General features: G+C 71.5%; 52 protein-coding genes (2 of these 52 cut by a window edge). 28 read left to right on the forward strand and 24 right to left on the reverse strand.

Going from position 1 to position 55,484, the window contains the following annotated elements:
• A protein-coding gene (locus tag ACVFI9_RS04860) for an ABC transporter substrate-binding protein (protein WP_474764919.1) crosses the window boundary here: on the reverse strand, positions 1-330 show its 5' portion. Its footprint begins 792 nt before the window's first position; only the first 330 of its 1,122 coding nucleotides appear in the window; its start codon is at positions 328-330; its stop codon lies off the left edge, out of view.
• Between the two features lie 447 nt (positions 331-777).
• Entirely contained in the window at positions 778-2,025 is a 1,248-nt protein-coding gene (locus tag ACVFI9_RS04865) for an endonuclease/exonuclease/phosphatase family protein (RefSeq protein WP_474764920.1), read from the reverse strand.
• Between the two features lie 211 nt (positions 2,026-2,236).
• Here ACVFI9_RS04865 and ACVFI9_RS04870 point away from each other — a divergent pair, with 211 nt between their 5' ends.
• From ACVFI9_RS04870 to ACVFI9_RS04880, 3 genes are read left to right on the forward strand one after another with little or no spacing between them, the layout of a single operon-like run.
• Positions 2,237-3,379, forward strand: coding sequence for an ABC transporter permease (locus ACVFI9_RS04870; RefSeq protein ID WP_474766373.1), 1,143 nt, complete (start codon positions 2,237-2,239; stop codon positions 3,377-3,379).
• A complete protein-coding gene (locus tag ACVFI9_RS04875; RefSeq protein WP_474764921.1) occupies positions 3,376-4,089 on the forward strand; it encodes an ABC transporter ATP-binding protein in 714 nt (237 codons plus the stop codon). Before ACVFI9_RS04870 ends, ACVFI9_RS04875 begins: the two co-directional genes overlap by 4 nt.
• 39 nt (positions 4,090-4,128) lie before the next feature.
• On the forward strand, positions 4,129-4,719 hold the full coding sequence (locus tag ACVFI9_RS04880; RefSeq protein WP_474764922.1) for a TetR/AcrR family transcriptional regulator: 591 nt from the start codon (positions 4,129-4,131) through the stop codon (positions 4,717-4,719).
• Positions 4,720-4,731: 12 nt separating this feature from the next.
• Here the strand turns inward: ACVFI9_RS04880 and ACVFI9_RS04885 are convergent, their stop codons facing one another.
• The gene (locus ACVFI9_RS04885) at positions 4,732-5,685 is read right to left on the reverse strand and encodes a helix-turn-helix transcriptional regulator (RefSeq protein ID WP_474764923.1); all 954 of its coding nucleotides are present in this window, start codon (positions 5,683-5,685) and stop codon (positions 4,732-4,734) included.
• A 62-nt stretch (positions 5,686-5,747) separates the two neighbouring features.
• Between ACVFI9_RS04885 and ACVFI9_RS04890 the strand changes: the two genes are divergently transcribed.
• The 3 genes from ACVFI9_RS04890 to ACVFI9_RS04900 all read left to right on the forward strand — a co-directional run bounded on the left by ACVFI9_RS04890 (position 5,748) and on the right by ACVFI9_RS04900 (position 8,878).
• Entirely contained in the window at positions 5,748-6,905 is a 1,158-nt protein-coding gene (locus ACVFI9_RS04890) for an epoxide hydrolase family protein (RefSeq protein ID WP_474764924.1), read from the forward strand.
• Between the two features lie 365 nt (positions 6,906-7,270).
• A complete protein-coding gene (locus tag ACVFI9_RS04895) occupies positions 7,271-8,212 on the forward strand; it encodes a cytochrome b/b6 domain-containing protein (RefSeq protein ID WP_474764925.1) in 942 nt (313 codons plus the stop codon).
• A gap of 48 nt (positions 8,213-8,260) precedes the next feature.
• Entirely contained in the window at positions 8,261-8,878 is a 618-nt protein-coding gene (locus ACVFI9_RS04900; RefSeq protein ID WP_474764926.1) for a class I SAM-dependent methyltransferase, read from the forward strand.
• 3 nt (positions 8,879-8,881) lie between these two features.
• On the opposite strand, the gene ACVFI9_RS04905 is transcribed toward ACVFI9_RS04900, so the two are convergent.
• Positions 8,882-9,709: an EI24 domain-containing protein gene (locus ACVFI9_RS04905; RefSeq protein WP_474764927.1), complete on the reverse strand. Its 828-nt coding sequence runs from the start codon at positions 9,707-9,709 to the stop codon at positions 8,882-8,884.
• A 60-nt stretch (positions 9,710-9,769) separates the two neighbouring features.
• On the opposite strand from ACVFI9_RS04905, the gene ACVFI9_RS04910 reads away from it, so the two are divergent.
• Complete coding sequence (locus tag ACVFI9_RS04910; protein ID WP_474764928.1) at positions 9,770-10,597, forward strand: alpha/beta fold hydrolase; 828 nt, start codon at positions 9,770-9,772, stop codon at positions 10,595-10,597.
• Positions 10,598-10,660: 63 nt separating this feature from the next.
• Here ACVFI9_RS04910 and ACVFI9_RS04915 read toward each other — a convergent pair whose 3' ends face one another.
• Entirely contained in the window at positions 10,661-11,746 is a 1,086-nt protein-coding gene (locus ACVFI9_RS04915; protein ID WP_474764929.1) for a trans-sulfuration enzyme family protein, read from the reverse strand.
• 148 nt (positions 11,747-11,894) lie between these two features.
• Between ACVFI9_RS04915 and ACVFI9_RS04920 the strand changes: the two genes are divergently transcribed.
• On the forward strand, positions 11,895-12,074 hold the full coding sequence (locus ACVFI9_RS04920) for a hypothetical protein (protein WP_474764930.1): 180 nt from the start codon (positions 11,895-11,897) through the stop codon (positions 12,072-12,074).
• Between the two features lie 42 nt (positions 12,075-12,116).
• On the opposite strand, the gene ACVFI9_RS04925 is transcribed toward ACVFI9_RS04920, so the two are convergent.
• Positions 12,117-12,938 (reverse strand): MBL fold metallo-hydrolase, encoded by an 822-nt coding sequence (locus ACVFI9_RS04925; protein WP_474764931.1) that lies wholly within the window; start codon positions 12,936-12,938, stop codon positions 12,117-12,119.
• Positions 12,939-13,015: 77 nt separating this feature from the next.
• Between ACVFI9_RS04925 and ACVFI9_RS04930 the strand changes: the two genes are divergently transcribed.
• Positions 13,016-13,459, forward strand: coding sequence for a winged helix-turn-helix transcriptional regulator (locus ACVFI9_RS04930; RefSeq protein WP_474764932.1), 444 nt, complete (start codon positions 13,016-13,018; stop codon positions 13,457-13,459).
• Here the strand turns inward: ACVFI9_RS04930 and ACVFI9_RS04935 are convergent.
• Positions 13,404-13,970 carry a hypothetical protein gene (locus ACVFI9_RS04935; protein WP_474764933.1) on the reverse strand — a complete coding sequence of 189 codons (567 nt, stop codon included), beginning with the start codon at positions 13,968-13,970 and terminating at the stop codon, positions 13,404-13,406. The genes ACVFI9_RS04930 and ACVFI9_RS04935 overlap by 56 nt on opposite strands.
• 111 nt (positions 13,971-14,081) lie before the next feature.
• Between ACVFI9_RS04935 and ACVFI9_RS04940 the strand changes: the two genes are divergently transcribed.
• Together ACVFI9_RS04940 and ACVFI9_RS04945 are read left to right on the forward strand one after the other, a co-directional pair.
• On the forward strand, positions 14,082-14,777 hold the full coding sequence (locus tag ACVFI9_RS04940; protein ID WP_474764934.1) for an NAD-dependent deacylase: 696 nt from the start codon (positions 14,082-14,084) through the stop codon (positions 14,775-14,777).
• Between the two features lie 116 nt (positions 14,778-14,893).
• Positions 14,894-16,084 carry an AI-2E family transporter gene (locus tag ACVFI9_RS04945; RefSeq protein WP_474764935.1) on the forward strand — a complete coding sequence of 397 codons (1,191 nt, stop codon included), beginning with the start codon at positions 14,894-14,896 and terminating at the stop codon, positions 16,082-16,084.
• Here the strand turns inward: ACVFI9_RS04945 and ACVFI9_RS04950 are convergent.
• Positions 16,071-16,901 carry a glycosyltransferase family 2 protein gene (locus ACVFI9_RS04950; protein ID WP_474764936.1) on the reverse strand — a complete coding sequence of 277 codons (831 nt, stop codon included), beginning with the start codon at positions 16,899-16,901 and terminating at the stop codon, positions 16,071-16,073. The two genes, ACVFI9_RS04945 and ACVFI9_RS04950, sit on opposite strands and share 14 nt — an antisense overlap.
• A 58-nt stretch (positions 16,902-16,959) precedes the next feature.
• Positions 16,960-17,946: a quinone oxidoreductase family protein gene (locus ACVFI9_RS04955; protein WP_474764937.1), complete on the reverse strand. Its 987-nt coding sequence runs from the start codon at positions 17,944-17,946 to the stop codon at positions 16,960-16,962.
• Between the two features lie 59 nt (positions 17,947-18,005).
• Between ACVFI9_RS04955 and ACVFI9_RS04960 the strand changes: the two genes are divergently transcribed.
• Positions 18,006-18,482 (forward strand): MarR family winged helix-turn-helix transcriptional regulator, encoded by a 477-nt coding sequence (locus tag ACVFI9_RS04960; RefSeq protein ID WP_474764938.1) that lies wholly within the window; start codon positions 18,006-18,008, stop codon positions 18,480-18,482.
• A gap of 296 nt (positions 18,483-18,778) precedes the next feature.
• Positions 18,779-18,970: a hypothetical protein gene (locus ACVFI9_RS04965; RefSeq protein ID WP_474764939.1), complete on the forward strand. Its 192-nt coding sequence runs from the start codon at positions 18,779-18,781 to the stop codon at positions 18,968-18,970.
• 79 nt (positions 18,971-19,049) lie between these two features.
• Here ACVFI9_RS04965 and ACVFI9_RS04970 read toward each other — a convergent pair whose 3' ends face one another.
• Positions 19,050-19,637, reverse strand: a complete 588-nt coding sequence (locus ACVFI9_RS04970; RefSeq protein ID WP_474764940.1) for an NADPH-dependent FMN reductase — start codon at positions 19,635-19,637, stop codon at positions 19,050-19,052.
• Between the two features lie 86 nt (positions 19,638-19,723).
• Between ACVFI9_RS04970 and ACVFI9_RS04975 the strand changes: the two genes are divergently transcribed.
• Positions 19,724-20,206: a MarR family winged helix-turn-helix transcriptional regulator gene (locus ACVFI9_RS04975; protein WP_474764941.1), complete on the forward strand. Its 483-nt coding sequence runs from the start codon at positions 19,724-19,726 to the stop codon at positions 20,204-20,206.
• Positions 20,207-20,294: 88 nt separating this feature from the next.
• Complete coding sequence (locus ACVFI9_RS04980; protein ID WP_474764942.1) at positions 20,295-20,705, forward strand: helix-turn-helix domain-containing protein; 411 nt, start codon at positions 20,295-20,297, stop codon at positions 20,703-20,705.
• 110 nt (positions 20,706-20,815) lie between these two features.
• On the opposite strand, the gene ACVFI9_RS04985 is transcribed toward ACVFI9_RS04980, so the two are convergent.
• From ACVFI9_RS04985 to ACVFI9_RS04995, 3 genes are all read right to left on the reverse strand, one after another.
• Positions 20,816-21,400, reverse strand: a complete 585-nt coding sequence (locus ACVFI9_RS04985) for a ClpP family protease (RefSeq protein WP_474764943.1) — start codon at positions 21,398-21,400, stop codon at positions 20,816-20,818.
• On the reverse strand, positions 21,397-22,023 hold the full coding sequence (locus ACVFI9_RS04990) for a ClpP family protease (RefSeq protein ID WP_474764944.1): 627 nt from the start codon (positions 22,021-22,023) through the stop codon (positions 21,397-21,399). The genes ACVFI9_RS04985 and ACVFI9_RS04990 overlap by 4 nt, the downstream gene beginning before the upstream one ends.
• 102 nt (positions 22,024-22,125) lie before the next feature.
• On the reverse strand, positions 22,126-22,647 hold the full coding sequence (locus ACVFI9_RS04995; protein ID WP_474764945.1) for a MarR family winged helix-turn-helix transcriptional regulator: 522 nt from the start codon (positions 22,645-22,647) through the stop codon (positions 22,126-22,128).
• Positions 22,648-22,746: 99 nt separating this feature from the next.
• On the opposite strand from ACVFI9_RS04995, the gene ACVFI9_RS05000 reads away from it, so the two are divergent.
• Complete coding sequence (locus ACVFI9_RS05000; RefSeq protein WP_474764946.1) at positions 22,747-23,316, forward strand: NADPH-dependent F420 reductase; 570 nt, start codon at positions 22,747-22,749, stop codon at positions 23,314-23,316.
• Positions 23,317-23,319: 3 nt separating this feature from the next.
• Here the strand turns inward: ACVFI9_RS05000 and ACVFI9_RS05005 are convergent, their stop codons facing one another.
• Positions 23,320-24,114: an MBL fold metallo-hydrolase gene (locus ACVFI9_RS05005; RefSeq protein ID WP_474764947.1), complete on the reverse strand. Its 795-nt coding sequence runs from the start codon at positions 24,112-24,114 to the stop codon at positions 23,320-23,322.
• Positions 24,115-24,193: 79 nt separating this feature from the next.
• Here ACVFI9_RS05005 and ACVFI9_RS05010 point away from each other — a divergent pair, with 79 nt between their 5' ends.
• The 4 genes from ACVFI9_RS05010 (at position 24,194) to ACVFI9_RS05025 (ending at position 31,382) form a co-directional block, all read left to right on the forward strand.
• On the forward strand, positions 24,194-24,925 hold the full coding sequence (locus tag ACVFI9_RS05010; protein ID WP_474764948.1) for an NUDIX hydrolase: 732 nt from the start codon (positions 24,194-24,196) through the stop codon (positions 24,923-24,925).
• A gap of 16 nt (positions 24,926-24,941) precedes the next feature.
• Entirely contained in the window at positions 24,942-26,381 is a 1,440-nt protein-coding gene (locus tag ACVFI9_RS05015; protein WP_474764949.1) for a lipase maturation factor family protein, read from the forward strand.
• Positions 26,382-26,627: 246 nt separating this feature from the next.
• Positions 26,628-29,438 (forward strand): hypothetical protein, encoded by a 2,811-nt coding sequence (locus tag ACVFI9_RS05020; RefSeq protein ID WP_474764950.1) that lies wholly within the window; start codon positions 26,628-26,630, stop codon positions 29,436-29,438.
• Between the two features lie 1,143 nt (positions 29,439-30,581).
• Positions 30,582-31,382 (forward strand): HupE/UreJ family protein, encoded by an 801-nt coding sequence (locus ACVFI9_RS05025; protein ID WP_474764951.1) that lies wholly within the window; start codon positions 30,582-30,584, stop codon positions 31,380-31,382.
• 4 nt (positions 31,383-31,386) lie between these two features.
• Here the strand turns inward: ACVFI9_RS05025 and ACVFI9_RS05030 are convergent, their stop codons facing one another.
• Positions 31,387-32,826, reverse strand: coding sequence for an MFS transporter (locus ACVFI9_RS05030; protein ID WP_474764952.1), 1,440 nt, complete (start codon positions 32,824-32,826; stop codon positions 31,387-31,389).
• A 239-nt stretch (positions 32,827-33,065) separates the two neighbouring features.
• On the opposite strand from ACVFI9_RS05030, the gene ACVFI9_RS05035 reads away from it, so the two are divergent.
• Together ACVFI9_RS05035 and ACVFI9_RS05040 are read left to right on the forward strand one after the other, a co-directional pair.
• Entirely contained in the window at positions 33,066-34,082 is a 1,017-nt protein-coding gene (locus tag ACVFI9_RS05035) for a serine/threonine-protein kinase (RefSeq protein ID WP_474764953.1), read from the forward strand.
• Between the two features lie 89 nt (positions 34,083-34,171).
• Positions 34,172-35,299 carry an AI-2E family transporter gene (locus ACVFI9_RS05040; RefSeq protein WP_474764954.1) on the forward strand — a complete coding sequence of 376 codons (1,128 nt, stop codon included), beginning with the start codon at positions 34,172-34,174 and terminating at the stop codon, positions 35,297-35,299.
• Between the two features lie 547 nt (positions 35,300-35,846).
• Here the strand turns inward: ACVFI9_RS05040 and ACVFI9_RS05045 are convergent.
• From ACVFI9_RS05045 to ACVFI9_RS05065, 5 genes are all read right to left on the reverse strand, one after another.
• Positions 35,847-37,139 carry a sugar ABC transporter permease gene (locus tag ACVFI9_RS05045; protein ID WP_474764955.1) on the reverse strand — a complete coding sequence of 431 codons (1,293 nt, stop codon included), beginning with the start codon at positions 37,137-37,139 and terminating at the stop codon, positions 35,847-35,849.
• Positions 37,136-37,906 (reverse strand): ATP-binding cassette domain-containing protein, encoded by a 771-nt coding sequence (locus ACVFI9_RS05050; RefSeq protein ID WP_474764956.1) that lies wholly within the window; start codon positions 37,904-37,906, stop codon positions 37,136-37,138. Before ACVFI9_RS05050 ends, ACVFI9_RS05045 begins: the two co-directional genes overlap by 4 nt.
• A 125-nt stretch (positions 37,907-38,031) precedes the next feature.
• On the reverse strand, positions 38,032-39,090 hold the full coding sequence (locus ACVFI9_RS05055; protein WP_474764957.1) for a sugar ABC transporter substrate-binding protein: 1,059 nt from the start codon (positions 39,088-39,090) through the stop codon (positions 38,032-38,034).
• 236 nt (positions 39,091-39,326) lie between these two features.
• Positions 39,327-40,646, reverse strand: coding sequence for a GNAT family N-acetyltransferase (locus tag ACVFI9_RS05060; RefSeq protein ID WP_474764958.1), 1,320 nt, complete (start codon positions 40,644-40,646; stop codon positions 39,327-39,329).
• Positions 40,647-40,685: 39 nt separating this feature from the next.
• A complete protein-coding gene (locus tag ACVFI9_RS05065; RefSeq protein ID WP_474764959.1) occupies positions 40,686-42,419 on the reverse strand; it encodes an NAD(P)/FAD-dependent oxidoreductase in 1,734 nt (577 codons plus the stop codon).
• 141 nt (positions 42,420-42,560) lie between these two features.
• On the opposite strand from ACVFI9_RS05065, the gene ACVFI9_RS05070 reads away from it, so the two are divergent.
• The 3 genes from ACVFI9_RS05070 to ACVFI9_RS05080 are packed head-to-tail and all read left to right on the forward strand — an operon-like array spanning position 42,561 to position 47,401.
• Entirely contained in the window at positions 42,561-45,206 is a 2,646-nt protein-coding gene (locus tag ACVFI9_RS05070) for a DUF4062 domain-containing protein (protein ID WP_474764960.1), read from the forward strand.
• A complete protein-coding gene (locus ACVFI9_RS05075) occupies positions 45,184-46,023 on the forward strand; it encodes a hypothetical protein (protein WP_474764961.1) in 840 nt (279 codons plus the stop codon). The genes ACVFI9_RS05070 and ACVFI9_RS05075 overlap by 23 nt, the downstream gene beginning before the upstream one ends.
• A 49-nt stretch (positions 46,024-46,072) precedes the next feature.
• A complete protein-coding gene (locus tag ACVFI9_RS05080; RefSeq protein ID WP_474764962.1) occupies positions 46,073-47,401 on the forward strand; it encodes a DUF1254 domain-containing protein in 1,329 nt (442 codons plus the stop codon).
• A gap of 169 nt (positions 47,402-47,570) precedes the next feature.
• Here ACVFI9_RS05080 and ACVFI9_RS05085 read toward each other — a convergent pair whose 3' ends face one another.
• On the reverse strand, positions 47,571-48,620 hold the full coding sequence (locus ACVFI9_RS05085) for a LacI family DNA-binding transcriptional regulator (protein ID WP_474764963.1): 1,050 nt from the start codon (positions 48,618-48,620) through the stop codon (positions 47,571-47,573).
• A 169-nt stretch (positions 48,621-48,789) separates the two neighbouring features.
• Here ACVFI9_RS05085 and ACVFI9_RS05090 point away from each other — a divergent pair, with 169 nt between their 5' ends.
• Positions 48,790-50,115 (forward strand): Gfo/Idh/MocA family protein, encoded by a 1,326-nt coding sequence (locus ACVFI9_RS05090; RefSeq protein ID WP_474764964.1) that lies wholly within the window; start codon positions 48,790-48,792, stop codon positions 50,113-50,115.
• Between the two features lie 91 nt (positions 50,116-50,206).
• Positions 50,207-51,229 (forward strand): DUF2510 domain-containing protein, encoded by a 1,023-nt coding sequence (locus ACVFI9_RS05095; protein WP_474764965.1) that lies wholly within the window; start codon positions 50,207-50,209, stop codon positions 51,227-51,229.
• Between the two features lie 33 nt (positions 51,230-51,262).
• Here the strand turns inward: ACVFI9_RS05095 and ACVFI9_RS05100 are convergent, their stop codons facing one another.
• Positions 51,263-52,372, reverse strand: a complete 1,110-nt coding sequence (locus ACVFI9_RS05100; RefSeq protein WP_474764966.1) for a hypothetical protein — start codon at positions 52,370-52,372, stop codon at positions 51,263-51,265.
• A gap of 103 nt (positions 52,373-52,475) precedes the next feature.
• On the opposite strand from ACVFI9_RS05100, the gene ACVFI9_RS05105 reads away from it, so the two are divergent.
• Entirely contained in the window at positions 52,476-52,847 is a 372-nt protein-coding gene (locus tag ACVFI9_RS05105; protein ID WP_474764967.1) for a GntR family transcriptional regulator, read from the forward strand.
• A gap of 77 nt (positions 52,848-52,924) precedes the next feature.
• On the opposite strand, the gene ACVFI9_RS05110 is transcribed toward ACVFI9_RS05105, so the two are convergent.
• Entirely contained in the window at positions 52,925-54,418 is a 1,494-nt protein-coding gene (locus ACVFI9_RS05110; RefSeq protein ID WP_474764968.1) for an aldehyde dehydrogenase (NADP(+)), read from the reverse strand.
• Positions 54,415-55,484, reverse strand: the 3' portion of a protein-coding gene (locus ACVFI9_RS05115; protein WP_474764969.1) for a mandelate racemase/muconate lactonizing enzyme family protein. The gene runs 43 nt beyond the window's last position; the window shows 1,070 of its 1,113 coding nt (coding positions 44-1,113); the start codon falls outside the window, past its right edge; it ends in the stop codon at positions 54,415-54,417. Before ACVFI9_RS05115 ends, ACVFI9_RS05110 begins: the two co-directional genes overlap by 4 nt.

Here is a 55,484-nt window from a genome sequence, read left to right on the forward strand (position 1 = left end):
CTCGTTCGTCTCGGCGGCCTGGATCTCCTCGGCGCTCGAGGCGTCGGGCGACGCCTCGTTGACGGTGATCTCGGGGTACTTCTCGGCGAACAGGTCGAGCACCTCGCCGTAGTTCGCCCAGTCGCGCGGCAGCGCGATGACGTTGAGCTGACCCTCCGCCTTCGCAGCGGCTTCGAGCGCCGCGAGGTCGCCGAAGTCGGCCAGGCTCGTTGCGGTCGCGGCATCCGCGCCACCTTCACCGGCATCTGCGGCGCCCGCGCACCCGGTGAGCCCGAGTGCGACGGCGGTCGACAGGCCGACCGCCGCGAGGGTGAATCGCTTCTTCAACACGTGTCCTCCGTTTGGCTCCGCCGGCCGCCCGCGCTGTGGGGCAGGCGTTTCGAACCGGGAGCCGGGGACACGCTAGGAAGGGTGATCGTCGGATTGGGGCTGAGGTGGTGAACCGGGGGTGAATCCAGGACGGCCGTTCGGTTCCGGCGCCGAACGAGAAAGCGGGCGGTGGCTCCTTCCGGAACCACCGCCCGCCGGTGAGGAGGTCGGCCGTCCCCCGACAAGGCGACCTCGACTCACCGTGATGCGTGAAGTTTCGGGCTCCATTGCACCGGAATCATGCTCGCACCCCGCAACCCCGGGTTTCGGGTCTTTGGTCCCGTGAACTTGAGGCAATCTCGCGTCGGGCTATTGCGAGCGTCCGCTGCGCCGCCTGTGCGGCCGGTGCGTCAGTTGAAGTGGCGCACCGGCCGCGGAAGTGGCGCGCAGCCGAAACCGCGCGGCGGCTCAGCCGTGCACGCGCAGGTCCACCCACACGAGCCGGTGGTCGCTCGACGGGAACGGGAAGACTCCGGTGAGCGCCGACAGCGGGTCGGCCTGCACCGGCCAGAACACGCCGGCATCGGTGACTCGGAGGTCGCGGGAGGGCAGCACGTAGTCGGCGCGCAGGTTCCCCGGCGCCCCGTCGGCGAAGTCGGCCGTGTCGTAGGCCGGGTCGCCCTCGTGCGTGAGGTTGGCTCCGCCCTGCAGCACGGATGCCTCGACCGCGCCCTCCGAGGTGGGCAGCGGGTCGGTGATGCGCGGGTGGTCGAGGAACTGCTGGATCGCGTCGGCCGTCGAGTCGCCGTCGAGCGGGTCGGCGTTCTGGTCGCCGAGGATCACGAAGGACTCGCCGGGCTTCAGGCCACCGGTGGTTCCGGCGTCGTCGTACACGTACCGGGAGGCCGTGCCAGGGGTCACGTAGTCGGCCCAGAACCGGATCTCGTCGTGGTTGCGCGTGCCGTTGCGGTCTTCGGCGCCGTCGAAGGTGGGCGGCGTCGGGTGCGACGCGAGCACGTGCACGGTGTTGCCGCCGACCTCGACGGGGACGTCCCAGTGCGACTTGCTCGAGAGCCGGAACACGTCGAGCTCGTCGGCCGAGTACCAGTCGGCCGGCGCGGCCGTCGCCGGGTCGTCGGGCAGGAGCGCGCCCGGCATGTCCTTCCAGAGGAAGTGCTGGAACGTGCGCACGTCGTCCTCGAGGATCGGGTACTTCGAGAGCACGGCCATGCCGTACTGGCCCTCGAAGAGCCCGAAGCCGAAGGCGTCGTCGCCGCCGCCGATCACGCCGTTGTTGTTGAGGTCGAAGCCGCTCGGCACGCCGGTGTTCGACGGGGCGACGAAGGCGTAAGGGTACTCCACGGGGTCGGCGCCGCCCTGCGAGACCTCGAGGTAGTTGTCGCGGAAGAGGTCGGCGGCGACGCCGCCCTCGACGTAGTCGAACTCGTTGAGCAGCACGATGTCGGGGTTCGCGCGCTGGATGATCTCGGCGACGGTCTTCGCCTGCGCGTTCGTGCCCGTGGTCAGGTCGGCGACGAGCTGGCCAGGGGCGTTCCGGTTCAGCGAGAGGTTGTAGGTCGCGACGCGCAGGTCGACCGGGTCGTTCGCCCACTCGGGCGGTGCGGCAGCAGCCGAGCCGGCCGCGAGGGTGGTCGCGGCGAGTGCGCCCAGTGCGGTGGCGGCCAGGGTGGTGGTGAGGTGGCGTCTCGTGGACATGCGCACTCCTTCGTCGGCGGTGCTGGCTTGCGGATGCCTCCACGCTAGGCGTGACGGGTGACGACGGGAAGAACCGGAGATGACCGAATCGAGCCGCGCGGGGCGCCGGGCGGGCGGCCTAGGACCCGGATTTGGGGTGAGCCGGCTCGACCTGACACAATGTCGGTATCATCCCGACACGATGTCGGTAAACCCGATCCCTTTGGATTCCATGTTCCTCGCACTCCGCGAACTGAAGTTCGCCCGTGGCCGGTTCGCACTGATGGGCCTCGTGATCGCACTGATCGCCCTCCTCGTCGTGCTGCTCTCCGGCCTGTCCTCGGGCCTGGTCAACGACGGCGTCTCCGGACTCAAGACGATGCCGGCCACCGCCTTCGCCTTCGACGAAGGCACCAAGACCGACAACGCGTTCTCGCGCTCGGTCGTCGACCGCGAACAGCTCGACGCCTGGCGTCAGGTCGACGGCGTCGACGAGGCGACCCCCATGGGCGTCAGCATCGTCAACGCCGCGCTCGACGACGGCACGCAGGTCGACCTCACCCTGTTCGGCGTGGACCCGGACGGCTTCCTCGCCCCCGCGACCTCGTCGGGAACCGGCATCGATGCGGTCGACGGCATCGTGGTCTCGGAGACGGCGCGGGAGCAGGGCATCGAACTCGGCTCGATCGTCACGCTCGACCGCACCGACGTCGAGCTCGAGGTAATCGGCTTCACCGAGGGCCAGGCGACATTCGGCCATGTCGACGTCGCGTACCTGCCGCTCGCGACGTGGCAGCTCCTCGCGTCGGGGCGGGCTCCGGCCGGCGCTCCGACCGCCGACGCCGTCGACGCGGTCGACTTCGACTTCGCGAGCGTCGTGGCCCTCTCGGCGGCCGATGAGGCCGGCCTCGACCTGGCTGCCGGCGACGCAGAGGCCGGCACGAGCAGCATGACCCTCGTCGAGGCGTTCAACGCGTCGCCCGGCTACGAGGCCGAGACCCTGACGCTCAGCATGATCCAGGTCTTCCTCTACGCCATCTCGGCGCTCGTCGTCGGCGCGTTCTTCACCGTGTGGACGATCCAGCGCACACATGAGATCGCCGTGCTGCGCGCCGTCGGGGCATCCACCCGCTACCTGCTGCGCGACAGCCTCGCGCAGGCGGCGGCGCTGCTCGTCGGCTTCACCGCGCTCGGCGTCGCGGCGGGCGTCGGCATGGGCGCGGCGATGCCCGACGCGATGCCGTTCGACCTCGAGTTCGCACCCATCGCCGTCGCGAGCGCGCTCACCGTCGTGCTCGGGCTCATCGGCGCGGCGATCGCCGTGCTGCGCATCTCGCGGGTCGACCCGCTCAAGGCCCTTGGAGGACAGCGATGACCCTGACCGCGCCCGAGACCACCAGCGGCGGGGCATCCGTCGACCCGATCGCCGCGCTGTCCGTGCAGGACGCCGTGCTCGAACTCGGCGACGGCGACGGCCGCGTGCGCGCGCTCGACCACGTCTCGCTCGAGGTGCCGCGTGGCGAGTTCGTCGCGATCGTCGGACCGTCGGGCTCGGGCAAGTCGTCGCTGCTCGCGATCGCCGGTGCCCTCGCGTCACCCGACTCGGGTGTCGTGCGCGTGCACGGCGAGGACGTCGCCTGGCTGCGTGCCGGTCGGCGCGCCCGGTTCCGCCTCGAGAACATCGGCTTCGTGTTCCAGTCGGGCAACCTCATCCCCGCGCTCACGGCGGCCGACCAGCTGCGCCTCGTCAATCGACTCGCGCGCGGCCCGCGGAGCTTCGACCCGATGCCGCTGCTCGAGTCCGTCGGCATGGCGCACCGGGCGGGTCAGCGTCCGGGCCAGATGTCGGGCGGCGAGCGGCAGCGCGTCGGCATCGCCCGGGCCCTCGTGAACGCCCCGAGCCTGCTGCTCGTCGATGAGCCGACCGCGGCGCTCGACCGGGCGCGGAGCCACGAGGTCGTCGAGCTCCTCGCCGCCGAAGCGCGCACTGCGAACGTGGCCGTGGTCATGGTCACGCACGACCGCGACGTCCTCGGGCACTGCGACCGCGTGCTCGAGATGGTCGACGGGAAACTGTCGGCCTAGGCTGGTGCGGTTGACGTCGCCGTATCGGAGGGAGGGGCCGTGCCGAAGATCGATGCACCGTCGCTCGCCGAGCACCGGGCGGCACGTCGCCGCGCCCTCCTCGACGCGACGCACGAGTTGCTGAAGGCCAATCCCGAGGCGCCCGCGCTCGGTGACGTCGCCGAACGCGCGGGCATCGCGCGGTCGAGCGTGTACCAGTACTTCGCGTCGCGACGCGATCTGCTCGCCGCGCTCGCGCAGGACACGTTCCCCCGCTGGGCCGAGCGCATCACGGGCGCCATGGCCGCGGCGCCCACGCCGGCCGACCGTGTCACCGCGTACGCGTTGGCGAACCTCGACCTCGTCGCCGAGGGGGAGCATGTGGTGGGCACGGCCCTCGCGGCGCTCACCCCCGGCGAGGAGCTCGACGAGCAGGCCCACCGGATGCACCGGCAGATCCAGGAGCCGCTCATCGCGACCCTCGAGGAGCTCGGCGCCGGCGATCCCGCCGCCGTGGCCGAGATGATCAACGGCATGGTGCACGCGGGCACCCGCCTCCTCGAGTCGGGTCATGCGCTCGACGAGGTGCGCGCGAACCTGCTCGCCGTCCTCGGACCGTTCGTCGCGGCCCACGGCGGCGCGCGCGACTGAGGCGCGGCCCGGTCAGCCCTCGGCGGCGCGCAGGTACCGCTCGGCATAGGTCCGCAGGAGCGGGCGGAGCTCGGCGGGCGACTCGACGGTGAAGTCCATGCCGAGCATGCCGATGTAGGCGGCGATCGTGTCGAGGCTGTCGGCGCCCGTGACGAGCACGGACTCGGTGTCGGAGATCGACTCCACCACGCCGACCGTCGGGTTGATCCGATCGAGCACGGTCTCGGCTGCCGCCGCGACGCGGAGCCTGGCGTGCACGTTCCACCCGCTCATGGCGACCGCGCGCATGGCGAAGGCCGTGTAGTCGCCGCCCGGCAGCGGCACGGGTGAGAAGCGCCGGCGCGTCGGCATCCGCGGCTCGATCCAGTCGGCTCGGAAGACGTCCCACTCGCCCGATGAGGGATCGCGCGCCACGAGGTACCAGCGACGCTGCCAGCTCAGCAGCCGATACGGCTCCACGAGGCGCGGCGTGCCGCGGTCGTCGAAGCGGAACCACTCCGCATCGCGGATGGCGGCGGCCACGGCCGCGAGCACCGTCGGGTCCACCTCGGGGTCGGGGGCATCCGTGCCGGTGTTCTCGGGCGCCCGGTCGACCACCGACGAGACGGCGGTCACGGTCGGACGCAGCCGCGAGGGCAGCACCTGCTCGAGCTTGGCCAGCGCGCGGGCGCTGGACTCGCCGATCCCGGCGATGCCCGTCGCCGCCCGCAGCCCGACCGCGACGGCGACGGCCTCCTCGTCGTCGAGGAGCAGGGGCGGCAGCTTGCCGCCGGCGCCGAGCCGGTAGCCGCCCGCGGCTCCCCGGGTCGCGTCGACGGGGTAGTCGAGCTCGCGCAGGCGGTCGATGTCGTTGCGCACGGTTCGCGTGGAGACGCCGAGGCGCGAGGCGAGTTCGGTGCCGTTCCACTCCGGTCGGGACTGGAGGAGCGAGAGCAGGGCCAGCAGCCGGGCTGCGGTGTCGGACATGCCCTGATTCTCCTTGCGCATTAGGAACGAAACGTGCCTATATGCACCGTACCGTCGAAGACATGACGAACACCACCACCTCCACCATCGACATCCGCCCCTTCCGCGTCGAGGTCTCGCAGGCCGAGCTCGACGACCTCATGGAGCGCCTCGCTCGCACGCGCCTGCCGCAGCCCGCACCGGTCGACGACTGGGATGCCGGCACCCCGAACTCCTACCTGCGCGAAGCCGTCGACGCGTGGCGCACAAAGTTCGACTGGCGTGCCGAGGAGGCGCGCATCAACGCGTTCCCGCACTTCATGACCGAGATCGACGGGCAGGCGATCCACTTCATCCACGTGCGTTCGCCGCACCCCGAGGCGACGCCGCTGCTGCTCGCGCACACGTACCCCGGGTCATCCGTCGACTACCTCGACCTGATCGACCAGCTCGTCGACCCGGTCGCGCACGGCGGCCGCGCCGAGGACGCGTTCGACGTCGTGATCCCGGATGCCCCGGGCTACGGGTTCTCGAACCCCGTCGTCGAGGCGGGCTGGACCACCGCGCGGGTCGCCCGGGCGTACGACGCGCTCATGCGCGGCCTCGGGTACGAGCGCTACGGCATCCACGGATCCGACAACGGCGCCCTGGTCGCGCGCGAGCTGGGCCTCCTGAACCCCGAGGGCTTCCTCGGCCTGCACGTGCTGCAGCTCTTCTCGTTCCCGTCGGGCGACCCTGCCGAGTTCGAACGGCTCGAGCCGCAGGACTACGCCGGCCTCGAGCACATGCAGTGGTTCCAGTCCGTGGGCGGCTACAACACCATGAACGCGAGCCGCCCGCAGACGGTCGCCGTGGGACTCAGCGACTCGCCCGTCGGGCTGCTCGCCTACAGCGAGCTGTTCAACTCCTTCGGCAACGGCACCTCGATGGTTCCGCTCGAGAAGATCCTCACCGAGGTCTCGGTCAACTGGTTCGCCAACGCAGCAGCCGGCATGAGCCGCAGCTACCTCGAGAACGCCCGAGCGGATGCCGCGGGCGCAGAGCCGCGCGTGAACGCGGCGCGCACCGGGGTCGCCGTCTTCAAGGACGACTTCCAGACCATCCGGGTGTTCGCCGAGCGCGACAACTCGAACATGGTGCACTGGAGCCGGTTCCCCGAGGGCGGCCACTTCGCGGCGCTCGAGGTGCCCTCGGTCGTCGTGGGCGACATCCGGGAGTTCTTCGCGCCCGTGCGCGACTGAGCCCGAGTCACGAGCCGGAGCCGGCGTCAAGTCCGCCGAAGTGAGGACTGGCGGGGTCGTCTCGTTTCAGGCGAGGATCGATCCGAAATCGAGGACGGTGGCATTGCACCGCCGCCGTCCTCGTCCAATGCTTCCGGGCCGCCGGCTTCCGCCTCGACCGATCAGGCCCGACGCGTCTCGACGGCCCGGGCCAGCCCGGGTCAGCCTCGCCGCGTGGCGTCCTGTTGCACCCCCGACTTCGCGCTCTCAGCCCACGGCGATATCGTCGAGGCATCCGCCATTCACCACTGCGGTCGTGTGCGCACGTCGCGTCGTCGACCGGGCGGATGCCCCCGGCCCCCGCCCGAAAGGAATCGCCTGCCGAGATGACCGTGACCTCGCCGAAGTCCGCTCGCGCCGCCGAATGGTGGAGGGCGAAACGCAAGCAGGTGCTGTGGACCACGTTCGTCGCGGTGGTCGTGCTCGTCATCGGCGTGCTGGTCGCGCGCTGGCTGCGGGGGCTCCCCGGCGTGGCGGACTTCGTCGAGGCATATCCGGGCATCGTGCCGCCGCCCGAGGGCACCCCGGTCGGGATTCCGGCGTGGCTCGGCTGGCAGCACTTCCTCAACTCGCTGTTCCTGCTGCTCCTCGTGCGCACGGGCTACCAGCTGCACTCGAAGCAGCGTCCGCCGGGGTTCTGGACGCGCGACAACACGCGCTGGCCGCGCACGAAGCGCGCGCCGCGGCGCATGGGGATCCACCTCTGGTTCCACCTCTGGCTCGACGCGGCCTGGATCCTGAACGGCGTGGTCTACGTCGTCGTGCTCTTCGCGACCGGCCAGTGGCTGCGCCTGGTGCCGACCGACTGGGCCGTGGTGCCGAACGCGCTCTCGGCCGCGCTGCAGTACGCCTCCCTCGACTGGCCGACCGAGAACTCCTGGGTGGTCTACAACTCGCTGCAGCAGCTCACGTACTTCGCGATGGTCTTCATCGCCGCGCCGCTCGCGATCCTCTCGGGCCTCCGGCTCTCGTCGGCGTGGCCCCTCGAAGGCCCGCTCGCTCGCGCCGTCCCCGAGAAGCTCGCCCGCGCCGTGCACTACCCGGTCATGCTCGTGTTCCTCGTCTTCACGTTCGTGCACGTCGTGCTGGTGTTCACCACGGGGGCGCTCCGCAAGCTCAACCAGATGTACGCGGGCCGCGACGCCGACGACTGGGTGGGCTTCGCCGTGTTCGCGGCATCCGTCGTCGTCATGGTCGTCGTGTGGGTGCTCGCGAAGCCGCCGCTCCTCAAGCGCATCGCCGCGAGCTCCGGACGGGTGCAGGGCTGACGCGGGCGCAGGGCTGACGCGGGGCCCCGGGCGCGCTACCGTGCGAGGGTGACCAACCCGCCCATCTCGCGCACGCCGCGCACGCCGCTCATCGATGACGACGAGCTCGACGATCTCGAGCGCGAGCTCGTCGCGCGCGTGCGCGGCCGGGTGCTCGAGATCGGGGCAGGCGACGGCGAGAACTTCGGCGCCTTCGATCCGGGCGTCGAGTGGATCGGCCTCGAGCCCGACGCGACCCGGCGCGCCGAGCTGGCGACGCGGGCGAGGGAGTGGCGGCACGAGGCCGAACCACTCGATGCCGTCGCCGAGTCGATTCCGCTCCCGGATGCCTCGGTCGACGCCGTCGTGGGCACCTACGTGCTCTGCTCGGTCGCCGATCCGGCCGCCGCGCTCGCCGAGGTGCGACGGGTGCTCGTGCCCGGGGGCCGGGTGATCTTCGTCGACCACGTCCTGGCGCCGCCGCGCACACTGAAGCGGGCGGTGCAGCGCGTCGCCACGCCGTTCTCGAAGCGGTTCTGCCACGGATGCCACTGGGATCGGGACACCGAGGGCGCCCTCGTCGCGGCGGGGTTCGCGGGCGTCGACGTGCGACGCCTGCGAGTGCGGTCGATGCCGTTCGGGCCGGTGCCGATGCTCCTCTTCGACGGACGAGCGCCCGGCGCGTAGCCGCTACGCGCCGGGGGCGCCGGGCGGCGTCGGGGCCGAGGTCGTTGCCGGCGTGGTGATCGCCGCAGCGGCATTTCCGGTCGCGGCCGCGTCGAGCGCCGAACGTGCGAGCAGCGTCGCCCCGGCCACCGCGGCCGGCATCGCGAACACCGCCCCCAGCGGGACCATGAAGCACAACTGCGTCGCGACGCCGAAGCCGAGCAGCTGGACCCGATGTCCGCGAAGGATCGCGCGCCGGGCGGAACTGTCGATGCCGCGCGCCTCGAACGCTCGGGAGCTGAGCTCCATCGCGAGCAACCGGCCCGAGAGGATCACGCCGAGGGTCGGTGCGAGCACCGCGCCGACGACGGGGACGAACCCCGAGAGCGCCACCGCAATCGCCGCGACCAGGCCGAGGCCGATGAGCTTCAGGGAATCGCGCACCGACCGCCAGAAGCCGAGGTCGTGCTCGGGCACGCTGCCGCCGACCTCGAGCTCGACGGCGTGCCAGATGCGCTCGTAGAAGGGGTCGCCCACCGCGAGCGTGAGTGCGGTGAAGGTCACGGCGGCCAGCACGATCGCCGCGGCGAAGAGGACCGCGCCCACGGCGGCGCGGATGACGTCGCGCCAGGGGGCGTCCCAGTCGTCGGCGAAGGGGGTCATCCAATCCGTGAGGGTCGGCATGCTGAACCCCAGGGCCACGAGGGCGCCGACGATGAGGACGAAGACGATGGCGGCGGGGATGAGCCCGAGCAGCATGATGCCCGGCCGCCTCGCCCAGAAGCCGAACCCGCGCAGCAGCATGCCGACGCCGGCGAAGAACCTGCCCACGACCCCGGTCACGCGTGTCACCCGCCCAGCCTAGAGTGGGCACCGCGCGGGAGGACCGGGCTTGACGACGGGAGCGGCGACATGGTGGATGCGCGCGAGGTCGACGACGGCCGGGTCCTCCGGGCGTACGACACCGGGCCCGATTCCGAGTCGACCCTCGTGCTCGTCTGGCACCACGGGTCGCCGCAGACCGGTGCGCCGCTCGACCCGGTGGTCGCCGCGGCGGCGGCACGCGGCATCCGGCTCATCTCCTATGCCCGACCGAGCTACGGCGGCTCCTCGCCGCTGCCCGGCCGCGATGTGGCGTCGGCGGCGGCGGATGTCGCGGCGATCGCCCATGCCTTCGGGGTCGACCGTTTCGCCGCCATGGGGGCGTCGGGCGGCGCCCCTCATGCGTTGGCGGGTGCGGCGCTCGAGCCCGAGCGGGTGACGGCGGTCGTCTCGATCGCGGGCATCGCTCCCTATACCGACGCCTTCGACTGGTTCGCGGGCATGCGGTCGCCCGACGCGCTGCGTGCCGCGCGCGAAGGCCGGGATGCCCGGGCGCGGTTCGCCGAAGCGGACGAGTTCGACCCCGAACAGTTCCTCCCGGCCGATTACGCCGCGCTCGAGGGGGAGTGGGCGTCGCTCGGCGCCGACGTCGGCCGGTCGGTCGCGTTCGGACCCGACGGCCTCATCGACGACGATGTCGCCTTCGCGTCGCCGTGGGGCTTCGAACTCGAGGACGTCGCTGCGCCGGTGCTCCTCGTGCAGGGTGAGGGCGATCGGGTCGTGCCCCGACGGCATGCGGCATGGATGTTGAGCCGGCTGCCGAACGCACGGCTCTGGATGCGCCTCGATGACGGCCACGTCTCGGTGCTCGCCACGGTGCCCGACGCCATGGACTGGTTGCTCGAGCGGGCACGCTGACGGCACGCCGCGGGCGGCGGCGGCCTCTCGAACGGCGGCCTCTCGAACGGCGGCCTCTCGAACTCAGTCCAGCGAGTCGAGGGCGGCGGCCAGGTCGCGATGCAGGTCGTCGATGTGCTCGAGACCGACCGAGAGGCGCACGAGGCCCTCGGGGATCGTCGGCTGCTCCGCGGGCCAGCGACGGCGGCGCTCGAACGTCGACTCGACGCCGCCGAGGCTCGTGGCATGCACCCACAGCGAGGTGCGCTCGACGAGCGCGTCGGCCGGGTCGGCGCCACCGCGGACGACGATCGAGACGATGGCGCCGAAGCCCGGGTAGCGCACCTCCTCGAGCGCGGGGTGGCCCGTGAGCCGGCGCACGAGCTCCTGCGCGTTCGACTGCGCGCGCTCGAGGCGCACCGGCAGGGTGCGCAGGCCCCGCAGTGCGAGGAACACCTCCATCGGCCCCGGGATCGCTCCGAACAGCGAACGGTGCCGCACGAGCTCCGCCTGGAGTTCGTCGGATGCCGCGATCGCCGCCCCCATGACCACGTCGCTGTGGCCCGAGAGGTACTTCGTGGCCGAGTGCACCACGAGGTCGGCGCCGTGCTCGAGCGGACGCTGCAGCAGCGGTGTCGCGAAGGTGTTGTCCACCGCGACGAGCGCGCCGCGCTCATGCGCGGCGCGGGTGATCGCCGCGATGTCGGCGACCTCGAGGGCCGGGTTGGTGGGCGACTCGAACCACAGCATCGCGGCATCCGCGCAGGCATCCGCCACTGCCGCCGTGTCGGTGATGTCGACGAAGACGGCGCGGATGCGGCCCTTCGCCTGCAGCTCCTCGAGCTGGCCGACGGTTCCCGTGTACGAATGGCGCGGTGCCACGATCGTGCCGCCCGGCTCGACGAGGTCGAGCACGGCGGCGATCGCGGCGATGCCCGACGCGAAGGCCACGCATCGGCCGCCCTCGAGCGCACCGAGCGTGTCCTCGAAGGCGGTCCACGACGGGTTGCCGTACCGCGCGTAGGCGACGGGGCCGCCCGCCACGTACGTCGAGGTGAGGTGCACGGGCACGTTCATGGGCGCGTCGGGGCCGTGCGGCGGACGGCCCGCGGTGATGGCCACCGTCTCTGGGTGCAGCGCCGGGACATCCGTGGTCCTCGGGTCGTTCACGTGGTACCTCCGTCGAGTCGGGGTGAGCGGATGTCGCGGCCGCGGCCGCACGCAAGCGCCAGCGTATCCCTGCGTCGCCGAAGGCTGCGCGCGGAGCGGTCATGCTTCGACTCGGCCCCGGTCGGCTCGCGTCGGCTAGCCTCGAGATATGAGCCGCACCGTCTGGACCGTCCTCGGCGTGATCGCCGCCGTGCTCATCGCGTGGTTCCTGGTGGACGTGGTGTTCAGCGTGCTGTGGTTCATCGTGAAGATCGTGATCGTGGCCGTGGTGGCCGTCGTGGTGTTCTTCGTGCTGCGGGCGCTCGTGCGTCCGGCCGACGATCGCTGATCGGTCGAGCCGTAGCGTCGGCCGGAGTCCGCCACCGGACGGTTACTCGGAGGTCGCGGCCTGTGCTCGTTCGGCGAGCCGCTGCAGCTGCCATCGATGCACGTCGGCGAGCCAGTCCAGCGGGGCATGCGGGCCGATCCGTGGGTCGTCGGGATCACGGCCGTCCCGAAGTGCCTCCACGTAGCCGCGATCCAACCGGATCCGCGCACGCAGCTCCTCCGCTCCGCCGACGGAGCCGTGACCGGGGATGACGGCTACGACGTCGTCGGCCACGCCGTCGAACAGCCGGAGCGCGGCGAGGTAGTCGTCGATCGGATCGGCGGCATCCAGGTCGAGGAACGGCATGAGGATGTCGGAGAGCATGTCTCCGGCGACGAGGATGCCGCGCTCGCCGATCAGCAGCGCGGCGTGCCCTTTCGCGTGAGCCTGGTGCTCGATGATCCGGACGGTGGGGCCTTCCCAGGGGATCCGCGCGGCTCCGCCCGGCAGACCGGTGATCTGCCCGAGCAGCTCCATCGGGATGTCGTCGGCGTATTCCGGCGGCAACCCCCCGGCGACCTGTTCCTGCCAGTCGGGCTGCGCGAGCAGCTCCTGCATCGACGCCGCGCAGCGAGTCGTGCCGTATCGGGGTGCGTCGCCGAGGAGCGGGTGCCAGAGTACGTGATCCCAGTCGGGGTGCGTCGAGAAGCCCGCGACCACCGGCTCGCCCAGCTCGCGGAGGTCGTTCGCGAGCTCGGCCAGTTCGTCGTTCGTGATGCCGGGATCGATGAGCAGCACACCATCCCGTCCCTGCACGACGACGCCATTGCTCTGGATGAACTCGCTCTCGTGAACGAGCACTCCCTCGGCCACGTGCTTCAACATGAGCGGCCCTTTCCGCTCGTGGTTCGCAATCGGTTGGTGGAGACGGTAGTCCCGAGTGGTAGTAGATTGCAAGCACTATGCGACAAGCGGATGAGCCCCGGTCGGGATGCCCGATCAACGCGGCGGTCGAGGTCTTCGGCGATCGCTGGACCCTGCTCGTGCTCCGCGACATCATGTTCGGCGACCGTCGCTACTTCCGCGAACTGCAGGCCGGCTCGCTCGAGGGCATCGCCTCGAACATCCTCGCCGACCGGCTCGGCAACCTCGTCGCGGCGGGATTGCTCACGCGCGAGGACGCGCGCCCCGGGCAGCGGGCACGCTACAGCCTGACGGAACCCGCGATCCAGCTCGTCCCGGTGTTCGCGCACCTCGGCGGCTGGGGATATCGGCACCGGCCCACCGACGCGGTGCTCGGCCCGGCCGGCGAGCAGCTCGAGCAGGGCGGGCCCGAGCTCTGGGCGGAGATCATGGCCGGGCTTCGACAGACGCACCTCGCCGGCGGATCCGCCCCCACGGCCTGAACACCGAGAGCGTCATCGCGACGATCACGACCGTCGACGACACGATCGGGGGGAACACGAGCGTCGCGGCGACCGCGGGTGCCTCGCCTGCCGCGAGCGCCACGCGGCCCGCCTCGCCGGCCACCGTCAGGCCGGGCCACAGCAGGATCACCACGAGCGTGAGCAGCACGACGTTGATCACGAGTTTCGCGAGGACCCACCAGTAGCGCACGAGGCCGTACTTGCTGCCGAGGCCGAGCAGCGTCCCCGAGACCAGCGTGACGGACCCGACGATCACGAGGGGCCAGGTCGCCACGGCCGCGAGGCTCGCCGCGGCGGCGCCCGCACCCCTCGCATCGGCGGTCATCGCGGTGAAGACCAGGATGCCGAGCGCGAGATCGAGTCCGAGCCAGACGCCCGCGGCGGCGATGTGCACGAGCAGCACGAGCTTGCGCAGGCGTGTCGAGAGGGGCATCCGGATGACTCGGGCGGCCGACTCGGGTCGTGACGTGTTTCGCATGATGGTCGTCATGTCACCCACCTTCGCGACGGCGTGGGACCGCGGCATCCGCTCGACGGAGTCATCTCGGCTACGCCCGTCGGTGTACCCGCCCACGACCCCGACGCACGGTTCAATGGAGTCATGCGACTCGTCGTGCTCACCGGTGCCGGGATCTCCGCCGAGAGCGGGGTGCCCACCTTCCGAGACGCCGGTGGCCTCTGGGAGGGGCACCGCGTCGAGGATGTCGCGACGCCCGAGGCGTTCGACCGCGATCCCGACACGGTGCACCGGTTCTACGACGGTCGCCGCCACGCGGTCGCCCGGGTGGAACCCAACCCGGCCCACGAGGCGCTCGCCCGACTCGAACGCGCCCTGGGCGACGACCTGCTCGTGGTGACCCAGAACGTCGACGACCTGCACGAGCGTGCCGGTTCACGTCGGGTGCTGCACATGCACGGCGACCTGCTCACCGCCCGGTGCACCGCCTGCGAGTCCCGGTCGCCCATCGCGGCCGACCTCATCGAGCGGCCCCCGTGTCCGGTCTGCGGCGAGCGGATGCTCCGTCCCGACGTGGTCTGGTTCGGCGAGATGCCGTACGACCTCGACGAGATCGACGAGGCGCTCCTCGCGTGCGACCTGTTCGCCGCGATCGGCACCTCGGGCGCGGTCTACCCGGCCGCGGGGTTCGTCATGACGGCCGCGGCGTACGGCGCCCGCACGATCGAGCTCAACCTCGCCGCGAGCGAGATCACGCCGTTGTTCGAGGAGGTACGGCACGGGCCGGCGAGCGTCGTGGTGCCGACGTGGGTCGACGAAGTGCTGGCAGCACGCGACTGAGCGCCACCGGATCGGTCGACGAACGCCACCGCACCGGGAACCGTGAGACATTAGCGGATCCGCGGCGCGCGCGCGAGGGGGCGCAGATGAGCACCCGACGTTCGTATGGTTGCGGCATGCGGATACGACGACGACGCGAGCCGGTCCCCGAGCGGGTGGGCGCGCCCCAGACGGACGGCATCGCCGACGCGCCCAAGCGCTCGAACCTCGGATCGATCTGGAACGACCGCCTGGGCCGCTGGGCGACCCGGAGCCTGCAGGTGCTCATCGTCGTGATCCTCGCGGCGCTGGCGATCTGGGCGCTCATCCAGGTGAAGGTGCTCGTGCTGGCCGTGCTGATCGCCCTCATCCTCGCGGCCGCGGCCGCGCCGCTCATCATGTGGATGCGCCGTCACGGCGTCCCGCGGATGCTCGCCGCCTGGATCACGCTGCTCGGCGGCATCCTCGTGCTCGGCGGCATCATCACCGCGATCGTCTTCGCCGTGCGTACCCAGTGGGCCGACCTCGCCGAAGCGGCCACGCAGGGCTTCGACGACCTGCTCGCCTGGGTCGAGACACTGCCGATCCCCATCGACCAACAGCAGATCGACGACGCCCGCAACTCCATCATCGACTTCGTGACGAGTGCCGAGTTCGGCCAGACGGCGCTGACGGGCGTCTCGCGGGCCACGGAGTTCATCACGGGACTGCTCCTGATGCTCGTCGTACTCTTCTTCTTCCTCAAGGACGGCGACCGCATCTGGGCATTCTTCATGCGGCCCTTCCACGGCGAGCGGCTCGAGCGCGGGCGCCGCGTCGGCGTGACGGGCGTCAAGGTGCTCGGCGGCTACGTGCGCGGCACCGCGATCGTCGCGTTCGTCGACGCGGTCTTCATCGGACTCGGGCTCGTGATCCTGCAGGTTCCGCTCGCGCTGCCGCTCGCGGTGGTCGTGTTCCTCACGTCGTTCATCCCGATCGTCGGTGCGACGCTCGCGGGCATCCTCGCGGCGCTCGTCGCGTTGGTCGCCAACGGGCCGGTGGTCGCGCTCATCGTCGTGGCGATCGTCATCCTCGTGAACCAGCTCGAAGGCGACCTGCTGCAACCCGTGGTGATGGCGCAGTCGCTGAAGCTGCATCCGCTCGTCATCCTGATCGCGCTGACCGCGGGCACCATCATCGGCGGCGTCGCCGGCGCGGTGCTCGCCGTCCCGCTCACCGCGGTGGGCTGGGCGATCATCAAGGTGTGGGAGGGGCCCGACCCGTCGCTCGACGAACGCCGGCGACTTCATCTGCGTCGACGGCGCGGCGAGGACGTCACGGTCGCCTGACCCGGAGCGGGCGGGGGCGCGGTCGCGGCGGGCGGCCCCGGCGTCGAATCTCGGCCCGGGCGCGCAGCATGCGCATGCAGCGATACGGCGGCAGCTCGTGCGGCCAGTGCTTCACGAACGTGTGCACGGCCATCGTCACGTACCGGCCGAGCTTCGCGACGTCGCGGAGCGGGCGCGACGAGATCCCGACCGACAGCCGGCGGTCGCGCATCACCCGCGTGCCAGGAGGCAGGTGGATGCTGAGATCGAGGTCGTCGTGCACGCGCTGGTCACCGCGGCAGAACCGGTCCGCCACCGCCGTCCACACGCGACGCCTGAGGAGCATCGAAGATCCCCACAGCGGCCGGTGCCCGAGGCCGAGCCACGCCGCCACGGTGTAGCCGCCCACGAACGCGGCGACGCCGAGCCGGGACGCCAGTCGTGAGGCGTTCGGCATCCACGCCCATCCGGTGACCGCCTCCACGGCCGGGTCGCTGAAGCGTTCGATGGCCGCCTGCACCCAGCCTGCCGGCAGCACGGAGTCGGCGTCGATGCGGGCGAGCACCTCGGCGGATGCCGCGTCGAACCCGGTCCCGGTCGCCGCCGGGATGCCGACCACCGGCTCCGCCACGATGCGGAACCCGTAGCGCGCGGCGAGACCGTGCAGGTCGCCGTTGTCGCCGTTGTCGACCACCATGACCTCGTCGGGTGCGACCGACTGCGCCGCGATCGACCGCAGGCAGCGCTCGAGGTAGCCGCGATCGTTCCGCACGGGGATGACGATGGCGAGCGTCGGACGGCCGCTCCGCACGCCCACCGGCTCGTCGTCCGCCTCCACCCTGCCAACGGTAGGGCCGGTGCACTGGTCCGGCCCAGGGGTTGCGCGCGGGTCGGCGTCACATCACGAGCACGAGCTTCGTGCCGGCGAGTCCGGCGTCGAGGTGGGCATGCGCCTCGCGGACCTGGGCGAACGGCACGAGCTCGACCGACGGTGCGCGCAGTTCGCCGCGTGCGACACGGTCGAGCTCGGTCGCGAGCAGTGCCCGCGCGCGTGCCGGGCGGGTTGCGACGAAGGCGGGCACCGACACGAGCCGCTCGCGCGGACGCGCGACCGCCCGCGCGAGCGTGGCGACGCTGCCGGCGAAGGTGTCGCGGCGCTCGCGGCCGGGCCGGCCCACGAACGACAGGCGCACCACGGTGCCCTCGGATGCCACGGCCCCGCGCACCTCGGCGGAGCCGGTGTGGTCGACGGCCGCGCCGGTGCCACCGCTCGTGGCTGCGCGTACGCGTGCCGCCAGCTCGGGGTCGCGGTAGTCGACCCACGTCGCGCCGAGCGCTTCCACGCCGTGTCGGTTCGCCGGCGACGAGGTGCCGATGACCGGATGCCCCGCCGCGACGGCGCGCTGGGCGACGAGCGAGCCGACCGGACCGCTCGCACCCTGCACGAGCAGCGCGTCGCCGGGTCGCAGCCGGGCGAGTCGGAGGGCGAGCGCCGCCGTCACGGCGTCGAGCGGGAGTGCGGCCGCGACCTCCGATGAGAGCACGTCGGGCACCGCCGCAAGGAACCTCGGCGGCACGTCGATCGACGTGGCGTGCGAACCCATGCGCGGCAGGCATCCGGCGACCCGGGTGCCGACGAGGAGGCCTCGCGCCGCGGCATCCGGTGTCGTCGTCTCGAGCACGCCCACGAAGTCGTAGCCGGGCGTGAAGCCCGGAACGGGCTGCAGCAGGTAGCCGCCACGACGGGCCAGCGCGTCGGTCGAGCCCACGGACGCGTGCGTCACTCGCACACGCACTCGCCCCCGACGCAGCCGGGCGTCGGGCTGGGCGACGCGTTCGAGTGCTTCGGGGCCGCCGAACCGGCGGACGATGATGCGCTCCATGAGATCACTCTCGATTCCGTGACATGTCACATAAATGGTCGAGCGCTAAGCTACATGACATGTCACGGAAATCCAAGGCCGAGATCGCCGGGCCGTCCGCGAGCGACGCGATCGACTTCGCCTACGAGCTCAAGGCGCTCGTGCCCGCGCTCAACGCGGCACTGACCGACGTGTTCCACCCGATCGGGCTGTCGTGCGTGCAGGCCGACGCGCTGATGGCGCTCGAGGAGCGGCAGCCGGTGACGCTGAGCGGACTCGCGCAGCACCTCGTGGCGGAGTCGGGGCATCCGAGCCGACTGATCACGCGACTGGAGGCCATGGGGCTCGTGCGCCGCGAGAGCTCGCCGCACGACGGCCGGGCCTCGCTGCTCACGCTCACCGATGAGGGCGCCGCGAAGGCCGCCGCCGCACGACGGGCGCGCGCACCGCTCGCGCAGGAACTCGCGTCGCGCCATGGCGACACGCTGCGGCGCATCACGGCGGAGCTGCGCGTGCTCCGTGCGGAGCTCGAAGGGGACGGCCCCTCGTCAGCGTGAGGGCTTGCCCAGTGCCCAGAGCGCGGCGAGTCCCAGCACGCCGACCACGGCAGCGGTCAGGCCGAGGATGGACCACAAGACGACTTCGATCGGCATCGTTGCACCTCCAGGTGTCTCGTGGCCATTCTGACCCGAAGCGCCGCGCTTCCTCTAGTGCGGATCGCGTGCCGGCTCCGGATCGATGGACCGGGGCATCCGACGGCCCGCCGTGCCCGGCCGGAGCGCCGCGTCAAGCCGTTGACGGAGGTCGGGGCCGCGACGGACGCTTGGCGCACGCCACGAGCGAGGAGCAGGCGATGAGCGATCCGAATGCGATGAACGTGCCCATGGGCAGCGATGCCGACGAGCCCGACCAGACGGGGCTCGGTGCCGAATCGGGGGTGGAGAAGACGCCGCGCGAGGGCCCCGAGGTCAACGAGATGGAGGCCGACAACCCCGTCGAGGAGGAGACGATCGAGACGGTCGATCCCGAGAACCCGCCGGCGTAGCGGAGTGGCGTCGACCGGCGGGGTGCCGGTCGACGCCACGGTCCGCATCGTCGGGGGATGCGGGGGGAGGGGGCCGTGGTTACGCGGCCTGCGCCAGCGACGCCGACTCGCGCACGGTGCGGAGCGCGCCGGCCCACGCGACGAGCTGGTCGAGCTGCACGTCGAGCACGCCCAGGTTGAAGTCGGCCGGGGCGAACGTCGTGAACTCGACGAAGTCCGTCATGAGGTTGAGTGCCACGTGCGAGCGCACGTCGGCGATCTGGACCTCGCCGAGGATGCCGCGGAGGTGCTCCGCCGCGCGGGCGCCGCCGACGGCGCCGTAGCTCACGATGCCGGCCGCCTTGTTGTTCCACTCGGCGCCGACGAAGTCGATGGCGTCCTTGAGGCCGCCGGGGATGGAGTGGTTGTACTCGGGCGTCACGAAGACGAAGCCGTCGTACTCGGCGACCGTGGCGGCCCAGACACGGGTGTGCTCGTTCGCGTACTGGCCGTAGCCGGCGGGAAGGGCCTCATCGAGGTGGGGAAGCTTGAAGTCGGCGAGGTCCACGACCTCGAACTCGGCGTCGCTGCGAGCCGCGCCGCGCTCGAGCACCCAGTTCGCCACCTGGTCGCCGACGCGACCCGGGCGGGTGCTGCCGATGATGATGCCGATCTTGATCGCGGACATGGGTGCCTCCTCGGTGGCGGAAGTAGTTGACACGTCACCATAACCGAAAGATGACGTGTCAACCAAATCCGCAGTAGGATGGGGTCATGTCCGAAGTCTCCGAGATCGACCCCGACGAGTGGGCGCTCTTCCAGGACTTCGGCATCATGCACGGCGAGCTCATGCGTGAGCTCGACCGTCGCCTCCAGCGCGACGCCGGCATCTCGCACGGTGACTACGCCGTGATGCTCGCGCTGTTCCGCTCGCCCGAACGGCAACTGCGGCCCGGCGCGCTCTGCGACACCCTCGGCTGGGAGAAGAGCCGGATGTCGCACCAGCTCACGCGCATGGCCGCCCGCGGGCTCGTCGAGCGCGTCGAGTGCGACACCGACGGGCGCGGCAGCCTCATCGTGCTGACCCGTGATGGGCGGCGAGCGCTGCTCCGGGCCATGCGCGATCACGCCCGCGACATCCGCTCGCTGTTCCTCGACCTGCTCACCGACCGCGAGAAGCAGGCGATCGCGGATGCCTCGTCCCGCGTGCTCGCGCGGCTGCGCGGCGAAGCCGAGCCCGAGACGGGCGCGGCCTGAGCCTCCTCGGGGCGTCCGCCGTCCGCCGTCGTTCTGCTGTGAGCGGATCGACCTGTCGGCGGCGGCGTGCGCCGACTAGCCTCGCCGCATGGGCGACGTCATCGAGTTCTCACGGGCGATCGGCCCGCATGCGCCGAAGCCGCTGTGGCGGCACGTGCTCGGCGAGGTGCTGCGCGGCGAGCGCCTCGACCAGGAGCGGATCCTGACCGAGGTCGCAGCGACCGCCGGCGTCTCGCCGCAGTACCTCTCGGAGATCGAGCGGGGGCGCAAGGAGCCCTCGTCCGAGATCCTCGGCTCGGTCGCCGACGCGCTCGGACTCGAGCTCGTCGAGGTCGTGCGACGCGTCGGCGACCGGCTCGGTGCCCGGCGCGACGAGGAGCGGCGCGAGGCCGAGCGGCGCGAGCGCCTCATCCTCGAGGCGTCGCTCGCGTTCCGGGTCGACGCGGCGCCGGTGCATCCGCCGGCCGGACCGGCCGACGTGTTCCTGCTCGCCGCCTGAGCGCTCCCGCCTGATGTTTCCGTTCCCGCGCAGTGTTGCCCATGGGCGGGCCACGTCGTGCGGGAACGGAAACATGGGTGAGGCGGCCGGCGTGACCGCTGCGCCCAGCGTCAGCCCGCGAGCACGCGGTCGGCGAGCCCGTAGTCGACGGCGGCCTGCGCGGGCAGGATGAGGTCGCGGTCGGTGTCGCGCCGCAGCGTCATCACGTCGTGCCCGGTGTCGGCGGCGAGCGCCGCCTCGAGGTCGGCGCGCACCCGCAGCACCTCGTCGGCGTGCAGGATGAGGTCGGGCACGGTTCCCCGTCCCTGCGACGCGGGCTGGTGCAGCGTCACCTTGCCGTGCGGGAGGATCGCCCGCATGCCCTTCGCGCCGCCCGCGAGGAGCACCGCCGCGGGCCCGCCGGCCTGCCCGACGCACGTCGTCGCGACATCCGGCCGGATGTGCCGCATGGTGTCGTAGACCGCGAGCGCCGCACCCGGCGAGCCGCCGGGCGAATTCAGGTAGAGGCTGATCGGCGTCTCGCTCGACTCCGACGCGAGGTGCAGGAACTGGGCGATGAGCACGTTCGCCACCCCGTCGTCGATCTCGGTGCCGAGGTAGACGATGCGCTCCGAGAGCAGTCGGCTGTAGACGTCGAGCGAGCGCTCGCTGTTTCCGCGCTTCTCGATGACGTAGGGGATCGTGTACGTGCTCATGCCGGCACTCGCAATCCGGTCGTCACGCCGCGGCCCGGAGCGGGCATGAGGTCGTCGACCTCGTGCGCGACGCGGTCGACGAAGCCGTAGCCGACCGCCTGGTCGGCGGTGAACCAGCGGTCGCGCAGCGAGTCCTGCGCGATGCGCTCGATCGGCTGCCCGGTGAGCTCCGCGGTGATGCCGAGCACCGTGTCGCGGGTGTAGCGGAGGTCCTCGGCCTGCAGTTCGATGTCGACCGCGGTGCCGCCGATGCCGGCCGAGCCCTGGTGCATGAGGATGCGCGCGTGCGGCAGCGCGAACCGCTTGCCAGGGGTGCCCGCCGTGAGCAGGAACTGGCCCGCGCTCGCCGCCCATCCCACGGCGATGGTGGCGACGTCGTTCGGGATGGCGCGCATCACGTCCATGATGGCGAGCATCGCCGGCACCGAGCCGCCGGGGGAGTTGATCCAGAAGCGGATGTCGCGGCGCGGATCATCGGCCGACAGCGTGAGCAGCTGGGCGATCAGGCGGTTGCCGCCGGCCTGGTCGAGTTCCTCGCCGAGCACGATGATGCGCTCGTGGTAGAGCCGCCTGGTGAGCTCGGCGTCGATGGGCTGGATGGGTGGGGACTGGTCTTCGCTCATGCATCCAGCCTGCGCGGGCGACGGATGCCACGGGGCGGATGCCGCTCACGGCAGTGCTGCCGTGGGCAGTGCTGCCACGGGCAGTGCTGCCACGAGCAGCGGTCAGCCTGCGCGGGCGACCGCCGGGCCCTCGCTGAACTGGCACGAGGTCGCCGTCAGCCGCTCCTCGGGGTCGAGCCGCGCGAGGACCGCGCCCGCGATCGAGTACAGCTGCTGCAGCTGCTCGGGCGTCAGTGCGTCGAGCACCCGGCCCCGCACGGTCTCGACGTGGCCGGGCGCGGCGTCGGCGATGAGCCGCAGGCCCGCCTCGGTCACGGTCGCGTTCGTGGCACGTCGGTCGGTGGGGCACGGGAACCGGTGGATGAGCCCTCGTTCCTCGAGGCGACGGGCGACGTGCGAGAGGCGGGGGAGCGTCGCGTTGGTGCGCGACGCGAGCTCGGTCATGCGCATCGTGCGCTCGGGCGCCTCGGCGAGCGACATCAGTGCGACGTACTCGAAGTGCGTGAGCCCGGCATCGCGCAGCAGCTGCGCGTCGAGTGCCCCCGGGAGGAGCTCGGCGAGCGCGATGAGTCGCACCCAGGCGGCGGATTCCTCGGTGTTCAGCCATCTCGTGTCGGCGCTCATGCGACGAGTCTACCGCAATAGTTGACGCGACAACTGATTCACGCTAAAGTGATTGTTGTACCTACAAGTAATCGCGTCGAATGACGCGGAGAGGACGTCATGACCACCGTCAGCATCATCGGCACCGGCAACATGGGCAACGCGATCGGCAGCATCGTCGCCGCGGGCGGCAACACCGTCGAGTACGTCACGCGCGACACCGACGCCCTCACGGGCGACATCGTCGTGCTCGCCGTGCCGCACCCGGCACTCGACGAGATCGTGGCCCGGCGCGGCGACCAGCTCGCCGGCAAGATCGTGGTCGACATCACGAACCCGCTGAACTTCGAGACCTTCGACTCCCTCGTCGTGCCGGCCGACAGCTCGCGCACCGCGGAGCTCGCCAAGGCGCTCCCCGGGGCGACGGTCCTCAAGGCCTTCAACACGAACTTCGCCGCGACGCTCGCATCGAAGACCATCGGCGGCCGGCAGACCACCGTGCTCATCGCGGGTGACGACGCCGATGCCAAGCAGGCCCTGGCCGAGGTCGTGCGCGCGGGCGGCCTCGACGCCGTCGACGCCGGCAGCCTCAAGCGCGCCCGTGAGCTCGAGGCCATCGGCTTCCTGCAGATCACGCTCGCCGCAGCCGAGAAGATCAACTGGACCGGCGGCCTCGCCGTCGCCGCCTGACGACTACGCGGTGCCCCTGAGGTACCGCAGTTGCGCTCGAACGGATGCCTCGGCTGCGCCTCGCACCGAGGCATCCGTGTCGGCGTACACCAGGTCGGTGACGGCCTCCGTCGACGCGTCCGCGCCGAGGCGGTCGAGCGCCGCCCGGATCTGGTCGAGCCGCTCGGTGCGGTGGGCGAGGTACGCGTCGCAGATCCCCGCGAGGTCGGGCAGCACGGGCCCGTGTCCGGGCAGCACGGTCACCCCGCCGGTCGCGCCGAGGGCACGCAGGCGTCCGAGCGAGTGGAGGTACGGCCCGAGTGCCCCGTCGGGGTCGGCGATGATGGTCGTTCCGCGGCCGAGCACCGTGTCGCCCGTGAGCACCGAGCCGTGCTCGCCGTCGTCGGGCAGCACGAAGCACACGGAGTCGGCGGTGTGGCCCGGCGTCGCGATCACGTGCAGCGCCAGTCCGGCCGCCTCGATGCGCTCGCTGTCGGCCAGCGGCTCGGCCTCGATGCAGAAGGCCGGGTCGATCGCCCGCGCCGGGGCATCCGCCATGGCCGCGAACTCCGCGAGCGCCTCGCTGTGGTCGACGTGGTGGTGCGTGAGCAGCACGAGCTCGACGCGGCCCGCCTCGGCCAGGCGGCGCAGGTGCGCGGCATCCGACGGACCCGGATCGACGACGATCACGCCGGCCGATCCCGGTGCGCGCAGCACGTACGAGTTCGTGCCGTCGAGCGTCATCGGCCCGGGATTCGGTGCCCGCACGAGCGTCGCGAATCGGGTGACGGTCTCGCCGCCGACGGATGCCTCAGCCATGTCGGCAGTGTAGCCGCGTCGTCGTGACCGGCCGGGTCGCACCCGTGCGCGGTGGGCTCGACGCGCCTAGTCTGAGTCCATGGACAGCGACCTTGCATCACTCACCAACGACGAGGTTCCTGGTTCGGCCGCGACGGTCGTGCTGCTGCGCGACGGCGAGCGCGGCCTCGAGGTGCTGCTCGCCGAGCGGCCGCGCGACCGCGGGTCGTTCGCCGGAGCCTGGGTCTTCCCGGGCGGCGCCGTCGACGCCGCGGATGCCGCGGGCGGCGCGCTCGACACCGAGGACGCGGCTCGCCGCGCCGCCGTGCGCGAGACCCGCGAGGAGATCGGGCTCGTGCTCGATCCCGACGAGCTCGTGGCGTTCTCACGCTGGACGCCGCCGCCGACGAGCGCCCAGAAGCGCCTGAGCACGACGTTCTTCGCCGTGCGCGTGCCCGACGGCGAGATCCGTCCCGACCCGAACGAGGTCATTGCGATCGAGTGGTTCCGGCCCGTCGACGCGCTCGACCGGCACAGCGCCGGCTCGATGTCGCTGTGGCCGCCGACGTGGGTGACGCTGCACGGGCTCAAGGACGCGGCATCCGTCGACGAGGCCCTCGCGGAGCTGCGCTCGGGTGACATCCGGCCGTACGTCTCGCGGATCAGCGACGATCGCAGCATGATCCTCTGGGAGGAGGACGACGAGTACGTCGCCGAGCGCGAACGGCAGGAGCACGAGCCCGACGTGCCCGACGACGCGCCCGATGCGGCGGGCAACCGGCACCGGCTCGTGATGGACCGGCTGCCGTGGGTGTACCTGCACCAGTTCTAGTCGGTAGCGTGAGGGCGTGGACTGGCTCGACTGGTTCGACGCGCACGACTACGAGATCGCCCGTCAGGTGCTGCAGCGGGGGGTCGGGGCCCTCGCGTTCGTCGCGTTCCTCTCGACGCTGAACCAGTTCCGGCCGCTCCTCGGCGAGCACGGACTGCTTCCGGTCCCCGAGCTCATCCGCCGCTCGTCGCGGCTGCGTGGCCCGACGCTGTTCCGCTGGGGCTACACCGACCGGCGCCTCGTCGCGGTCGCCGTCGCCGGGCTCGTGCTCGCGGCATCCGTCGTCGCCGGACTCCCGCAGCTCGGGCCGCCCTGGGTTCCGATGCTCGTCTTCCTCGTGCTCTGGATCCTGTACCTCTCGGTCGTGAATGTCGGCCAGACGTTCTACGGCTTCGGCTGGGAGATGTTGCTCTGCGAGGCGCTGTTCATCATGGCGTTCCTCGGCTCGAACGACCAGCCGCCGTCGATCCTGATCCTCGTCGCCGTGTGGTGGCTCGTGTTCCGGCTCGAGTTCGGGGCCGGCATGATCAAGATCCGCGGCGGCCGCGAATGGCGCGACCTCACCGCGCTCATGTACCACCACGAGACGCAGCCGATGCCGAACCCGCTGAGCAGGCAGGCGCATCTGCTGCCGGAGTGGTTCCACCGGGGCGAGGTGCTCGGCAATCACTTCGCGCAGCTCGTGGTGCCGTTCTTCCTGTTCGTGCCTGGGCCGGTCGGGTCCGCCGCGGCCGGGATCATCGTGCTCACCCAGCTCTGGCTCGTCGTGACCGGGAACTTCGCCTGGCTGAACTGGATCACGGTGGTGCTCGGGGCATCCGCCATCTCGGACTCGGTATGGCACTGGCTCGTCCCGGCGATCCCGACCGACCTGGGCACGGATGCCGCGAGCACCCCGCTCTGGTGGTTCGTCATCGTCGCGGCGGTGACCGTGCTCCTTCTCGAGCTCAGCGTGCGGCCGGTGCAGAACCTGCTCTCGCGGCGCCAGCTCATGAACGCGAGCTTCAACCGGTGGATGCTCGTGAACGCCTACGGCGCGTTCGGCACCGTGACGAAGCAGCGCATCGAGATCGTCGTCGAGGGCACGCTCGCCGACCTGCCCGGCGACGACTCCGACTGGCGCGAGTACCACTTCAAGGGCAAGCCCGGCGACGTACGGGCGATTCCGCGGCAGTGGGCGCCGTACCACCTGCGGCTCGACTGGCTGATGTGGTTCCTGCCGCTCGGGCGCATGTGGGAGCCATGGTTCGAGATGTTCCTCGCGCGACTGCTCGAAGCGGATGCCCCGACGCTCCGCCTGATCGCGGTCGACCCGTTCGACGGGAAGCCGCCGAAGTGGGTGCGGGCCCGCGCCTACCACTACCGGTTCTCGACGCGCGCGGAGTTCCGCGCCACGGGCGACCGGTGGGTGCGTACGTTCGAGCGCGAGGTGATCGGGCCGGCGGGCCTGCGCTGAGCCGGGGGTTCTGAACCGCGCACGACCTTTCGGCGGCCCACGCCGGTTCGCCGGCGTCCTCCGTCCGTCGAACGGTCGTCATCGGGGCCCGGGATGGCGAGAGCGCAGCGCGCGCGGAACCGTTCGCCCGTCCGTCTCACGTTCGTGGGCTGCCGCACGCCGACTGTTCACCCGTGCTGGCCAGCGTGTGATCCGGAGTGCCCCGCCTGCACGGCGGGGCCAGGACGACACCAGGAGGGCACCGGCATGCGCTGGAGGAACGAACGAGGCGGAGGCGGCAGCGTGCCGGTCGCCGGAATCCTCGCGGTGGGGATCACCGCGATGCTCGGGCTCGGGCTGGCGGTCGCGCCGGCGCACGCGGCGTCTGCGGCATCCGGGTCGACGACACCCGCGGCCACCGCCGGGGGACCGCTGGCGGCCGACAAGCCGACGTCGGCCGACCTCGTGCCGCCGCTGCTCTCGCCGGCCGACGGGAGCTGGCTCGAGGGCACCGCGAAGATCGCGGCGACCCCCGTCGTGGCCGATGACGACGTGTCGTCGCTCACCCTCGACGGCGCCCCGCTCGACGCGACGCCGACCGTCGGCGTCTCGCACCTGCGCTTCGACGTGGGCACGAACTCGATCGAGGCGCGGTACGGCAACCACGTGCTGGTCAACGGCGAGCACCGCATCGACCTCGGCGACCTCGTGAACGAGCGGGTCGACCTCGAGGTGCCGAACGAGTTCCTCGTGCAGGGCGAGAACTCGATCCGCTTCGTCACGGGCACCATCAACACGTCGTGCGGGGTGAACCACGACGACTTCGTGCTCTCGAACGTCGGGCTCGAACTGCTCGGCGAGGTCGCCGACGGCGAGGAGAACGAGTACAGCTACAACTTCGGCGACGGCGACTGCGGCTCGAACACCTCGAAGCTGCTCGACGCCGAGCTCTCCTTCTTCGTCCTCGGCGACCCGCAGGGCACGACCGGACTCGCGGTCGACCTCGACACCACGGCGGTGCCGAACGGTGCGCACACGATCGTCGCCACCACCGCCTCGGGCGCGACCGCCACGCACGCCGTCGCGGTGAACAACGCCCCGGTCGGTGCGCCGTACGTGACGCCCGCCGACGGCACCATCGCGAAGGGCGTGCAGCAGGTCTTCGCCACCCAGCGCGCGGTCGGCGACGGCGGTGTCGCCGCACTCACCATCGACGGCGCCGACGCCGGGGCCACCCCGGTGCTCGGCGCCGGGGACGCGGTGCTGAGCTTCCGCGTCGGATCGAACTCGATCGAGGCGCGCTACCACAGCTACCTCCTCGTGAACGGCATGCGGCTCGACCTCGGCGGCGACTACGAGAGCCGGCGCGTCGACGTCGTGTTCCCGAACGAGTGGCTCCGGCCCGGTTCGAACACCGTCCAGCTCGTGACCGGCTCGATCGACGCGGCCTGCGGCGTCAACCGCGACGACTACACGATCTCCGCCATCTCGCTCGCGCCGGCCGTCGGCACCGCCGCAGGCATCGGCCTGAAGTCCTCGTACGCCATGGGCGACGGCAACTGCGGCAGCAACGCCACCTTGCTGCGCGAGGTCGCCCTGGAGTTCTCGGTCGACGCGCCGGCTCGAGGCCTCCGCGCCGACGTGGACACGACCGCGCTCGCCGACGGCGACCACGAGGTCGCCGCCACCGCGACCACGGGCGAGGTCGCCACTCGCTTGCTCGTCACCGACAACTCGGGCCCCGCCGTGGCCTCGAGCGTGCCGGCGGCGGGTTCGACCCTCACGCAGGCCGTGTCGCTCGACCTCCAGCTGGAGGACCGCTCCGGCATCCTGACGGGCCCCGACGTCACCCTCGACGGGCAGCCCGTCGCCCCGGGCGACCTCGTCGGCCCGGGCCTCGGCGCGGGTGAGCACACCATCGCCGTCACCGCGGTCGACGGCCTCGGCAACGGCGCGACGCGCGAGATCGTGTTCACGTCGGCGGGTATCCCCGACATGCCGGTCGAGCTCTCCCCGGCATCAGGTGCCACGGACGTCGGCGACGCCGTCACGCTGTCGGCGCGCGTCGCCGAGCCCGACGGCGGCGAGGTCACTGCCACGTTCTCGGAGGCCGAGATCCTCACCCCGAACCAGGTCTGGCAGGGCACCTCGCAGGGCGTGCCCACCACGCTCCGGGTCGACGGCGAGCAGGTCGTCGCGGGTGCCCCGGCGCTCCTGCCGGGCGACGGCATCACGCTCGACACCGACGCGGCGCGCGAGGTCGCCTTCCAGCGGTTCGACGTGATGGTCAAGGGGCACGTGCAGGCGCCCGTGCTCCGCTGGGCGGGCACGATCGACCCGGACCGCATCGCCACCCTCCGCGCCTGGAACCTCGAGACCTCGACGTGGGATGCGCTCGCCGGCAGTCGTGGCGCCGCCGCGGGACGGACCGAGCTCACCGCCCAGGTCGACGACCGCTACATCGACCGCCAGCAGGTGCACGTCATGGTTACCGGCGAGGACCCCTTCGCCGACGACCTGCAGGCCGAGGCCGGCGACCCGAACGGCTTCGCCGACCCGGCGTCGTACGACTTCTCGATCGCCCACTTCACCGACACGCAGTACCTCGCCGAGGGCGCCGTGGAGCAGGAGACGCCCGAGGAGCGCGCGGTCTGGGAGTCGGCGTACCGAGGCGTGACCGAGTGGATCGCCGAGAACGCCGAGGCACGCAAGATCGCCTACGTCGCACACACGGGCGACCTCATCGAGAACAACATCCGCACGCCCGCGACCGAGGCCATGCAGCAGCAGGTGGTCGGCGAGTTCGAGATGTCATCGACGCGCACGCGGTGCTCGACGCAGCCGGGGTTCCGAACGGCGTGCTCGCGGGCAACCACGACAACCAGTCGGGCACCGAGAACGGGCCCGCGGCGATCTACAACCGCTACTTCGGCCCCGAGCGCTACCAGACGGCCGCGGCCGGCTGGGGTCAGGCGGAGTACGGCGGCCCGTGGCGCGAGGGCGACAACCAGAACCACTACGATCTGTTCTCAGCGGGCGGTCTGGACTTCGTCGTCGTCGGCCTCTCGTACGGCGTGACGCGCGAGGAGGCCGAGTGGGCCGATGGCGTGTTCAAGCAGTTCCCCGACCGCAACGGCATCCTGCTCTCGCACGACTACCTCGCGCCGAGCACCCAGCCCGACGGCCGGAACGCCAGGTTCTCCGCGCCCGACGGCTCGCTGCTCTACGACCGGGTCGTGGCCGACAACCCCAACGTGTTCCTGATCCTCGCGGGCCACGAGCACGGTGTCGGCACGAACGTGAAGCCGAACGTCGGCGAGATCGAGCACGGTGTGGTCGAGCTGCTTGCGGACTACCAGTTCTACACGGTGTCGGCCGACCGGCTCGGGCTCACCGAGATCGGCGGCTACCAGCCCGACGCGCAGCTCCGCTTCGGCGCGAGCTTCCTCCGGATGCTCCAGATCGACGTCGACCGCGCGATCATGAACGTCGACACGTACTCGCCGCTCCTCGACGAGTTCGGCGCGACCGAGTACGACGATCGGCACCGCTACGACGGCACCGAGGACAACATGGTGCTGCCGATCGACCTCACGAGCCGCACGACGAGCTTCGGCACCGACTCGGTGGCGCTCTACGTGCCGACCGCGGTCGTGGGCGAGGCCACGGTCGCCTCCGGCGAGGTCGCCTCGGTCGAGTGGTCGAAGCTGAAGGCGAGCACCGCATACGCGTGGATCGTCACGGCGCGCTCCATCGGCGGTGGCTCCAGCACGTCCGAGTCTGCAGTGTTCGTGACGACGGATGCCGCGGGCGACCCGGGCGCGCCGGACCCGAGCTCCCCGCTCCTGCCGTATCTCGGTGAGCCGGGGGCCGGCAGTCGGTGATCTCCGCGAGACCTCGCCGCCGCGGCCCGGTGCTCCGGGCCGCGGCGGCGCTCGTCGTCGCACTGGCCGCGCTCCTCCAGCTGCTGGTGCTTCCTGCGGTGCCGGCGCGGGCGCACGACTCGACGTCGGATGCGTACGCCACCGTCGAGCGCGACGGCACCCGCGTCATGGCGGAGCTCGAGCTCGAGTACGACCTGCTGATGAAGTCGGCGTGGCTGTACGCCGAAGCCTACGAGGCGACCGAGCGCGACGAGCAACTGCGCCAACTCGCCGGCAATGCCGATGACGTCGACGCCTACGTGACCGGGCGGTTCGTCATCGACGCTGAGGGAGAGCGGTGCACCGCCGAGCGGGTCGCGCATGGGACATCCGCGATCGCAGCGACCGCGCATTCGCCGTGGGACGCTTCGCCTACGACTGCGGCGGGAGCGAGAGCGGCACGCTCGAGGCTTCCAGCGCGCTCTTCCCCGACGCCGAGGGCTTCGTGCACAGCACCGAGACCATCGTCGAGTGGAATCTCGACGGCGTGGCCGGCAGCGGGGTGCTCGTCGCCGCGTCGCCGACGATCGAGCTCGGCGAGCAGGGGCCGGCGTTCGGCGAGTTCTTCCTGCTCGGCGCCGAACACCTCCTCTTCGGGCTCGACCACGTGCTCTTCCTCGTGGCGCTCCTGCTCGGCGCACGCACGCTTCGCGGCATCATCGTCACCGCGACCACGTTCACGGTGGCGCACAGCGTCACGTTCCTCCTGGCCGGTATGGGGATCGTGAACCTGCCCGCGGCGATCATCGAGCCGGTCATCGCGCTGTCGATCGTCGCGGCCGCCGTCGCCGCACTGTCTCGTCGCGAGCCGTCCGTTCGCCTGCGGCTGCCGATCGTGTTCGTGTTCGGGCTGCTGCACGGGCTCGGCTTCGCGAGTGCGCTCGGCATCGACGAGGAGTGGTCGTGGGGTCTGCTCTGGTCGCTGCTCGCCTTCAACCTCGGCATCGAGGTCGTGCAGCTCGTGCTGATCGCGGTGGCGTTCCCGCTGCTGGTGCTCCTGCGTCGCACGCCGGCCGGTCGCCCGGCGACGCTCGTCGTGGGCGTGGCCGTCGGGGCGATCGGGTTGTTCTGGCTCGTCGAGCGACTGTTCACGAGCTGACCGCTCAGCCCGCAGGCTCCGCTCCTGCGCGGTGCTCGATCTCGTCGACGTGACCGCGCGGCATCGCGATCCCCGCGGCGATGGTCGCGAGGGTCGCGATGCCGACGCCGATGAACACCGCGGTGGATGCCGCCTGCACCGCGGCGGGCGACTGCTCGCCGAGGCCCGAGCGGTCGATCACGCCGTTCGCGATCGCGCCGAAGATGGCGACGCCGACCGCGCTGCCCATGGAGCGGAGGAAGAGGATCGCACCGGTCACGACGCCGCGTTCGGTCCACGGCACCGACGACTGCGCCGCGATGAGGGTGGGGGATGCCACGAGTCCGAGCCCGATCCCCACGACGAAGCACGCGAGGGCCGCCGTCCACGGGTTCGGTGCCATCGACGCGGCGACGAGACTCGCGGCGCCGAGCACCGTCACCCCGATGCCGATGAGGGCGGTGGCGCGGAAGCCGATGCGCAGGTACAGCCGACCCGACTGGGAGCCCGAAAGGGGCCAGCCGAGCGTGAGCGCGGCGACCGCCAGCCCCGACGCGAACGGCGATGCGTCGGCCGTCATCTCGAGGAACGTCGGCACGTACGAGGTGAGGCCGATGATCGTCGCGCCGAGCCCGAACGCGATGAGCGAGCTGGTGAGGATCAGACGACGGGAGAAGATGCCGAGCGGAAGCACGGGCTCGGCCGCGCGCCGCTCGATGAGCACGAAGGCGACGAGCAGGGCGGCGGCGAGGCCGAACCAGCTGAGGCTCTGCCACGACAGCCAGTCCCAGGCCTGCCCGCCCTCGAGCACCGCGAGGATGAGCAGGGTCAGTCCCACCGTGAGCACGATGGCGCCCGCGATGTCGATGCGGTGACGCCGACGCACCACCGTCTCGTGGTAGTTCCGCACGAGCATCCACACCGCGATCGCCCCGAGCGGCAGGTTCACGAAGAAGATCCACCGCCAGGTCAGGAACTCGGCGAACAGGCCGCCGAGCGAGGGGCCGACGACGGATGACACGGCCCACACGCTCGCGATGTAGGCCTGCACCCTGGCGCGCTCGCGTACCGAGTACAGGTCGCCCGTGATCGTGACGGCGAGCGGCAGCACGGCGCCGGCGCCGAGTCCTTGGACCGCCCGGAACACGATGAGCGAGGTCATGTCCCACGCGAAGCCGGCGAGGATGGACCCCAGGAGGAAGAGCCCGATGCCGACGAGGATGATGGGCTTGCGCCCCAGGGTGTCGGCGAGCTTCGAGTAGACCGGCACCGAGACGGCCTGTGCGAGCAGGTAGACCGAGAAGAGCCACGGGAACTGCGCGAAGCCGCCGATGTCGGCGACGATCGTCGGCACGGCCGTCGCCAGGATGGTCGCCTCGATGGCCACCAACCCGGTCGAGAGCATCAGCGCGATGAGGATGGGTCCTCGCTCGGAACGGAATCCCACCCCGTCGGCGTCGGCCATCTGCTCCTCGATCCGGTGCGCTCGGTGCCCGCGCCCCAGATGAGCCTACGCGCGAGCGGCGACGAGGCCGGCGCGCGAGGCATCCGTTGGTCGCTCGAGCGACCCGCGCGGCACGGCTCGAGCGATCTGTCAAGGCCCAGCGCCGGAAATCGTGCGCGGATAGCCTTGGGTCACTACATGGGATGAGTCTCAGGCTGTGCGCCAACCCGCTCGAGACGTACGAACGCAGGGAGCAGACCATGACCGACCCGCAGGTTGCATCCAGCCCGCCTCGATACCAGCCGCGGCTTCGCTACGAGTTCCTCGAGCACCTCGGGTCGGGCGGCATGGCCGACGTGTACCGGGCGCGCGACACCGAACTCGGTCGCGATGTCGCGATCAAGGTGTTCCGCGACGATTCGGGCACGGTCGCCGACCTCACTCGTCGGGAGCGGGAGATCCACCTGCTCAGCGGGATGAGCCACCCGGGACTCGTCGGCGTGCACGATGCCGGCACGCTGCTGCACGACGGCCATGAGCGCCGCTACGTGGTGATGGAGCTCGTCGAGGGACTGTCGCTCGCGCACCGCCTCGCCAACGGGCCGCTCACGCCCCGTCAGGCCGCGGACCTCGGTGCCCAGATGGCGGATGCGCTGAGCTACGTGCACGGCCGGGCCGTCGTGCACCGCGACGTGAAGCCGGAGAACATCCTGTTGGCCGAGACGCCGGCGCTCGGCTACACGCTCGTCGCGAAGCTGGCCGACTTCGGGGTCGCGCAGTTCGTGGACGGCGCGCGGATGACGAGCGACGGCGCCATCATGGGCACCGCCGCCTACATCTCTCCTGAGCAGGCGCGAGGTGAGGAGGTCGGACCCCCGAGCGACGTGTACTCGCTCGGACTCGTCCTGCTCGAGGGGCTGCGCGGGGAGCGCGAGTACACCGGATCGGCCATCGAGGCCGCACTCGCCAGGCTGCACCGACCACCGGCCGTTCCCGAGGACCTCCCCGACGAGTGGCGGACGCTGCTCCAGGCCATGACCCACGACGACCCGGCGAAGCGCCCGACGGCGCACGAGGTGGCCGCCACGCTGCGCGATGTCATCCGCACGATGATCGCCGACGGACGCGGCAAGCGTGGGCGCAGTCGCCGCTCGACCGCGCGACGTGCCGGCGACGGCATGGACGTTCGTGCGGCCGCGGCCGTGAGCTCGGTCGTGGGCGCGACCGTCATCGCGACCGTCGCGATCGTGACGATGCTCGCTGGCGGCGGTGCCTGATGGCGGCCGCTCCGGCGGCGCGATGACAGCGGATCCGGTTCGGCGCGGCGTGCGTTCGCGACGACGCGAACGCGTATAGCGTCACTCGCATGTGGACATGGAGGCGACGCGTCGCCGCACCCGAGGAGGCTCCGGCGGCCGAGGTCACGGGCAATGCGGAGTCGCGTGGGCCCGAGATCCGGATCCACGCGTTCCGGATCGGCTTCGTCGGCGCCCTCGGCGTGCTCGTCGCGCTCCTGCTCGGCGGCATCGTCGGGCAGCTCGGCACGGTCATCCTGTACGTGGCGCTCGCGCTCTTCCTCGCCCTCGGCCTCGACCCGGTCGTGAGCTGGCTGCAACGCCGCGATATGCCGCGCGGACTCGCCATCCTGCTCGTCGTGGTGGTCGTCGTCGGCCTGTTCGTCGGGCTCATCGCCACGATCGTGCCGATCGTCATCGAACAGACCAAGATCCTCATCGAGGACTGGGACACCATCGTCGAGGGTGTCCGGGACAGCGCCCTCGTGGGGTGGCTGAACTCGCTGGTCGGCGGCGATGCGATCCAGCAGGCGGTCACGGCGGGCGGCGACTGGCTCGCCGATCCCGACAACCTCGGCAGCCTCACGGGCGGGCTGCTCGCCGTGGGCGCCGGCATCCTGGGCGGCTTCACGGGCGCGACGATCGTGCTGATCCTGATGCTCTACTTCCTCGCCTCGCTGGCGTCGATGAAGCGATACGCCGCACGCTTCGTGCCCGCAAGCTCGCGGCCGGGGTTCCGTGAGGTCTCGGAGGAGATCACGGGATCCGTGGGACGCTACGTGATCGGCCAGCTGAGCCTGGGACTGCTCAACGGCGTGTTGAGCCTCATCTTCCTGTCGATCATCGGGGCGCCCGCGCCGATCCTGTTGGCGTTCATCGCCTTCCTCGGCTCGCTGGTGCCGCTCGTGGGCACGCTCTCGGCCGCGATCATCATCACGCTCGTCTGCCTCGCGGCGTCGCCGCTCACCGCCCTCGTCGCGGCGATCTACTACCTCGTGTACATGCAGGTCGAGGCCTACGTGCTGAGCCCCCGCATCATGAGCCGAGCGGTCGCCGTACCGGGCGCGCTCGTGGTGATCGCGGCCATCGCGGGCGGCACACTCGGCGGCGTGCTCGGGGCGCTCGTCGCGATCCCGGTGGCGGCGTCGCTCATCATCATCGTGGAGAAGGTGGTGTTCCCTCGCCAGGATGTGCTCTGAGGCCGGGCCGGGCGCGGTGGCTTGACGGTCGCGACCTGAGCCGCGTGCCGACGAGTGTTTCCTCCGTCGAGCGGCGGCACTCCGGTACTTCGGCACTCCGGTACTTCGGCACTTCGGGACTCCGGCACTTCGGGACTTCGGCACTCGGGGACTTCGGTACTTCGGGACTTCGGTGCTTCGGTATCGCGGCACTCCGGCACCTTGGCACTTCGGCACTCCGGCACTCCGGTACCTCGGCACTCCGGTACCTCGGCACTCCGGTACCTCGGCACTCCGGTATTTCGGTACTTCGGCACCCTGGGACTTTGGCACTTCGGTACTTCGGCACCATTAGACTCCGGGACTCCGGGACTCCGGCACCATGGGACTCCGGGACTCCGGGACTCCGGGACTTCGGCACTTCGGCACCGTGATCGCTGGAGGAAGCATCGATCGAGCGCGAGCAGCGGGGTGCAGGACGAGCGTCCCGCCCGCACTCCGGCGCGGGCGCGCATGACGAGAACGGATGCCACGACCGGTGGTCGCGGCATCCGCTCGGCCTCGCCGGTCAGGTCCGGAAGATCGTGCCCCCGGCGCGAACCCGCGAGACCGCATCGACCGTCGCCGCCAGGATGAGCACGCCGCCCGTGACCACGAGGTTGACGCCGGCCGGCAGGTTGAGGAGCCCGAGGCCGTTGGTGATGACGGCGATGACGAGGGCGCCGATGGCCGCATGCAGCAGGCGCCCGCGTCCGCCGAAGAGGCTGACGCCGCCAACGACCGCCGCAGCCACGCCCGACAGCACGATCTCGCGACCGGCCGCCGCGTCGACCGCCCCGACCTTGCTGATCGAGAACAGGCCCGAGACCACCGCGAGCGTCGAGCAGACGATGAAGGCGCTCCAGCGCACGAGCATGACCTTGACGCCCGAACGCCGGGCCGCCTCGGCGTTGCCGCCGATCGCGTAGAGGTACCGCCCGAACTTGGTGCGATCGAGCACGAACGTGCCGATCCAGAGGATGACGAGCACGATCGGCACGACGATCGGCACGCCCTCGACGACACCGACGGACTGGCCTCGGTTGCGGCTCAGGATGGCGACCACGGCACCGCCGATGACCGCGATGACGCCGAGCTTGATCCAGACGAGCGCGATGGTGCGGTTGGGAACACCGGCCCTCGAGCGGCGGGCCCGGTCCCAGAACGAGGTCGCTGCCGAGACGGCGAGGATGACGCCGAGCATCGCCCAGCCCGCCCACACCGGCATGTTCGAGTTCTGGATGGCACGGATCTCGGGGATCTGCACCCGGTAGAGGCCGCCCGCGCCGATGATCATGAGGGTCAGGCCCTGGTAGCCGAGGAACAGGCCGAGGGTCACGACGAAGGATGGAATGCCGACCCTCGCCACGAAGAAGCCGATGAGCGTGCCGGTGAGGAGACCGGCGGCGAACGCGATGACGAGCGCGAGCACCCAGTTCACCGCGTGCACGTTCACGAGCACGATGAACAGCGCCATCGTCATGCCGCTCGTGACGCCGGCCGAGAGGTCGATCTCACCGAGGAGCAGCACGAAGACCAGGGCCATGCCGAGCATGACGAGCGTCGCGGCCTGGGTGAGCAGGTTGGCGAAGTTCCGCTCCGTGAGGAAGAAGGGGCTCAGGAAGCTGAACAGGATAGTGAGCACCACGAAGCCGCCGACGGCGGGCAACGCCCCCATGTCGCCGCTGCGCACCCGTTGCCCGTAGGCGCGCACCTGATCGGCGATCGTGCCCTCCTGCCCGCTGCCGATCAGGCCGGGCGCGACGTCCGACGCCGAGGTGTCGGGCGCGATCGCGCCAGGGGCCGGCTGCTGCGAGCTCATGCGATCTCTCCCTGCTGGACCTTCGTGCCGGTGATGTACCCGACGACGTCATCGCGCGACGTCGAGGCCGCCTCGAGGGACGCGACCATCTGCCCGAGGTAGAGCACGTCGATGTGGTCGGCGACCGCGAAGACGTCGGCGAGGTTGTGACTGATGATGATGACCGCGACGCCCTGATCGGCGAGCCGTCGCACGAGGTTCAGCACCTGCTCGGTCTGCGCCACCCCGAGGGCCGCCGTCGGCTCGTCGAGGATGACGACGCGCGCCTTCTTGAGCACGGCGCGGGCGATCGCGACGGTCTGGCGCTGGCCACCGGAGAGGCTTGCGACCTTCTGACGCACCGACTTCACCGTGCGCACCGAGAGCGAACGGAGGGTGTCGGATGCCTGGCGCTCCATGCGCCCCTCGTCGAACGTGCCGAACTCCGTCTCCTCGCGGCCGAGGAACATGTTCTGCACGATGTCGAGGTTCTCGCAGAGCGCGAGGTCCTGGTACACGACCTCGATGCCGAGATGCGCCGCATCCCGCGGCGTGTGCAGGGCGACCTCCTGACCGTCGAAGCGCACGGAGCCCGCATCGTAGGGCTGCACGCCCGCCAGGCCCTTGATGAGCGTCGACTTTCCGGCGCCGTTGTCACCGACGAGCGCGGTGACCCTGCCCGGGTAGGCCTTCAGATCGACGCCCTTCAGCACGCTGACCGGACCGAAGCTCTTGACGACCCCCTGCAGTTCGATGATCGGCGCGACCGCATTCACGCTCGCATTCATGCCCGTTCCTTTCGACGACGCTGTCTCGGCTCTCAGTGTGGCACTCGCGTGCCAAGACCGGGAAGGGTGATCGGGGCTCCGGCCGGGCGGTGGTCCGCCTCGGCTCGGAGCCCCGATCGCTGGTGTTACTGGATGCCGAACTCAGTGCACTTGGCCGCGACCTCGCCCTGGCAGAGCTCGGCCGGGTCGGCGTCACCCGCTTCGACGACGTCGACGACCTCTTCGGGACCAACGAGGATCGGCGTGACCGCGATGTACGGAGTGCCGTCCTCGAGCTCCTGGTCGGCCTCCGGGGTCTCGCCCTCGAGCAGCGCGACCGCCAGCTCGACGGCGGCGTCGGCCTCGAGCTTGATCGGCTTGTAGACCGTGGCGGTCTGCTTGCCGAGGAGCACGTTCTGCAGGCCGGCGATCGACGCGTCCTGACCCGAGACCGGAACGACGAGGCCGTTCTTGTCGAGGATCGTGATGACGCCCGCGGCGTTCGTGTCGTTCGCCACCCAGACCGCGTCGACCTTGCCGCCGAGCGACGTGAGCGCCTGCTCGAAGTTCGTCGCGGACTTCTCGCCGTCCCAGACGCCCGGGGGCTCGGCAGCCGGCGTGATGCCGGCCTCCTCCATGACTGCGACCGCGCCGTCGTGGAACATCTTGGCGTTGCCGTCGGCGGGGTCGCCGCCCATGTAGACCACGATCGCGGTCGCCGGGTCCTTGCCGGCGGCCTTCAGGCCGTCGACGATGGACTGGCCCTCGAGGGCCCCGACCTCGGCGTTGTCGAAGGAGACGTAGTAGTCGGCGCCTTCGATGGGCCGGTCGTAGGCGATGACCGGGATGCCCTCGGCCTTGGCCTTCTCGGCCACGGCGGCGCCGGCGCCGTTGTAGTCGACGAGCAGCATGACACCGCAGCCCTTGCTGAGCTGCTGGTCGGCGATGGTGGCGTACTTGTTGGTGTCGCCCTGCGCGTTCTGGATGTCCGTCTCGAACCCGGCGGCCTCGAGGCCGTCTTCGAGGTACGGGCGGTCGTTGTTCTCCCAGCGCGGCGATGAGGCGGCGTCGGGGAGGATGACGCACGCGCGCGTCGCTGCGTCGCCGCCGCCGTCTTCCTCGCCCGTGCCGCCCGAACAGCCTGCCAGCACCAGCGCGGACAACCCGGCGAGTGCGACGGCAGAGACCAGTGAAGCTGACTTCATTGCGCTCCCCTTCTGTGTGAGGTCGACCCCTCGAGGTACCGGCGTCGTCCTTGGCGTCGGCACTGGCCATGATGCCGCAATTGTGGCCACCCCGAACAAATCGCTTCATAACACTTGGGTAACCACACCGACTGGCCGGTCGGCGCAGGCGCGGCCCGGCCCGAGACCACTGGGAGCGCTCTCACGCATGTCCCCCGAACTGGGGTGATCGTCCAGCACCGGGCGCGGCCCGGACTTCAGAACCAGATGCTGAGGTGCGGGGTGCGATCGGCGGCGAACATCCGGTCGGCGATCGATACCGAGCCGGCCGTGGCCGACGTGATGCGTCGTGCTCGTGCGAGCACCGATGGGCGCACCCCGCCGAGGTAGATGGCCCCGAGTTCCTGTACGCCGAGCGTCAGCGTGTGACGTGCGGAGGCGGCATCCGCCTCGAGACGCTCCGCCTCGGCGCGGCCGCGTTCGTCGGCCGTGACCCGGAATCGGCCGCTCGCGTGCTGCAGCGGATCGGTCACCTCGAGGTCGAGCGTGCCGGCCATGCCGTACCGCCGCGCCGCGAGCGCCTCGACGGGATCGAGCACGCGCAGCCACAGGTGGTCGACGACGTCGGTCAGCGTGACGGCGCGGGGGTCCTCGAGGAGCCACGGGAGCGGTTCGTCGACCGAGCGGAGCCGACCGCGCACGCCGCTGACGAAGTCCTGCTCGACGAGGAACCGCCACAGGGCTCGCTCGGCCTCGTCGGTCGCCGCGACGAGGAAGTCGAAGTCCACGAACCCGGGCTCGTTCGGCTCGCGCGTGATGCGGTAGGTGACGAAACCCTGCGGCTGTCCGTGCTCGTCGTCGTATCGCACCGTGCGCAACTGCCGGGCGCGGTCGCCGTCGGGGTCGATGAGGCCGAGCGCCCGATCGAGGATGCCCGGCCACCGGTCGATCTCACCCGGGGTGCGAGCGACGGCGCGCCGGGTGATCGCGGCCGCGGTCTCGCGCAGCTCGGCGTGGCCGACGAAGTGCACGCGGCCCGGGGCATCCGGCCCGATCCAGTGCGCCCGCTGCCGGTCGACCGTGATGGTCGCCGCCCGCGCCGCCGGAGCGTACCCGTATCGCCCGTAGATCGTCGCCTCGGTGACGGTGAGCATCGCGAGCGCGGCGCCGGCGTTGCGGGCGTTCGCGAGCTCGCCCTCCATGAGTGCCCTGGCGATGCCGCGCCGGCGATGCGTGGCCGCGACGGTCACCGCGCTCACGGCCCAGGCATCGACGCTCCGCCCGCCGGGCACGCTGAGTCCGGTCGGCCATCCGTCGACGGTGGCGACGGGCACGGCCGGATCGGCCGCCTTGGGGTCGTACACGCCGTGCACGCGGCGGTCGGATGCCACGGCCAGCGAGTAGTCGCGCTCGACGTCCCGGGGTTGCGCATGGTGGAAGCCGCGATACTCGGCCTCGACCCACGCCGTCATCGCGTCATGGTCGTCGGGATCGAGCAGTCGATACTCGAGCCCGTGGCGGGCGAGCGCCGCTGCGGCGGCGGGGTCGACCGGGATGCTGCGCGGATCGAACGACATCGACCCAGCGTACCGACGGACCCTGAGTGCACCGGATGCTCAGCCGCCCGGGTGCGGGCCGAGATGCGCGTGCACCGACGACACCACGACCGAGCCCTCGCCGACCGCTGACGCCACGCGTTTCACCGACCCGCGACGCACGTCGCCGACGGCGAAGCAGCCGGGCACCGACGTCTCGAGCGGCGCGGGACCGTCTTCATCGCCGAGCCACGCCCGGCGTCCGCCCTCGGCGAGGACCTCCGGCCCGGTGATGACCGAGCCCCATCGGTCGCGCAGCACCTCGGGCGGCAGCCACTCGGTGTGCGGGCGGGCGCCGATCGTGATGAACACCGCCGCCGCGGGCACCTCGACCCGCTCGCCGGTGTCGGCGCGCTCGATGATCACGTGGTCGAGTCGGTCGGCCTGCGCCGCCCCCGCATCCACGACGTGCGAGCGCGTGATCAGCCCGACCCCTGCGGCCTCAAGCTGGTCGATGAGGTAGCGCGACATGCTGTCGGCGAGTGACTCCTTGCGCACCACGAGCGACACCGAGCGGGCGTAGCGGGCGAGGTGGAGGGCCGCCTGGCCCGCCGAGTTGCCGCCGCCGACCACGAGCACGTCGCGACCCGTCTGGGCGCGCGCCTCGACCGAGGAGGCGCCGTAGAAGACGGATGCCCCGACGAACGGACGCAGGCCCGGCGCCGAGAGCCGTCGGTAGCTGACGCCCGTCGCCAGCACGACCGCGCGGGCGCGCACGAGCTCGCCCGTCGCCGCGTCGCCGTCGGGCGCCACGTCGGGCGCCACGTCGAGCTCGAATCCGCCGTCGACGAGTCGCAGGCCGGCGACCCGCCGGGTGTGTGCGAACCGTGCACCGAACACCCAGGCCTGCTGGTACGCGCGCTGCGCGAGCTCCGCCCCCGAGACGCCCCGCGAGAAGCCGAGGTAGTTGCGGATGAGCGAGCTCGACCCCGCCTGGCCGCCGATCGACTCGCCCTCGAGCACGAGCGTGTCGAGACCCTCGGATGCCGCGTACACCGCCGCGGCGAGGCCGGCGGGCCCGGCGCCGACGACCGCGACGTCGACCATGCCGTCGGGGAGTGACGTGTCGAGGCCGTACGCTCGGGCGAGCGTCGCGTCGTCGGGATCGACCAGCACCCGGCCGTCGGCGGCGCGAACGAGCGGCACGCCCGCGTAGTCGATGCCCGCCTCGGCGAGCAGCGTCATCGCCTCCGCCGAGTCGGGCCTGAGGTGGTCCGACGGCACCCCGCCTCGCGCGAGCCGGCTCCGCAGCACGTGGGTGCGCGGCTGGGCGTCGTCGCCGATCACGGTGAAGGCACGGTGACGCTTGCCGACGGCGGCCTCCCACTCGCGGAGGAAGTCGGTCACGGCGCGGTGGAAGGACTCGTCGGGCGAGTGCACCGGACGCACCACGTAGTAGTCGATCTGGACGTGCGACATGAGCTCGAGCACGGCACTGGAGGTGGCGCGGTCCGCCCAGGCGCCCCACTCGATCACGAGCCCGCGCCTGACGTCGGGGAAGCGCCGGCGGGCGGCGGCGAACACGCTCTCGTGCCCGGCCACTGGCGAGGCGTCGTCGGCGAGCACGAGGGCGAGGTCTCCGCCCGCCGCGTGCAACTCGTCGATGGCCGATGCGGCGCGCTCGGGGGCATCCGCCTCGATGATCCGGTAGTCGGCGGAGTACCGGCGGCGGAGCGGCTCGAGCAGCGCCTCGCGGGCGACGGCGTCGGCCGCGACCACGAGGATCGCCGGCGAGAGGTGCTCACTGGCGTCCACGCGTTCGTCCTCCCCGACGGCACCGAGCGGCTGCCCCCGCCGCCTCGCCGCGAGTGTACCGCCGCGTTCCCGGCGCCACCACCGCGTCGCCGCCAGGACTGGGGATTTACAGCACGGGCCCGCTGGGAACAGACTGCAGTCATGAGTCCGGCGGATCCGGGCATCCGAACGCCCGACCAGCGTCTGCGCGTCTTCGTGAGCTCGACGCTGAGGGAACTCGCGCCGGAACGCCGGGCGGTGCGCGAGGCGATCGAGCAGCTGCACCTCGCGCCCGTCATGTTCGAGCTCGGCGCCCGGCCGCACCCGCCGCGCGAGCTCTACCGTGCGTACCTCGCGCAGAGCGACATCTTCGTCGGGCTCTACGGCGGGCAGTACGGATGGGTGTCGCCGGGCGAGGACGTCTCCGGGCTGGAGGACGAGTACCGGCTCGCGCCGCCCGAGCTGCCGAAGCTCGTGTACGTCAAGGAGGGCGTGGAGCGCGAGTCGCGCCTCACGGACCTCCTCGCGCGGATCAAGGCCGACGACCGCGCCTCGTACACGTACTTCACGGATCCCGCGCAGCTCGCCGAGCTCGTGCGCGGCGACCTCGCGACGCTCCTCGCCGAACGGTTCACGCGAGCGGCGACGTCACCCCAGGACGAGGCGGAGCCCGATGCGGGCATGGCCGGCACCGTCCGCCTCCCCGCCGCGCTCACCGCACTCCTCGGCCGGGAGCGCGAGCTCGAGGCGGTGACGGACCTGATCGCCGACGACACCGTGCGCCTCGTGACCATCACGGGCCCGGGCGGCATCGGCAAGAGCCGCCTGTCGATCGAGGCCGCGAACCGCGTGCGCGACCGGTTCCACGGCGGCATCGGGTTCGTCGACCTCGCGCCCGTCACGGATCCGAACCTCGTGCCCGCGGCCATCGCGAACGCGCTGTGCGTGCGGGACATCGGCGACGGCACCCTCGACGAGAAGCTCCGCATGGCGCTGCGGAATCGCCGGATGCTGCTGCTGCTCGACAACCTCGAACAGGTCGTCGACGCCGCGCCCGCGATCCGTTCGCTGCTGACGGATGCCCCGGGCCTCACCGTGCTCGCCACGAGCCGCATCCTCCTCCGCATCACGGGCGAGCACGGGGTGGAGCTCGGCCCGCTCGGGCTTCCCGACCTGCGACGCGGCCCCGACGTCGAGCGCGCGCTCGCCGCGCCCTCGGTGAGCCTGTTCGTCGAGCGGGCGCGCGCCGTGAAGCCCGACTTCGAACTCACCGACGAGAACGTGGGCGACGTGATACGCATCGTCGTCGTGCTCGACGGCGTGCCGCTCGCGATCGAGCTCGCGGCGGCCCGTTCCCGGGTGCTGACGCCCGCCGAGCTCGTCGAACGGCTCGGACGGCACCTGCTCGGGCTCGGCGGGGGCGTGCGCGACCTCCCCGAGCGGCAGCGCACCATCCGTTCGACCATCGAGTGGAGCACGCAACTGCTCGGCGCCTCGCAGCAGGAGCTCCTCACCAGGCTCGGGGTCTTCGCCGGCGGCTTCACGCTCGACGCGGCCGAATGGATCGGTCGTGACATCCCCGGCGCCGACACGCTCGACGACCTCGCCGCGCTCGTCGACGGCAGCCTCGTGCGACAGCACGAGCGCGGCGACCGTGCCCTGTTCACGATGCTCTCGACCGTGCGCGAGTACGCGCGCGAACAGCTGTCGGCGCGGCCGGACGCTGCGGCCCTGCGCGACCGGCACGCCGAGTACTTCACCCGGCTCGGCGAGGAGGCGCAGCGCGAGCTGCAGGGGCCGCGCCAGCTCGAATGGATCGACCGGCTCGCCGAGGACGATGAGAACCTGCGTGCCACCGCGCGCCACCTGCTCGACACCCGGCAGTGGTCGGCCGCCGCACGGTTCGCGTGGAGCCTCTACGTGTACTGGTGGATCGACGGGCACCTCGGCGAGCTGCGCGAGTGGATGACCGAGGTGCTCGAATCCGGCGACCCGCTCGACGAGCCGACGAAGGCGCGGGCGCTCTACTTCACGCGGGCGATCGCGTTCTGGCAGGACCCAGACGAGTGGCTCGTCCCCGGCCTCGGCGAGAGCGCCGCCCTCTTCCATCGGGAGGGAGAACGATCGGGGGAGGCGCTGGCGCTCATCTCGCTCGCACTCGCCCATCTCGGCACGCGAGAGCCCGATGTCGCGCGTGCCGGGGAGGCGCTCGATGAGAGCCTCGTGCTCTTCCGCGACGCGGGCGACGACTGGGGCCAGGCGATGGCGCTCGTCACCCAGGGGCGCGTGGCGCTGCTCACGCAGGACGTGCACGCGGCGGTGGCCCGCTTCAATGAGAGCCTCGCCGTCGCCAAGCGCCAGGGCGACGACCTCGGCGAGACCATCGCGCTGCACCACCTCGGCTGGGCGGAGGTGCTGGTCGGCGACTTCGGGATCGCCCGGGACTGCTTCGAGGAGAGCCTGACCCTCTCGGCACGACTCCGCCACGACGAGGGCGTCGCGTACGGGCTCGAGGGGCTCACGGCGGTCGCGGCCGCCGCGGGCGACCCGGTGCGTGCCGGCACCCTGCTCGGCGCCGCGCAAGTGGTGCGCGAGCGCACTGGGCTCTACAACGCGCCGACCTTCTCGTTCCACCAGCGGTTCGTCGACGGCATCCTCGCGTCTCCGGCTGCCGACGCGTTCGAGCAGGCGCTCGCACACGGACGGCACCTGCATGTCGACGACGCCGTCGCCTTCGCACTCCGGCGCGAGGCGGCACACGACACTCACGATGCGGAGGTGGCCGATGTCGCGGCAACCGCAGGTTGAGTCGCCGCCACGTGACCGCGTGCGGCCGTACACGCGCGTGCTCGCCTACGTCATCATCCCGTTCCTCGTGGCGGCGACCTTCCTGCTCCTCGTGCTGCCCGGCGGCACCGAGCAGCACTTCGCCTGGACGATCGAGCCGCCGATCACGGCGATGCTGCTCGGGTCGGCCTACGCCGGCGGCATCTGGTTCTTCTCGCACGTCGCCCTGCAGCGCCGCTGGCACCGGGTGCGGCACGGATTCCCCGCCGTGCTCCTGTTCGCGAGCCTGGTCGGCATCGCGACGTTCCTGCACTGGGATCGTTTCCACTTCGGCCACCTGTCGTTCGTCACGTGGGTCGCCCTCTACGTCACCACGCCGGCGCTCGTGCTCATCGCGATCGTCATCCAGCGCGGGCAGGATCCCGGCGAGTCCGAAGCCGACGACGTGGTCATCCCGACGCCGTGGCGCCACGTGCTCGCGATCGTCGGTGCCGCGGCCACGGTCACGGGGCTCGTGCTCTTCGTCGTGCCTTCGGTGCTCGTCGACACGTGGGCCTGGCCGCTGGCGCCGCTCACCGCGCGTATCGTCGGCGCGGTGCTCACGCTGCCGGGCATGGTCAACGTCTGGATGCTGTGGGACGCCAGGTGGTCGGCGTACCGGTGGGTGTTCCAGGCGCAGCTCGTGAGCCTCGCCTGCATCCTGGTGGCCATCGCCGTGCGTCTCGGCGACTTCGCGTGGGAACGGCCCGCCGCCGTCATGTTCGTCGTCGGCATCGTCGTCTCGGCGGTCGTCTACGGCGTCTTCTACCTCTCGCTCGAACGGCGACGAGCCCGTTAGCCTGTGAGCAGCCGGCCCGCGGGCGGGCACCGCGAACGGGGGAGGTTCCATGGACTGGACCGAGCGTCATCTCGTCGACGCCTACGTGTTCGGATATCCGCTCGTCTACAACGTGTCGTCGTTGCAGGCGATCGCGACGAACGGCATGGGCGCACTGCCCGCGGCGGGCTTCAACGCGTTCGCCCACGGGCCGTCGCTCGCGACGCCCGACGAGCCGTTCGTGAGCGTCAACAACGACACCATCTACTCGATCGCCCAGCTCGACCTCTCGGGCGGACCACTCGTGCTGCACGTGCCCGACACGGGCGGCGCATACTCCGTGCTGCAGTTCGTCGACGCCTGGACGAACAACTTCGCGTACGTCGGGCGCCGCGCCACCGGCACGGCAGAGGGCACCTTCCTCATCACGCCGCCCGGCTGGTCGGGCGACGTCCCGGCCGGGGCCCGGGTCATCGAGGCGCCCACCGACATCGCGACGATCGTCGGCCGGCTCGCCGTCGACGGCGACGACGACATGCCGCGCGTGCGCGACCTGCAGGCGCAGCTCACGCTCACCCCGGTCGACGGCAACGGCCCGCTCCGCGGCATTCCGCACGCGGCATCCGGCATCACCGAGCACCTGCGCTTCTGGGACCTGCTGCGGCAGTGGAGCCAGGCGTTCCCGCCATCGGAGGCCGACCGGGCGTACCTCGACCGATTCGCCCAGTACGGCCTGACCGACCCCGGCAATCCCTACGGCGTCGTGCCGCGCGACCTCGACGAGCACCTCGAGCACGCCTTCGCCGCGGGTCGCAACCGGGTCGAGGAACTCGCCCGCGAGAATGCGGGCGACGCCGTGAACGGCTGGCAGGGCATGCCGCACGGGTTCGACTACAACGTCGACCACCTCGGGCTGGGCACGATCGACTCGCCCGAGTGGAAGATCGCCGACCGCGAGACCGGTTACGAGGTGCGTGCCGCGTCCGCGCGCAACGGGCTCTGGGGCAACCACGGATACGAGGCGTACTACGCGAGCGTCTACGTCGACGCCGACGGCGAGCAGCTCGACGGCTCGCGAGCCTATGAGCTGCGGCTCACCGAACTGCCGCCGGCCGAGGCCTTCTGGTCGATCACGATGTACTCGATGCCCGAGTACCACCTCGTCGCGAACCCGATCGATCGGTACTCGATCGGCGACCGCACTCCGGGCATCGTCACGGGCGACGACGGCTCGCTCGTGATCCGCCTGCAGCACGAGCGCCCAGACGACGAGGTCGCCGCCGCGAACTGGCTGCCGACGCCCGAAGGCGACTTCCGGCCGATGCTGCGCGTCTACCAACCACGCGAGGCGATGCTCGACGGGTCGTACGTGATGCCGCCGATCACGCGCGTCGGCTGAGGCTGCGCGGCGCGCCTGCCTGCGAGCGGCGGGTGGTGATCGCGTCTGCGCCATCTGCGCGGTCTGTGCGCCAACCGAAGTGGCGCACAGGAGCTGCTGGTGGCGCAGCGCGCGGTGCGGGGTTGGGGTGCGTGCGGGAGCGCCGCGGCCGGCGGGCGGCGGCCGGCGGTCAGCGGCGGGGCGGCGTGGACTCGCGCAGCACGACCTCGGTCTGCACGGTGCGCTCGTCGTCGGCATCCGCGTCGCCGAGGGCGAGGCGGAGCGCGCGGCGGCCGAGCTCCTCGAGCGGCACGCGCACCGTGGTGAGCGCGGGCGTGAGGTCGCGCACCGTCGGGATGTCGTTGAATCCCGCCACCGCGACATCCGCTCCTGGCACGAGGCCCGCGTCGCGGATCGCCGCGAGCACGCCCACGGCCATCACGTCGGTCGCGGCGAACACGAGCTCGATGCCCTCGATGCCGCGCTCGAGGAGCGCCTGCATGGCGCGGTAGCCGCCGTCGCGCGTGAACGCGTCGCGGACGAGGTCGGCATCGCGCAGTTCGCCGCCGGTCGCGGCGATGCCAGCGCGGAAGCCCTCCACGCGGTCGGCGGCCGAGCGCAGGCCCTCCGCACCCGTGACGGCCGCGAAGCGCCGGTAGCCGAGGCGCACCAGCTCGCGCCCGAGCGCCTCCGCCCCGCCGCGGTTCTCGACGGGTACGGTGCGCAACCCCGATTCGTTGCGGCCGATCAGCACGACCCTGCCGCCCGCGCGCTCGTAGGCGTGGAGCTCGTCGGCGAGCGCGCCTCCGGTGGGGTCGGTCATCGGCCGCGATCCCGCCAGGATCATGACGCGCGGCCGCTGTCCGCGGAGCGTTCGCACGAGGGCCAGCTCGCGTTCGGGGTCGCGTTCGGTGACGGCCATCGTGACGATGTGGTGCTCCGTGTCGGCCACGGCGATGACGCCGGCGGCGATCGACGAGAAGTACGGGTCGGCGATGTCGGCGACGAGCAGGGCGACCGTGGTGGTCGTGCCACGCGCCACCGCCCGCGCCGAGAGGTTGGGGGAGTAGTCGAGCCGCGCCGCGGCCTCGAGCACCCGCCTGCGGTACTCGTCGTTGACGCGTCTCGTGCTGCTGTTGAGCGATCGCGATGCGGTCGCGAGCGACACCCCGGCCTCACGCGCGACATCGTGCAGCGTCGCGGGCGTGCGGCGACGAGCGTCGTGGCCGCCGTCGCTCATGCGATCCTCCGAAATTCCGCCGCTCAAGGGCCTCGACTCTACCGCGCGAGGCTTCGTCGGACGGCGGTGGTTTGGCCGTTCGACGGCGGGCTGGTAGAAATGAGTCGATCCGAGATAGCGCTTTCTCAGCGCATTCTCGCCGACCACGACCCGAGGTGGAGCACACGCGATGGCGCAGCAGGAACGGTACGGACTCATCGGCACGGGCAGCCGCGCCGGCATGTACGTGGAGGCGCTGTCGGGCCCGCATGCGGATGTCGCCCGACTCGTGGCGTGGATCGACGTCAACCCGGGTCGCCTCGACGTGTACGAGCGCGAGGTGGTGGCGGCGGGGCATCCGGCGCCCGTACGCTACCTCCCCGAGGACGTCGAGCGCATGATCGCCGAGCAGCGCCTCGACCGCGTCATCGTGACCACCCCCGACTTCACGCACGCCGATTTCGTGGTGCGCTCGCTGCGCGCGGGCGCCGACGTCGTGGTGGAGAAGCCGCTCACGATCGACGCCGAGAACGTGCGCCGCATCGGGGCGGCCGTCGCCGAGACCGGTCGCGAGGTCATCACGACGTTCAACTACCGGTACAGCCCGCGCAACTCGACGCTGCGGCGCGTCATCGCAGAGGGCCGAATCGGCCGGGTCACGAGCGTGCACTTCGAGTGGGCGCTCGACACCGTGCACGGCGCCGACTACTTCCGGCGCTGGCACCGCGACAAGTCGAAGTCGGGGGGCCTGTTCATCCACAAGGCGTCGCACCACTTCGACCTCGTGAACTGGTGGATCCAGGCGACGCCCGCGCGCGTGTTCGCGAGCGGCGGCCTGCGCTTCTACGGCGCCGAGAACGCGGCGGCGCGAGGTCTCGGAGCGCGCCCAACGCGCGGCACCGGCGCCGTGGGCGACCCGTTCGCGCTCGACCTCGCCGCCGAGCCCCGCATGAAGGAGCTCTACCTCGACCAGGAGCATCACGACGGGTACCTGCGCGATCGCGACGTGTTCGATCCGGGCATCACGATCGAGGACAACCTCGCCGCACTCGTCGACTACGACACGGGCGTCACCATGAGCTACTCGCTCAACGCGCACGCGCCATGGGAGGGTTACCGAGTCACCGTCAACGGCACCGAGGGACGCGCCGAGCTCGAGGTCGTCGAGCGCGGCGCGGTGCTGATCGGCGACGACGGCCGGGTCGTGGTCGACCCGAGCATGCATCCCGATCACTCGCCCATCGACGAGGTGCGCCCGGACTCCGAGCGGCTCGTGCTGCAGCGGCACTGGGAGGGCGCGCAGGTCGTCGAGATCCCCGACGGCATCGGCAGCCACGGCGGCGGCGACGCGTACCTGCTCGGGCACCTCTTCGATCGGGTGACGGATGACCCGCCGCTCGGTCGCGTGGCCGGCTACGCCGACGGCGTGAAGGCGATCGCGGTGGGTATCGCCGGCAACCGGTCGCTCGAGACCGGACAGCCGGTGTTCATCGCCGACCTCGAGCTCGGCATCTGAACCGCACGAGTGCATCGGTGGTCGGACGACGGATGTCACGGCAGGCCTTTCGGCCCCTTCGCGACGCACGCTCGCTGGCATCATCGCGGGCATGACCGATCCCACGAACGCTCCAGCGGGCTGGTACGACGACGGCCGTGGTGCGCTGCGCTACTGGGACGGGATGCAGTGGACGGAGCACACCGCGCCGCTCGCGCCACCCGCCGACCAGGCCGCGACCGCCACCTTCCCGCCCACCGCGGCGGACCAGACCACGACCACCCAGTACGCCACGCAGCCGCCCGCGGGGCCGTACGCGGCCGCCCCGTACGGCACCGCTCCCGCAGTGGGGGCGGCCCCGCCGCCGGGTGCCGCGGCCGAGCCGGCCGGGACCAACGTCGTGGGGATCGTCGCGCTCGTGATCGCCGCCCTCGGCCTCGTCTTCGCCTGCATCCCGTTCGTGCAGGTCGTCGCCTGGGTCCTCCTGCCGATCGCGTTCATCCTCTCGATCGTCGCCCTCTTCCTGAACGGCCGGAAGTGGCCGGCGATCACCGGCCTGATCCTCTCGGTCGTCGGTGCCATCGTCGGTGCCGTCGTGGCCGCGATCGTCGTGTTCAACGTCTTCGGCCAGCTCGTCGACTCGGGAGTGATCCAGGAGGAGATCCGGGAGGGGATCGAGGAGGAGTTCGGCACGCCGGTGCCACCCGAGTCCGCTCCGCCGGATGCGACCGAGTCGGGGCCGGCGCAGGGGCTCGTGTTCGGCGACACGATGGCGTGGGAGGACGGTGTTTCCATGACGGTCTCCGCACCCGAGCCGTTCACGCCGTCCGACGTGGCTGTTGGATCCGACCAGGCAGCGGACCTGGTCTTCACGCTGACCATCACGAACGACTCGTCCGAGAACGTCCAGCCCATCGTCGCCTCGACGCTCTCGTCGGGCGGCACCGAGGCCACGCGGATCCTCGACGTCGGCGCCGAGGGGGGCCAGGTCGGCATCCCGCCGACCACGCCGATCCTGCCGGGCGAGTCGATCACCTGGCAGGAAGCGTGGTCGGTCGCGGACGCCGATTCGCTGACGATGCGGACTGCCCCGTCGTTCGGCTACGAGTCGGTCGTCTTCACGAACGTCGACTGAGCCGAAGCGCTCGGATGCCGCGGCCCCCGCGCCTCAGTCCGGCGCGGGAGCCGGGTGCCACGCCAGTCCGGTGAAGAGCTCGTCCGACGGAAGATCGGCGATGGCTCGTGATGCCGAACCGTCGGCACTCATCACCACCAGTCGGCGGTCCGAGCCGACACCGCCGATCGCGGCGATCTGCTCGCCGTCGGGCGACCACGTCGCGGCGACATAGTGGCCCGAGGCGATCGGGTGCAGCGCCGTGGCCGGGCCGGTCGGGGTGGAGCGGTCGGTGCCGACCAGGTACAGGCCGGTTTCCTTCGCACCGATCATGGGGTTGAGCCCGGTCGGCTCGGGGTTCGTCTGACGATACGGGCCGGCGATCACGAGGAGCCGCGAGCCGTCCGGCGACCAGGCCATCTGCCTGATGTGACCGAAGCCGGGCGGCACCAGTTGCCGAGCACTGCCGGTGTCGAGGTCGACGACGAAGACGGACGGCAGCATGTGCGTGCTGACCTGTTCGTACGCGGTGTAGGCGATCCGGGCGCCGTCGGGGGACCACGCGGTGACCGGCACCACGCCGGTGTCGAGGTCTCCCACCGGCGGATCGAGTTCGATGACGCGAGACGCGTGGAGCCCCTTGAGATCATTGAGGCGGAGCCGGTCGCCCTCCATGACTTCGATGGCGATGGTGCCGTCGGGGGAGAGCCAGGGATCGGTCACGAACCAGCAGCAGCCCGCACCGCCCGGGACCAGCGTGACCGCACCGTCAGTATCCACCACGTAGTTGCTGCCGCTGTGTTCGGAGGTCAACGCCAGCCTCGTTCCGTCCGCGGACCAGCCCGCCGGTATGAGCGCACCCAGTCCATTCGGGAGAGCCAGGGTATTGACAGAGGACGGGTCGGCTGGGTCGATGGCGCTCAGCCCTGCACCGTCCGTGTAGACGATCCGGCCACGTGCCGGCTCGAAGACGCCGAAGGACGTCGGCCAGGCTGGGGAGTCGGCCGCCGCTCCTCGGCTCTGAGGCGGACCCCCGTCGAGCGCCGCGGTCACGGCGATCGCCGCGACGGCGACCGTCGCAGCAGCGACGGCACCGATGACGAGGCGCCGCCGCCGCGCGCGCTGCCTGGCCTCCTTGATGAGCGCCTCGACGGGCTCGCTCATCGCGGACTCGTCGTATGCGGGGGGTGCGGAATCAGGCTCCCGAATCGGAGCGTCGACGACCATCAGGGTTGTCCTTGTCTTTGATGCTATTATCGCTAGCACCATGATTCGTGTCAAGGTCGATAGAGCCGAGCCGATCGACCTCTTCGAACAGGTCGCCGCGGCGATCCGTCGAGCGATCGCCGAGGGCGAGGCAGAGCCTGGTGAGCGGCTCCCGCCCGCCAAGGATCTCGCGGCCGTGCTCGGCGTCAACACGAACACGGTGCTCCGGGCGCTGCGGCTGCTGCGGCAGGAGGGCCTCCTCGAGTTCCGCCGAGGGCGCGGCATCTCGGTGGCCGGCACGCCGCCGAGGGGCGCCGTCGTACAGAGGGCCCGCGAACTGGTCGCGTTCGCACGCGCTCACGGGTACCGCATCGATGAGCTGGTCGACATCATCAACGAACTGGACGACCGGGCCGTCACCGACGCGCGGTGAGCGGATGCCGCGGCCCCTGGGCCGCGTCACCCGGAGCGGTCCAGTCGCGTACGCGTCATCGGGGAATCACGGGAGGCTCACGACAGGGTGAGAACCCCGTCGATGCGGCGAGGGATGCCGAGCACGTTCTCGTCGCGAAGCTCGGTCGGCAACGCGGCATCCGGGGCGTCCTGGTAGGCCACCGGTCGCAGGAACCGGCGGATCGCGGTCACGCCCACCGAGGTGTGGATCGACGTCGACGACGGCCACGGACCGCCGTGCTGCTGAGCCCAGCTCACCGCGACGCCCGTGGGCCAGCCGGCGAAGAGCACGCGCCCGGCGACCTCGGTCAGCACCGGGAGGATGCCGCCGAGCGCTTCGCCGGGCTCCGCGTGGACGCTCGCCGTGAGGCTGCCGCCCACCGCGCGGATCGCGTCGAGCGCGTCGGCGATCTCGGCGTACTCGACGACGAGGGTCGACGGCCCGAAGCACTCGTGGAACAGCGCGCCCGGGTCGGCCAGCACCGCGTCGGTCGTCGTGCGCATCACCACGGGCGAGCCCGTGCCGCGCTGCTGCGCCGGTTCGCCGGCCACGACCTCGACGTCGGCCCGGCCCACGAGGCCCGCGATCCCCTGCGCGAAGGCGGCCGCGATGCCGTCGGTCAGCATGGGCGCGGCTGAGGTCGCGGCCACCGCCGCACCGACGCGCTCGGCGAATCCCGAACCGGCCGGCACGAAGACCACGCCCGGGTTCGTGCAGAACTGGCCGGCGCCGAGCGTGAACGATCCGGCGAGTCCGGCCGCGAGCTCGTCGGCGCGTGCGTCGATCGCGGCCGGCGTGATGAGTACGGGATTCACGGCGCTGAGTTCCCCGTAGAACGGGATCGGGTCGGGCCGCCGCTGCGCGAGGTCGAAGAGGAAGCGGCCGCCGTGCAGCGATCCGGTGAACCCGACGGCACGGATCTCGGGGTGCTGCACGAGCGCGACACCCGTCTCGCGGCCCTCGACGTGGCCGAAGATGCCGTCGGGAGCGCCCGCGGCGCGCAGCGCCTCGGTCACGATCTCGGCGGTGCGCCGCGAAAGCCTGATGTGTGCCGAGTGCCCCTTCACGATGACGGGACAGCCGGCGGCGAGCGCCGACGCGGTGTCGCCGCCGGCGACCGAGAAGGCGAACGGGAAGTTCGACGCACCGAACACCGCGACTGGGCCGAGCGGGCGCAGCATGCGGCGCAGGTCGGGGCGCGGCGGCGTGGTGGTCGGATCGGGGTGGTCGATGGCCGCCTCGAGGTAGGAGCCCTCCAGGATCGCGTCGGCGAAGAGCCGGAGCTGCGCGGTGGTGCGGGCGACCTCGCCGGTCAGGCGTGCAGTGCCGAGGTGCGTCTCCTCGTCGGCGATCGCCACGAGTTCGTCGCGGGCCGCGTCGAGGGCATCGGCGGCCGCTCGCAGCCACGCGGCGCGATCGGCCGCGGTCGAGTCGACGGTCACCGCGAAGGCACGGCGGGCCGCGGCGGCGATCCGGTCGAGCTCGGCGGGCGTCGTGGCGTCCGCAGAGTCGGTGGTGGTGGCGGCGCCCGTGGTGGCGGTGTCGGTCATGGTTCCTCCGTAGGTCGAGGGGATGCCGCGGCATCCGTCGGCTCGCTCGTGAAGCGTATGCCGAGGCCGGGTCGGCCGGTGGTGTACGCCGTGGCGCCCGACACGGCGACGGGCGACGGCGCGGCGAGTGCGCCCAGCGCCTCGAACGACGCGTCCTCGACGGCCTCCACGAGATGCTCACCCGGCAGCGCGAGCGCGAGCTGCGCCGAGAGCTCGAGCAGCAGGTGCGGCGCGAGGTCGACGCCGCGGTCGCGGGCGAGCTCGGCGATGGCGAGGAACGGCGTGATGCCGCCGACCCGCACGACGTTCGGCTGTACGAGGTCGACGGCGCCGGCGTCGATGAACTCGGCGAAGCGGTAGCGCGTGTACAGGTTCTCGCCGAGCGCGACGGGCACGTCGATGCGCCGGCGCAGCTCGACGTGTCCCGCGAGGTCGTCGGCACGCAGCGGCTCCTCGATCCAGGCGAGTCCGAACGGCGCCAACTCGCCGATCGCCCGCTCGGCCTGCGCGAGCGTCCAGCGCTGGTTCGCGTCGACCATGAGCCGGCGGTCGGGGCCGATGACCTGCCGCACGGCGGCGAGGCGCTCGACGTCGCGCGCGAGGTCGGGACTGCCGACCTTGACCTTCACGGCGTCGAAGCCCGCTGCGACCCAGCGCTCGGCCTGGGCCAGGAGCTCGTCGAGGGGATAGTGCAGGTTCACGCCGCTGCCGTAGACGACCGCGGTGTCGTGCCGGCGCCCCAGGTGGTCGGTGATGCCGGTCTCCGCGCGTCTGGCCGCGAGGTCCCAGAGCGCGAGGTCGAGACCGGCCATCGCGATGGTCGTGATGCCGCCGCCACCGCCCTCGTGCAGGTGCTCCCAGAGGGGCTGCCAGAGGGCGGATGCCTCGGCCGCACGTCCGACCGCGAACGCGGCGATGTCGTGGTCGAGGTGCGCGCGCACCGCGGCGGCGCCGATCGAGGGCGTCCACGAGAAGCCGTGACCGGTCGCGCCGTCGGAGTCCTCGACGAGGACCTCGACGAGCGAGAGGCCGCGCACGTCGGGGCCCCACGGGCGGCGCAGCGGCA

The sequence above is a fragment of the Agromyces sp. NSFZ genome, from assembly GCF_056156205.1.

Coding starts and splice junctions, on each gene's coding strand:
- ACVFI9_RS05075 (WP_474764961.1), top strand. CDS start 45,184: ATGTCGCGGCAACCGCAGGTTGAGTCGCCGCCACGTGACCGCGTGCGG.
- ACVFI9_RS05050 (WP_474764956.1), bottom strand. CDS start 37,906: ATGAATGCGAGCGTGAATGCGGTCGCGCCGATCATCGAACTGCAGGGG.
- ACVFI9_RS05060 (WP_474764958.1), bottom strand. CDS start 40,646: ATGTCGTTCGATCCGCGCAGCATCCCGGTCGACCCCGCCGCCGCAGCG.
- ACVFI9_RS04865 (WP_474764920.1), bottom strand. CDS start 2,025: ATGTCCACGAGACGCCACCTCACCACCACCCTGGCCGCCACCGCACTG.
- ACVFI9_RS05045 (WP_474764955.1), bottom strand. CDS start 37,139: ATGAGCTCGCAGCAGCCGGCCCCTGGCGCGATCGCGCCCGACACCTCG.
- ACVFI9_RS04920 (WP_474764930.1), top strand. CDS start 11,895: ATGAGCCGCACCGTCTGGACCGTCCTCGGCGTGATCGCCGCCGTGCTC.
- ACVFI9_RS05030 (WP_474764952.1), bottom strand. CDS start 32,826: ATGGCCGACGCCGACGGGGTGGGATTCCGTTCCGAGCGAGGACCCATC.
- ACVFI9_RS05005 (WP_474764947.1), bottom strand. CDS start 24,114: ATGGCTGAGGCATCCGTCGGCGGCGAGACCGTCACCCGATTCGCGACG.
- ACVFI9_RS04940 (WP_474764934.1), top strand. CDS start 14,082: ATGCGACTCGTCGTGCTCACCGGTGCCGGGATCTCCGCCGAGAGCGGG.
- ACVFI9_RS04870 (WP_474766373.1), top strand. CDS start 2,237: ATGTTCCTCGCACTCCGCGAACTGAAGTTCGCCCGTGGCCGGTTCGCA.
- ACVFI9_RS04975 (WP_474764941.1), top strand. CDS start 19,724: ATGTCCGAAGTCTCCGAGATCGACCCCGACGAGTGGGCGCTCTTCCAG.
- ACVFI9_RS05000 (WP_474764946.1), top strand. CDS start 22,747: ATGACCACCGTCAGCATCATCGGCACCGGCAACATGGGCAACGCGATC.
- ACVFI9_RS04985 (WP_474764943.1), bottom strand. CDS start 21,400: ATGAGCACGTACACGATCCCCTACGTCATCGAGAAGCGCGGAAACAGC.
- ACVFI9_RS05020 (WP_474764950.1), top strand. CDS start 26,628: ATGCGCTGGAGGAACGAACGAGGCGGAGGCGGCAGCGTGCCGGTCGCC.
- ACVFI9_RS05085 (WP_474764963.1), bottom strand. CDS start 48,620: ATGAGCGACGGCGGCCACGACGCTCGTCGCCGCACGCCCGCGACGCTG.
- ACVFI9_RS04995 (WP_474764945.1), bottom strand. CDS start 22,647: ATGAGCGCCGACACGAGATGGCTGAACACCGAGGAATCCGCCGCCTGG.
- ACVFI9_RS05010 (WP_474764948.1), top strand. CDS start 24,194: ATGGACAGCGACCTTGCATCACTCACCAACGACGAGGTTCCTGGTTCG.
- ACVFI9_RS05035 (WP_474764953.1), top strand. CDS start 33,066: ATGACCGACCCGCAGGTTGCATCCAGCCCGCCTCGATACCAGCCGCGG.
- ACVFI9_RS04890 (WP_474764924.1), top strand. CDS start 5,748: ATGACGAACACCACCACCTCCACCATCGACATCCGCCCCTTCCGCGTC.
- ACVFI9_RS05095 (WP_474764965.1), top strand. CDS start 50,207: ATGACCGATCCCACGAACGCTCCAGCGGGCTGGTACGACGACGGCCGT.
- ACVFI9_RS04990 (WP_474764944.1), bottom strand. CDS start 22,023: ATGAGCGAAGACCAGTCCCCACCCATCCAGCCCATCGACGCCGAGCTC.
- ACVFI9_RS04910 (WP_474764928.1), top strand. CDS start 9,770: ATGGTGGATGCGCGCGAGGTCGACGACGGCCGGGTCCTCCGGGCGTAC.
- ACVFI9_RS05090 (WP_474764964.1), top strand. CDS start 48,790: ATGGCGCAGCAGGAACGGTACGGACTCATCGGCACGGGCAGCCGCGCC.
- ACVFI9_RS04925 (WP_474764931.1), bottom strand. CDS start 12,938: ATGTTGAAGCACGTGGCCGAGGGAGTGCTCGTTCACGAGAGCGAGTTC.
- ACVFI9_RS05100 (WP_474764966.1), bottom strand. CDS start 52,372: ATGAGCGAGCCCGTCGAGGCGCTCATCAAGGAGGCCAGGCAGCGCGCG.
- ACVFI9_RS05110 (WP_474764968.1), bottom strand. CDS start 54,418: ATGACCGACACCGCCACCACGGGCGCCGCCACCACCACCGACTCTGCG.
- ACVFI9_RS05080 (WP_474764962.1), top strand. CDS start 46,073: ATGGACTGGACCGAGCGTCATCTCGTCGACGCCTACGTGTTCGGATAT.
- ACVFI9_RS04980 (WP_474764942.1), top strand. CDS start 20,295: ATGGGCGACGTCATCGAGTTCTCACGGGCGATCGGCCCGCATGCGCCG.
- ACVFI9_RS04935 (WP_474764933.1), bottom strand. CDS start 13,970: ATGACGACCATCATGCGAAACACGTCACGACCCGAGTCGGCCGCCCGA.
- ACVFI9_RS04930 (WP_474764932.1), top strand. CDS start 13,016: ATGCGACAAGCGGATGAGCCCCGGTCGGGATGCCCGATCAACGCGGCG.
- ACVFI9_RS04960 (WP_474764938.1), top strand. CDS start 18,006: ATGTCACGGAAATCCAAGGCCGAGATCGCCGGGCCGTCCGCGAGCGAC.
- ACVFI9_RS04965 (WP_474764939.1), top strand. CDS start 18,779: ATGAGCGATCCGAATGCGATGAACGTGCCCATGGGCAGCGATGCCGAC.
- ACVFI9_RS04885 (WP_474764923.1), bottom strand. CDS start 5,685: ATGTCCGACACCGCAGCCCGGCTGCTGGCCCTGCTCTCGCTCCTCCAG.
- ACVFI9_RS04895 (WP_474764925.1), top strand. CDS start 7,271: ATGACCGTGACCTCGCCGAAGTCCGCTCGCGCCGCCGAATGGTGGAGG.
- ACVFI9_RS05070 (WP_474764960.1), top strand. CDS start 42,561: ATGAGTCCGGCGGATCCGGGCATCCGAACGCCCGACCAGCGTCTGCGC.
- ACVFI9_RS05055 (WP_474764957.1), bottom strand. CDS start 39,090: ATGAAGTCAGCTTCACTGGTCTCTGCCGTCGCACTCGCCGGGTTGTCC.
- ACVFI9_RS04945 (WP_474764935.1), top strand. CDS start 14,894: ATGCGGATACGACGACGACGCGAGCCGGTCCCCGAGCGGGTGGGCGCG.
- ACVFI9_RS04970 (WP_474764940.1), bottom strand. CDS start 19,637: ATGTCCGCGATCAAGATCGGCATCATCATCGGCAGCACCCGCCCGGGT.
- ACVFI9_RS04875 (WP_474764921.1), top strand. CDS start 3,376: ATGACCCTGACCGCGCCCGAGACCACCAGCGGCGGGGCATCCGTCGAC.
- ACVFI9_RS05105 (WP_474764967.1), top strand. CDS start 52,476: ATGATTCGTGTCAAGGTCGATAGAGCCGAGCCGATCGACCTCTTCGAA.
- ACVFI9_RS04955 (WP_474764937.1), bottom strand. CDS start 17,946: ATGGAGCGCATCATCGTCCGCCGGTTCGGCGGCCCCGAAGCACTCGAA.
- ACVFI9_RS05040 (WP_474764954.1), top strand. CDS start 34,172: ATGTGGACATGGAGGCGACGCGTCGCCGCACCCGAGGAGGCTCCGGCG.